59 protein-coding genes (2 of these 59 cut by a window edge) are annotated in these 57671 nt (G+C 51.8%); 19 read left to right on the forward strand and 40 right to left on the reverse strand.

The genetic code is table 11. The annotated features are described in order from the left end of the window. The 3 genes from ACFQ2I_RS13320 to ACFQ2I_RS13330 form a co-directional block, all read right to left on the reverse strand. On the reverse strand, window positions 1–385 hold the start of the coding sequence (locus ACFQ2I_RS13320) for a PAS domain-containing sensor histidine kinase (protein ID WP_377564837.1). The gene continues 737 nt to the left of window position 1, outside the view; the window shows 385 of its 1122 coding nt (coding positions 1–385); it begins with the start codon at window positions 383–385; the stop codon falls past the left edge of the window. Continuing rightward, window positions 378–1034, reverse strand: a complete 657-nt coding sequence (locus ACFQ2I_RS13325; RefSeq protein ID WP_377564839.1) for a response regulator transcription factor — start codon at window positions 1032–1034, stop codon at window positions 378–380. Before ACFQ2I_RS13325 ends, ACFQ2I_RS13320 begins: the two co-directional genes overlap by 8 nt. A gap of 64 nt (window positions 1035–1098) precedes the next feature. Then, window positions 1099–1548, reverse strand: a complete 450-nt coding sequence (locus ACFQ2I_RS13330; protein ID WP_377564841.1) for a GAF domain-containing protein — start codon at window positions 1546–1548, stop codon at window positions 1099–1101. Between the two features lie 193 nt (window positions 1549–1741). Here ACFQ2I_RS13330 and ACFQ2I_RS13335 point away from each other — a divergent pair, with 193 nt between their 5' ends. The 5 genes from ACFQ2I_RS13335 (at window position 1742) to ACFQ2I_RS13355 (ending at window position 9085) form a co-directional block, all read left to right on the forward strand. Then, window positions 1742–2500, forward strand: a complete 759-nt coding sequence (locus ACFQ2I_RS13335) for a Crp/Fnr family transcriptional regulator (RefSeq protein WP_377564843.1) — start codon at window positions 1742–1744, stop codon at window positions 2498–2500. Window positions 2501–2646: 146 nt separating this feature from the next. Further along, window positions 2647–5256, forward strand: coding sequence for a bifunctional acetaldehyde-CoA/alcohol dehydrogenase (adhE, locus tag ACFQ2I_RS13340; protein ID WP_377564845.1), 2610 nt, complete (start codon window positions 2647–2649; stop codon window positions 5254–5256). Between the two features lie 93 nt (window positions 5257–5349). Next, the gene (pflB, locus tag ACFQ2I_RS13345) at window positions 5350–7611 is read left to right on the forward strand and encodes a formate C-acetyltransferase (protein WP_377564847.1); all 2262 of its coding nucleotides are present in this window, start codon (window positions 5350–5352) and stop codon (window positions 7609–7611) included. Further along, on the forward strand, window positions 7611–8363 hold the full coding sequence (gene pflA / locus ACFQ2I_RS13350; protein WP_377564848.1) for a pyruvate formate-lyase-activating protein: 753 nt from the start codon (window positions 7611–7613) through the stop codon (window positions 8361–8363). Before pflB ends, pflA begins: the two co-directional genes overlap by 1 nt. Window positions 8364–8626: 263 nt before the next feature. Then, the gene (locus ACFQ2I_RS13355) at window positions 8627–9085 is read left to right on the forward strand and encodes a hypothetical protein (protein ID WP_377564850.1); all 459 of its coding nucleotides are present in this window, start codon (window positions 8627–8629) and stop codon (window positions 9083–9085) included. A gap of 735 nt (window positions 9086–9820) precedes the next feature. Here the strand turns inward: ACFQ2I_RS13355 and ACFQ2I_RS13360 are convergent. Continuing rightward, a complete protein-coding gene (locus ACFQ2I_RS13360) occupies window positions 9821–10177 on the reverse strand; it encodes a HesB/IscA family protein (RefSeq protein WP_377564851.1) in 357 nt (118 codons plus the stop codon). A 243-nt stretch (window positions 10178–10420) separates the two neighbouring features. Between ACFQ2I_RS13360 and mqnE the strand changes: the two genes are divergently transcribed. Further along, complete coding sequence (gene mqnE, locus ACFQ2I_RS13365; RefSeq protein WP_377564853.1) at window positions 10421–11524, forward strand: aminofutalosine synthase MqnE; 1104 nt, start codon at window positions 10421–10423, stop codon at window positions 11522–11524. 67 nt (window positions 11525–11591) lie between these two features. After that, window positions 11592–12659, forward strand: coding sequence for an NAD(P)/FAD-dependent oxidoreductase (locus tag ACFQ2I_RS13370; protein ID WP_377564855.1), 1068 nt, complete (start codon window positions 11592–11594; stop codon window positions 12657–12659). An 11-nt stretch (window positions 12660–12670) separates the two neighbouring features. Here the strand turns inward: ACFQ2I_RS13370 and ACFQ2I_RS13375 are convergent, their stop codons facing one another. After that, on the reverse strand, window positions 12671–12943 hold the full coding sequence (locus tag ACFQ2I_RS13375) for a YuzB family protein (RefSeq protein WP_377564856.1): 273 nt from the start codon (window positions 12941–12943) through the stop codon (window positions 12671–12673). Between the two features lie 88 nt (window positions 12944–13031). On the opposite strand from ACFQ2I_RS13375, the gene ACFQ2I_RS13380 reads away from it, so the two are divergent. Further along, window positions 13032–13277: a NifU family protein gene (locus tag ACFQ2I_RS13380; RefSeq protein WP_377564857.1), complete on the forward strand. Its 246-nt coding sequence runs from the start codon at window positions 13032–13034 to the stop codon at window positions 13275–13277. Window positions 13278–13366: 89 nt separating this feature from the next. Here the strand turns inward: ACFQ2I_RS13380 and ACFQ2I_RS13385 are convergent, their stop codons facing one another. From ACFQ2I_RS13385 to ACFQ2I_RS13465, 17 genes are all read right to left on the reverse strand, one after another. Then, the gene (locus ACFQ2I_RS13385) at window positions 13367–14149 is read right to left on the reverse strand and encodes an SDR family oxidoreductase (protein WP_377564858.1); all 783 of its coding nucleotides are present in this window, start codon (window positions 14147–14149) and stop codon (window positions 13367–13369) included. A gap of 26 nt (window positions 14150–14175) precedes the next feature. After that, window positions 14176–14889 (reverse strand): Cthe_2314 family HEPN domain-containing protein, encoded by a 714-nt coding sequence (locus tag ACFQ2I_RS13390; RefSeq protein WP_377564859.1) that lies wholly within the window; start codon window positions 14887–14889, stop codon window positions 14176–14178. A 57-nt stretch (window positions 14890–14946) separates the two neighbouring features. Further along, window positions 14947–15867 carry a COX15/CtaA family protein gene (locus ACFQ2I_RS13395; RefSeq protein WP_377564861.1) on the reverse strand — a complete coding sequence of 307 codons (921 nt, stop codon included), beginning with the start codon at window positions 15865–15867 and terminating at the stop codon, window positions 14947–14949. 269 nt (window positions 15868–16136) lie between these two features. Then, a complete protein-coding gene (locus ACFQ2I_RS13400) occupies window positions 16137–17744 on the reverse strand; it encodes a copper amine oxidase N-terminal domain-containing protein (protein WP_377564863.1) in 1608 nt (535 codons plus the stop codon). A 163-nt stretch (window positions 17745–17907) separates the two neighbouring features. Then, complete coding sequence (locus ACFQ2I_RS13405) at window positions 17908–18351, reverse strand: OsmC family protein (protein ID WP_377564865.1); 444 nt, start codon at window positions 18349–18351, stop codon at window positions 17908–17910. 114 nt (window positions 18352–18465) lie between these two features. Then, the gene (locus tag ACFQ2I_RS13410) at window positions 18466–20148 is read right to left on the reverse strand and encodes a putative polysaccharide biosynthesis protein (protein ID WP_377564867.1); all 1683 of its coding nucleotides are present in this window, start codon (window positions 20146–20148) and stop codon (window positions 18466–18468) included. Between the two features lie 27 nt (window positions 20149–20175). Beyond that, window positions 20176–20658: a DUF456 domain-containing protein gene (locus ACFQ2I_RS13415; protein WP_377564869.1), complete on the reverse strand. Its 483-nt coding sequence runs from the start codon at window positions 20656–20658 to the stop codon at window positions 20176–20178. Window positions 20659–20762: 104 nt separating this feature from the next. After that, window positions 20763–21512: a Cof-type HAD-IIB family hydrolase gene (locus tag ACFQ2I_RS13420; RefSeq protein WP_377564871.1), complete on the reverse strand. Its 750-nt coding sequence runs from the start codon at window positions 21510–21512 to the stop codon at window positions 20763–20765. Window positions 21513–21592: 80 nt separating this feature from the next. Further along, window positions 21593–21961, reverse strand: coding sequence for a DMT family transporter (locus tag ACFQ2I_RS13425; protein WP_377564873.1), 369 nt, complete (start codon window positions 21959–21961; stop codon window positions 21593–21595). A gap of 14 nt (window positions 21962–21975) precedes the next feature. Continuing rightward, window positions 21976–22293: a DMT family transporter gene (locus ACFQ2I_RS13430; RefSeq protein ID WP_377564919.1), complete on the reverse strand. Its 318-nt coding sequence runs from the start codon at window positions 22291–22293 to the stop codon at window positions 21976–21978. Beyond that, window positions 22293–22823, reverse strand: coding sequence for a TetR/AcrR family transcriptional regulator (locus ACFQ2I_RS13435; RefSeq protein WP_377564875.1), 531 nt, complete (start codon window positions 22821–22823; stop codon window positions 22293–22295). Before ACFQ2I_RS13435 ends, ACFQ2I_RS13430 begins: the two co-directional genes overlap by 1 nt. A gap of 282 nt (window positions 22824–23105) precedes the next feature. Continuing rightward, on the reverse strand, window positions 23106–24002 hold the full coding sequence (locus ACFQ2I_RS13440; protein WP_377564877.1) for a metal ABC transporter permease: 897 nt from the start codon (window positions 24000–24002) through the stop codon (window positions 23106–23108). After that, the gene (locus ACFQ2I_RS13445; protein WP_377564878.1) at window positions 23999–24940 is read right to left on the reverse strand and encodes a metal ABC transporter permease; all 942 of its coding nucleotides are present in this window, start codon (window positions 24938–24940) and stop codon (window positions 23999–24001) included. The genes ACFQ2I_RS13440 and ACFQ2I_RS13445 overlap by 4 nt, the downstream gene beginning before the upstream one ends. Continuing rightward, window positions 24937–25743, reverse strand: a complete 807-nt coding sequence (locus tag ACFQ2I_RS13450) for a metal ABC transporter ATP-binding protein (protein ID WP_377564879.1) — start codon at window positions 25741–25743, stop codon at window positions 24937–24939. Before ACFQ2I_RS13450 ends, ACFQ2I_RS13445 begins: the two co-directional genes overlap by 4 nt. Before the next feature lie 37 nt (window positions 25744–25780). Then, window positions 25781–26773, reverse strand: a complete 993-nt coding sequence (locus tag ACFQ2I_RS13455; protein WP_377564880.1) for a metal ABC transporter solute-binding protein, Zn/Mn family — start codon at window positions 26771–26773, stop codon at window positions 25781–25783. A gap of 248 nt (window positions 26774–27021) precedes the next feature. Next, window positions 27022–29064 carry a peptidoglycan D,D-transpeptidase FtsI family protein gene (locus tag ACFQ2I_RS13460; RefSeq protein WP_377564881.1) on the reverse strand — a complete coding sequence of 681 codons (2043 nt, stop codon included), beginning with the start codon at window positions 29062–29064 and terminating at the stop codon, window positions 27022–27024. A 63-nt stretch (window positions 29065–29127) separates the two neighbouring features. Further along, a complete protein-coding gene (locus ACFQ2I_RS13465; protein ID WP_377564882.1) occupies window positions 29128–29622 on the reverse strand; it encodes a hypothetical protein in 495 nt (164 codons plus the stop codon). Between the two features lie 200 nt (window positions 29623–29822). Here ACFQ2I_RS13465 and ACFQ2I_RS13470 point away from each other — a divergent pair, with 200 nt between their 5' ends. The 3 genes from ACFQ2I_RS13470 to ACFQ2I_RS13480 all read left to right on the forward strand — a co-directional run bounded on the left by ACFQ2I_RS13470 (window position 29823) and on the right by ACFQ2I_RS13480 (window position 31719). Further along, a complete protein-coding gene (locus tag ACFQ2I_RS13470; RefSeq protein WP_377564883.1) occupies window positions 29823–30989 on the forward strand; it encodes an MFS transporter in 1167 nt (388 codons plus the stop codon). A 97-nt stretch (window positions 30990–31086) separates the two neighbouring features. Then, window positions 31087–31224, forward strand: coding sequence for a sporulation protein YjcZ (gene yjcZ, locus ACFQ2I_RS13475; RefSeq protein WP_377564885.1), 138 nt, complete (start codon window positions 31087–31089; stop codon window positions 31222–31224). A 120-nt stretch (window positions 31225–31344) separates the two neighbouring features. Next, on the forward strand, window positions 31345–31719 hold the full coding sequence (locus ACFQ2I_RS13480) for a toprim domain-containing protein (RefSeq protein ID WP_377564886.1): 375 nt from the start codon (window positions 31345–31347) through the stop codon (window positions 31717–31719). On the opposite strand, the gene ACFQ2I_RS13485 is transcribed toward ACFQ2I_RS13480, so the two are convergent. After that, window positions 31720–32328, reverse strand: coding sequence for an SCO family protein (locus ACFQ2I_RS13485; RefSeq protein ID WP_377564888.1), 609 nt, complete (start codon window positions 32326–32328; stop codon window positions 31720–31722). It abuts the gene before it with no gap. A gap of 37 nt (window positions 32329–32365) precedes the next feature. After that, window positions 32366–33253, reverse strand: coding sequence for a heme o synthase (gene cyoE / locus ACFQ2I_RS13490; protein WP_377564920.1), 888 nt, complete (start codon window positions 33251–33253; stop codon window positions 32366–32368). Between the two features lie 188 nt (window positions 33254–33441). Here cyoE and ACFQ2I_RS13495 point away from each other — a divergent pair, with 188 nt between their 5' ends. Both ACFQ2I_RS13495 and gerQ read left to right on the forward strand, forming a co-directional pair. Continuing rightward, on the forward strand, window positions 33442–33864 hold the full coding sequence (locus tag ACFQ2I_RS13495) for a cell wall hydrolase (protein ID WP_377564889.1): 423 nt from the start codon (window positions 33442–33444) through the stop codon (window positions 33862–33864). A gap of 200 nt (window positions 33865–34064) precedes the next feature. Further along, entirely contained in the window at window positions 34065–34442 is a 378-nt protein-coding gene (gene gerQ, locus ACFQ2I_RS13500; protein WP_377564921.1) for a spore coat protein GerQ, read from the forward strand. Between the two features lie 4 nt (window positions 34443–34446). On the opposite strand, the gene ACFQ2I_RS13505 is transcribed toward gerQ, so the two are convergent. Next, window positions 34447–34731 carry a hypothetical protein gene (locus ACFQ2I_RS13505; RefSeq protein WP_377564890.1) on the reverse strand — a complete coding sequence of 95 codons (285 nt, stop codon included), beginning with the start codon at window positions 34729–34731 and terminating at the stop codon, window positions 34447–34449. Window positions 34732–34823: 92 nt separating this feature from the next. Here ACFQ2I_RS13505 and ACFQ2I_RS13510 point away from each other — a divergent pair, with 92 nt between their 5' ends. Further along, a complete protein-coding gene (locus ACFQ2I_RS13510) occupies window positions 34824–35810 on the forward strand; it encodes a metal-dependent hydrolase (RefSeq protein ID WP_377564892.1) in 987 nt (328 codons plus the stop codon). Between the two features lie 146 nt (window positions 35811–35956). Here the strand turns inward: ACFQ2I_RS13510 and ACFQ2I_RS13515 are convergent, their stop codons facing one another. Then, on the reverse strand, window positions 35957–36160 hold the full coding sequence (locus tag ACFQ2I_RS13515) for a small, acid-soluble spore protein, alpha/beta type (protein WP_377564893.1): 204 nt from the start codon (window positions 36158–36160) through the stop codon (window positions 35957–35959). Window positions 36161–36277: 117 nt separating this feature from the next. Here ACFQ2I_RS13515 and ACFQ2I_RS13520 point away from each other — a divergent pair, with 117 nt between their 5' ends. Next, entirely contained in the window at window positions 36278–36454 is a 177-nt protein-coding gene (locus ACFQ2I_RS13520) for a DUF5325 family protein (protein ID WP_377564894.1), read from the forward strand. A gap of 76 nt (window positions 36455–36530) precedes the next feature. Here the strand turns inward: ACFQ2I_RS13520 and ACFQ2I_RS13525 are convergent, their stop codons facing one another. Further along, window positions 36531–36938, reverse strand: a complete 408-nt coding sequence (locus tag ACFQ2I_RS13525) for an O-methyltransferase (protein ID WP_377564895.1) — start codon at window positions 36936–36938, stop codon at window positions 36531–36533. A gap of 281 nt (window positions 36939–37219) precedes the next feature. Between ACFQ2I_RS13525 and ACFQ2I_RS13530 the strand changes: the two genes are divergently transcribed. Continuing rightward, window positions 37220–38485, forward strand: a complete 1266-nt coding sequence (locus ACFQ2I_RS13530) for a methyl-accepting chemotaxis protein (RefSeq protein WP_377564896.1) — start codon at window positions 37220–37222, stop codon at window positions 38483–38485. A 130-nt stretch (window positions 38486–38615) separates the two neighbouring features. Continuing rightward, window positions 38616–39434, forward strand: a complete 819-nt coding sequence (locus tag ACFQ2I_RS13535) for a polysaccharide deacetylase family protein (protein ID WP_377564897.1) — start codon at window positions 38616–38618, stop codon at window positions 39432–39434. Here the strand turns inward: ACFQ2I_RS13535 and ACFQ2I_RS13540 are convergent, their stop codons facing one another. From ACFQ2I_RS13540 to ACFQ2I_RS13555, 4 genes are all read right to left on the reverse strand, one after another. Continuing rightward, on the reverse strand, window positions 39435–40058 hold the full coding sequence (locus ACFQ2I_RS13540) for a 3D domain-containing protein (RefSeq protein WP_377564899.1): 624 nt from the start codon (window positions 40056–40058) through the stop codon (window positions 39435–39437). It lies immediately after the preceding gene. A gap of 86 nt (window positions 40059–40144) precedes the next feature. After that, window positions 40145–40969, reverse strand: a complete 825-nt coding sequence (locus tag ACFQ2I_RS13545) for a CAP domain-containing protein (protein ID WP_377564900.1) — start codon at window positions 40967–40969, stop codon at window positions 40145–40147. A 252-nt stretch (window positions 40970–41221) separates the two neighbouring features. Next, a complete protein-coding gene (locus ACFQ2I_RS13550; RefSeq protein WP_377564901.1) occupies window positions 41222–42247 on the reverse strand; it encodes a Gfo/Idh/MocA family protein in 1026 nt (341 codons plus the stop codon). 21 nt (window positions 42248–42268) lie between these two features. Continuing rightward, entirely contained in the window at window positions 42269–43036 is a 768-nt protein-coding gene (locus tag ACFQ2I_RS13555; RefSeq protein ID WP_377564902.1) for a sugar phosphate isomerase/epimerase family protein, read from the reverse strand. Window positions 43037–43331: 295 nt separating this feature from the next. Between ACFQ2I_RS13555 and ACFQ2I_RS13560 the strand changes: the two genes are divergently transcribed. Continuing rightward, window positions 43332–43559 (forward strand): 3-dehydroquinate dehydratase, encoded by a 228-nt coding sequence (locus tag ACFQ2I_RS13560; protein WP_377564904.1) that lies wholly within the window; start codon window positions 43332–43334, stop codon window positions 43557–43559. A 70-nt stretch (window positions 43560–43629) separates the two neighbouring features. Here the strand turns inward: ACFQ2I_RS13560 and ACFQ2I_RS13565 are convergent, their stop codons facing one another. Then, complete coding sequence (locus ACFQ2I_RS13565; protein WP_377564906.1) at window positions 43630–44907, reverse strand: MFS transporter; 1278 nt, start codon at window positions 44905–44907, stop codon at window positions 43630–43632. 256 nt (window positions 44908–45163) lie between these two features. Between ACFQ2I_RS13565 and ACFQ2I_RS13570 the strand changes: the two genes are divergently transcribed. Next, window positions 45164–46081 (forward strand): ROK family protein, encoded by a 918-nt coding sequence (locus tag ACFQ2I_RS13570; RefSeq protein ID WP_377564907.1) that lies wholly within the window; start codon window positions 45164–45166, stop codon window positions 46079–46081. 23 nt (window positions 46082–46104) lie between these two features. Here ACFQ2I_RS13570 and ACFQ2I_RS13575 read toward each other — a convergent pair whose 3' ends face one another. From ACFQ2I_RS13575 to cydB, 8 genes are all read right to left on the reverse strand, one after another. Then, window positions 46105–46662: a hypothetical protein gene (locus ACFQ2I_RS13575; RefSeq protein WP_377564908.1), complete on the reverse strand. Its 558-nt coding sequence runs from the start codon at window positions 46660–46662 to the stop codon at window positions 46105–46107. A 91-nt stretch (window positions 46663–46753) separates the two neighbouring features. Further along, window positions 46754–49294 (reverse strand): beta-mannosidase, encoded by a 2541-nt coding sequence (locus tag ACFQ2I_RS13580; protein ID WP_377564909.1) that lies wholly within the window; start codon window positions 49292–49294, stop codon window positions 46754–46756. Window positions 49295–49536: 242 nt separating this feature from the next. Further along, a complete protein-coding gene (locus ACFQ2I_RS13585; RefSeq protein WP_377564910.1) occupies window positions 49537–50316 on the reverse strand; it encodes a YheC/YheD family protein in 780 nt (259 codons plus the stop codon). Between the two features lie 132 nt (window positions 50317–50448). Next, a complete protein-coding gene (gene hflC / locus ACFQ2I_RS13590; protein WP_377564911.1) occupies window positions 50449–51315 on the reverse strand; it encodes a protease modulator HflC in 867 nt (288 codons plus the stop codon). Then, window positions 51312–52394 (reverse strand): FtsH protease activity modulator HflK, encoded by a 1083-nt coding sequence (gene hflK / locus ACFQ2I_RS13595; protein ID WP_377564922.1) that lies wholly within the window; start codon window positions 52392–52394, stop codon window positions 51312–51314. The genes hflC and hflK overlap by 4 nt, the downstream gene beginning before the upstream one ends. A 118-nt stretch (window positions 52395–52512) precedes the next feature. Then, window positions 52513–53070, reverse strand: a complete 558-nt coding sequence (locus ACFQ2I_RS13600; protein ID WP_377564912.1) for a hypothetical protein — start codon at window positions 53068–53070, stop codon at window positions 52513–52515. Window positions 53071–53224: 154 nt separating this feature from the next. Further along, window positions 53225–56974, reverse strand: coding sequence for a thiol reductant ABC exporter subunit CydD (cydD, locus tag ACFQ2I_RS13605; RefSeq protein ID WP_377564913.1), 3750 nt, complete (start codon window positions 56972–56974; stop codon window positions 53225–53227). 12 nt (window positions 56975–56986) lie between these two features. Next, a protein-coding gene (gene cydB / locus ACFQ2I_RS13610; RefSeq protein WP_377564914.1) for a cytochrome d ubiquinol oxidase subunit II crosses the window boundary here: on the reverse strand, window positions 56987–57671 show its 3' portion. 332 nt of this gene lie beyond the right edge of the window; 685 of the gene's 1017 nt are visible here — the last part of the coding sequence; its start codon lies off the right edge, out of view — the gene reads right to left on this strand; its stop codon occupies window positions 56987–56989.

The following is a 57671-nucleotide window of genomic DNA, read 5'->3' on the forward strand; positions in this document are numbered from 1 at the left end:
AATAGCTACCGTCCTTCGCACGATTTTTGATCTCGCCTCTCCACACCTCGCCGTTAGATATGGTACGCCACAGGTCCTGGAAAAAACCCGGGCCATGATGGCCCGAATTAATGATTCTATGATCTTGCCCCAACAATTCGTGTCGACCATACTTCGATATCTCGCAAAACTTGTCATTGACATAGACGATGGCGCCTCTGGCGTCGGTAATGGCTACAATGGATGAGGCATCCAGAGCGAACTTAACATCCGACAACTGCGCAAGGGAATGCTTGGTGCTGGCCAGCAACGAGGTGTCTTGCAGTTGCTCTTCCAGCCGGCAGAGCAGCTCGCGCACTTCTACGCCGGCATTGCCGACCCATTTGTAATGCCCGTCTCTACTCAAATTGCAGCAATCCTTTCTTCATCGCAAATTTCACCAGATCAGGCCGCGATTTCAACCCCAACTTGTCCATCAAGTGGCTCTTATGCGTCTCCACCGTCTTGACGCTAATATACAGATTGGCGGCGATCTCTTTATTCGTATATCCTTTCGCCAGCCAGCCTAATATTTCCTTCTCTCTATCCGACAACGAGTCGTAGGGGCTTGCGCCGCTCCCCCCACCTTTAATTCGATCCATGTATTCGTTCATCAGTTTCTTGGTTGCGGTAGGATACAGATAAGCGTCGCCGCTTGCGACGCATTGAATAGCCGACACCAGTTCATCATGCGGCGCATTCTTCAATATATAACCCGAGGCTCCAATTCCGATCGCTCGGAACAAATATTCTTCATCGTCGTGCATCGTCAATATAAGCACAGCCGTATCCGGCGACAGCCGCTTGAGCTCCGAAGTGGCCGTCATGCCATCCTTGCCGTGCGGCATGCTGAGATCCATCAGGACGACGTCGGGCGACAGCTCCTTCGTCAAGGCGATTGCTTCGTCGCCTTCAGAAGCTTCCCCTACGACTTGAATGCCGTGCTTGCCATCGAGCAGCATAGTCAATCCGGACCTGACGACAGCATGGTCGTCGCATATTAACAGCTTGATCATGATTCCCCTCCTTTGCACTTAACCTATATTATACTTGCTTATGAGAGTAATCACAGCCATAATTTTACATTACCAACTCTTTTGCCAATTCTTCTCCCCATTGCTGGCCGATCCGGAGGAGCTCAGGTGTATACGCCACTCCGCTCCTGCGCCCAAGCAAGATGATCCAATTATATTGACTTCCCTGCTTCAGAGGAATGGCAGCGGCGACGGACAGCGATTCTGTAAGCATAACCGCCTCTCCAAGGTTGAAGCGCTCCGCATCGCCAAGCGCCTCCTTCGTCACCATCGGTCTTCCAGCACGCAATGCCATACCGGACAGCCCTTGTGTCGCTTTTTGCCTGATAGCTGACGTCCGCTCGTTGCGATGACCGCATAATTCCACCCAGTGCAGCTTGCGAGTCGAGGCATCCAGTCTCCCTACCGCCACCACGTCACTTTCCGTCTTATGCATAAGCCCTTGCAACCGATTGCGCATTTCTACACCGGACTCTTCCTGCCCATTCATAACCATGGCACTAACCCCTCCGTCATCTGACATTAACCGGAACGTCGCGATCTTCATATTGTAGTTTCTATTATAAAGTTTTATTTACCCCCTGTAAGTCAGGAGAATCCCCCTAAAATATTCAGGGAGTTCCCTGATTACGCCAACCGATCTCAGCAAGTATGATAAAGACAAAGGAATTTCCGAAAGGATGATGGCAGTGAGCATATACTTTGCAACCGATACAAAACCCCAAACGACAAATGAACACCTCTGGCATAACGGCGGTATTACAAACATCTTCACCGCGGAACAATGCGATCAATTGGCTTCCGTTATGCATATCAAGCGAATTCCCGCCAACAGCTACCTGTTCTGGGAAGGAGACGAATCTTCGGCCGTCTATTGGGTGCTGGAAGGCCGGATGAAGCTGCGCAAGTCGACCAGCGACGGCAGAGACTTGCTGCTGTCCATCGTCCAGTCCGGCGATCTGATCGCCGACATTGATGCCTGGGATACCTTCCACCGCTACAGCGCAGAAGCGATGGGCGAGGTGAAGGTGGGGGTCATCTCCAGATTGCAGTTGGAGATGCTGCTCTGCCGCAACGGCGAGTTCGCATACCGCTTCGCCATGTGGATGAGTCAAATCCAGCGGCAGACGGAATCCAAGCTGCGCGATCTGCTAATGGGCGGCAAGAATGGAGCGCTTGCTTCCACATTGATTCGGCTGTGCAACAGCTTCGGTATTCAGCAAGAGAATGGCATTCTCATTAATATCAAGCTAACCAACAATGAGCTGGCCGAGCTAGTGGGCACAACCAGGGAAGGCATTAACCGCATGCTCGCGAAGATGAAGCGCGATGGCATTGTGGAATGTATCGGAACAGGCATGCTTCGCATCGCAGACTTGCAGGAGCTTCGCCATATGGCCGGTTGCCCGGACTGTCCGATGTGCCCCGATCATATATGCCGCATATAAGAATAGCCGTTGCACGTAAATTTTCCATTTTATTGTCACATCCGCCCAGTAAATTATGCTAAAATTGTGATATTTCGCACAGAAGGGAAAAAGCTTCGGGCATATGATTAATTTGTAAGCTATTGAAAGATAAGGAGTGAGCGAGCATGGCTGTGAAAGAGAAGAAAGTGGCTGCCGGGCAAACTGCCGGCGAGATGATTGACCGATTGGTTGAACGCGCTCGAAAGGCGCAAGAACAGTTCATGTCCCTGTCCCAGGAGCAAGTGGATCATATTGTGCAGAAAATGGCGTTAGCCGGACTTGATAAGCATATGCAGCTCGCGAAGATGGCGGTAGAAGAAACCGGCCGCGGCGTATATGAGGACAAAATTACAAAAAACATATTCGCAACGGAATATATTTATCACAGCATTAAATACGATAAAACCGTTGGCATTATTGAATCCAATCCATACGAAAATTACCGGATGATCGCGGAGCCTGTAGGCGTTATTGCCGGGGTAACTCCCGTCACCAACCCTACATCCACAACTATGTTCAAAGCGCTGATTGCTGTCAAGACGCGCAACCCGATCATATTCGGCTTCCATCCGTCCGCACAGAACTGCAGCGCCGAAGCTGCGCGAGTGCTGCTGGATGCAGCAATAGAAGCGGGGGCTCCAGCGCATTGTATTCAATGGGTTGCACAGCCTTCCATGGAAGCGACGGGGTTGCTAATGAACCATAAGGGCGTAGCGCTCGTGCTTGCAACCGGCGGAGCTGCGATGGTCAAGGCGGCTTACAGCACAGGCAAGCCGGCACTAGGCGTAGGCCCCGGCAATGTGCCTTGCTTCATTGACAAGACAGCTAATCTGAAGCAAGCGGTGACAGACCTGATCTTGTCCAAGACCTTCGATAACGGAATGATCTGCGCATCTGAGCAGGCGGTTATTATTGAAGACCCCGTATACGATGCAGTGAAAAATATGATGAGCGCGCTCGGCTGTTACTTCTTGAACGAGCAAGAGACCGCAGCCGTATCCGGTCTGGTCATCAATTCTGAGAAATGCGCCGTTAACGGCGTGATCGTCGGACAATCCGCTGTTACGATTGCCAAGATGGCAGGCGTGAGCGTACCGGAGGATACGAAAATTCTCGTGGCGGAGCTTGGCGGCGTAGGCGACGACTATCCGCTATCCGCGGAGAAGCTTAGTCCGGTGCTGGCCTGCTATCGCGTCAAAAACGCCGAGCAGGGCATTCAGCGCTCCGCGGAAATCGTGCAGTATGGCGGCATGGGTCACTCTTCCGTTATCCACTCCAGCAATGAAGCGGTGATTGAAGCATTCGCGACACGCCTGCAGACGGGACGGGTCATCGTCAATTCCCCGTCGACGCATGGCGCGATCGGCGACATCTACAACACGAATCTGCCATCGCTTACGCTGGGCTGCGGCTCGTACGGCCACAACTCCACGACCAACAACGTCTCCGCCGTCAACCTGCTCAATATTAAGCGTGTGGCGGACCGTACTGTGAATATGCAGTGGTTCAAAATACCGCCAAAAATCTACTTTGAACGCGGCGCTACCCAATACCTGGCCAAAATGCCGGACATCAGCCGCGTGCTCATCGTTACCGACGAGATGATGGTCAAGCTGGGGTATGTAGAGAAGATCGAATATTACTTGCGCAAACGACAGCAACCGGTGCAAATTGAAATCTTCGAAGACATCGAGCCCGATCCCTCTGTCGAGACAGTAGCTCGCGGCACCGATGTGATGAATCGCTTCCAGCCGGACTGCATCATCGCACTGGGCGGCGGCTCGCCAATGGATGCAGCAAAGGCGATGTGGCTGTTCTATGAATACCCGGATACGAACTTCGAGGCTATCAAAATGAAGTTCCTGGACATTCGCAAGCGGATCTACAAATATCCTAGACTTGGCAACAAAGCGAAGTTCGTCGCTATACCGACAACGTCGGGTACGGGCTCGGAGGTAACCTCGTTCGCCGTTATTACCGACAAGAAGAACGGCAACACGAAATATCCGCTAGCGGATTACGAATTGACCCCTGATGTGGCAATCATCGATCCGGAATATGTGTACAGCATGCCGAAGACCATTGTCGCGGATACCGGGATGGACGTGCTGACGCATGCGATCGAATCATATGTATCTGTAATGGCTAACGATTATACGGACGGTCTGGCGATGAAGGCGATCCAGCTCGTATTCGAGAATCTGGAGAAATCGTTCGCGACAGGCGATGTGGTCGCCCGGGAGAAGATGCACAATGCGTCGACGATCGCCGGCATGGCCTTCGCCAATGCGTTCCTCGGCATCAACCACAGCTTGGCGCACAAGTTCGGGGCGGAATTCCACCTGGCACACGGCCGCACCAATGCGATCCTGATGCCGCACGTCATTCGTTACAATGCGCAGCGTCCGACGAAATTCCAATCGTTCCCGAAATACGACCACTTCAAAGCGGATGTTCGTTACGCCGAAATCGCACGTATGCTGGGATTGCCGGCTGGCTCCACAGCCGACGGCGTGAACAGTCTGATCGAGGCGGTGCGCAAGCTGAACCGCTCGCTCGGCATCCCGGAGAGCTTCCAGGAGGCCGGCGTGAACGAGAAAGAATTCCTCTCCAAGGTGGATTACTTGGCCGACCGGGCGTTCGAGGATCAATGCACGACAGCCAATCCGCGTCTGCCGCTCGTGACGGAGCTTGAAGAAGTATATCGGAAAGCATACTATGGTACGTTCGAGTAATAGAGCAAATAGAGCTGTAATATGCAGACAATTAATAGAAGGAGATGAGAGCCGCATGCTCTCTCTCCTATCATTCTTTAGGAGGTTACTAGTATGACTACCACCAAGCAGCAGATGAAGCGAGAAGACGCATGGCAAGGTTTTCAGGGCGGCAAGTGGGAGCAGCGCGTCAATGTCAGGGATTTCATCCTGGCGAACATGACTCCTTACGCAGGCGACGATTCCTTCCTGGCAGGTGCAACAGATGCGACGAGAAAGCTGTGGGACGACATTAGCGAGCTGACTCGCCAGGAACGCCAGCGTGGCGGGGTGTTGGATGTGGATGTGAATACACCATCTTCGATCGTGTCTCACAAGCCAGGATATATCGACAAAAATCTGGAGCAGATCGTAGGTGTTCAAACAGACGAGCCGTTCAAACGATCCATTCATCCATTAGGCGGCATTCGCATGGTGCAAGATGCTTGCGAGGCCTACGGCTTCGCGCTTCCAGATGAGATTGTAAAGCTCTTCACCGATATTCGCAAAACGCATAACCAAGGTGTGTTCGATGCATATACGCCTGACATGCGGCTGGCTCGAAAGGCCGGCATCATCACCGGCTTGCCTGATGCTTACGGCAGAGGCCGCATTATCGGCGACTATCGGCGGGTGGCGCTGTACGGCGTAGACAGACTTATCGAAGAGAAGAAGCAGGATCGGGCGCTGAGCGACCATTCGGACATGACGGAAGCGGTCATGCGTGAACGCGAAGAGCATAACGAGCAGCTCCGAGCGCTGCAGGAGCTGAAGGAGATGGCTCTCTCATACGGCTTCGACATCTCCAAGCCAGCAAGCAATGCCAAGGAAGCGGTGCAATGGCTATACTTCGCATACCTTGGTGCCATTAAAGAACAGAACGGCGCTGCAATGAGTCTTGGACGCGTCTCGACCTTCCTGGACATCTACATTGAACGCGACCTGCAGGATGGCATTCTGACAGAGCAGGATGCGCAAGAAATAATCGATCACTTCGTCATGAAGCTTCGCATTGTGAAATTTCTGCGGACGCCAGACTACAACGAGCTGTTCAGTGGCGATCCGACATGGGTAACGGAAGCGATCGGCGGCATTGCCGAAGACGGTCGGGCGATGGTCACGAAGTCGTCGTTCCGTCTTCTCCATACACTTTACAATCTGGGACCCGCTCCTGAGCCGAACTTAACCGTACTCTGGTCCGAGCAGCTACCGGAAGGCTTCAAGAAATTCTGTGCCAAAGTGTCGATTGAGACCAGTTCCATTCAGTATGAGAATGACGATCTGATGCGTCCGCATTTCGGAGACGATTACGGCATCGCCTGCTGTGTATCCGCCATGCGCATCGGCAAGCAAATGCAGTTCTTCGGGGCGCGCGCCAACTTGGCGAAAGCACTTCTGTACGCCATCAACGGCGGTGTCGATGAGAAGCTGAACTTGCAGGTGGTCTCCCCTGCGGAAGCGCCGATCACGGCTGAGCGGCTAGACTACGAGGAAGTGATGGCACGCTTCGACAAGGTGATGGATTGGCTGGCAGGACTATATATGAACACGCTGAACGTCATTCACTACATGCACGACAAATACTGCTACGAGCGGCTGGAATTCGCCCTGCACGATCGGGAGATTATACGCACGATGGCATGCGGTATTGCCGGCTTGTCCGTCGTTGCCGACAGCCTCAGCGCTATCAAGCATGCCAATGTCTATCCCGTACGCAATGAAGACGGCATCGCGATCGACTTCCGCATCGAAGGCGACTACCCGCAATACGGCAACAACGACGCCCGCGTCGACGACATTGCTGTCGGACTTGTCGAGGCGTTCATGAACAAGCTTCGTACGCATAAGCCGTATCGCGAAGCCATTCCGACGCAATCCGTGCTGACGATCACATCGAACGTCGTCTACGGCAAGAAGACGGGCTCGACGCCTGACGGGCGGAAAGCTGGCGAGCCATTCGCACCCGGCGCGAACCCGATGCACGGCCGCGACCGCAAGGGCGCGCTCGCTTCACTTGCCAGCGTAGCCAAGCTGCCTTATGAGGATTCGCTGGACGGCATCTCCAATACGTTCTCCATCGTAGGCAAGGCATTGGGCCGCGATGAGGACGGACAGGTCAGCAATTTGACCGCCATGCTGGACGGCTACATGGGCAACGGCGGCCACCATCTGAATGTGAACGTGTTCGATCGGGCCACGCTGCAAGAGGCGATGGAGCATCCAGAGAAGTATCCGCAGCTGACTGTACGCGTATCGGGCTATGCGGTCAACTTCATCAAGCTGACGAAGGAACAGCAGCTTGAAGTTATCAGCCGGACATTCCACGGTGAGATGTGATGAGCGAGGTCAGGGGCCGCATTCATTCCTTCGAAACCTTCGGCACAGTAGACGGTCCCGGTATTCGCTTCGTCTTATTCATGCAAGGATGCGCATTGCGCTGCCGCTTCTGCCATAATCCCGATACTTGGGATAAAGGCGACGGGCAAGAAATGTCCGTAGATGAAGTGCTGGCGGAGATTGAGCCTTATCTCCGCTATTATCGGGCATCCGGCGGCGGCTTGACCGTTACCGGCGGAGAACCAACGCTGCAGGCCGCATTCGTAGCGGAACTGTTCCGGGAAGCGAAGCGCCGATTCGGACTTCATACCGCACTGGACAGCTCCGGCTACTGCGAGCCGTCTGTCGCAGATGAGACGGGATTGCTTGAAGCGACGGACCTGGTGCTTCTGGATCTTAAACAAATAGACGAACAGAAGCACATTAGGCTCACTACCCAGTCTAATGAACGCATTTTACGCTTTGCCTCACATCTGTCAGATCGCGGCACGGCGATGTGGATCCGGCATGTGGTCATTCCCAGCGTCACGGATGATTACAGCGATCTGCAAGAGCTTGGACGCTATATCGCCAAGCTGAAGAGCGTGCAGAAGCTCGAACTTCTCCCATATCATCGGATGGGCGTATACAAGTGGCAGCAGCTCGGCTTGCCCTACATGCTCGACGGGGTTCCCGCTCCTACGGAACGTGAGATGGAGCGAGCGCGGGCAATTGTAGAGTTGGCTCAGCAGCTGGCGAAGCATGAATCATAATTCATTCAAGCAGAGAGACAACTAACTTTCAACCATTAACGTCTTGAGAAGGTTCGCTTTAGAGAAATAGCGAACCTTTTTTTCTTTTCTCCGATGACCACTCCGAGTAGTAGGAAGGGCGCAATAATCACTTCGGAAATTTTGAATCGCCATTTCGGTGATACGGCATTCCATGGATTTAGCTAGTGAGCCAGTGAGGAATCCTCTTTCGAGGTCTATCGAGATACACTACTGGCTCACTCGCTCGGGATTTCGTCACTCTAGTGTCGGCTGCATACACTGCTGGCTTGCTCGCTCGGGATTTCGTCACTCTAGTGTCGGCTGCATACACTGCTGGCTCGCTCGCTCGGGATTTCGTCACTCTAGTGTCGGCTGCATACACTGCTGGCTCGCTCGCTCGGGATTTCGTCACTCTAGTGTTGGGTGCATACACTGCTGGCTCGCTCGCTCGGGATTTCGTCACTCTAGTGTTGGCTGCATACACTGCTGGCTTACTCGCTCGGGATTTCGTCACTCTAGTGTTGGCTGCATACACTGCTGGCTTGCTCGCTCGGGATTTCGTCACTCTAGTGTCGGCTGCATACACTGCTGGCTCGCTCGCTCGGGATTTCGTCACTCTAGTGTTGGCTTCATACACTGCTGGCTCGCTCGCTCGGGATTTCGTCACTCTAGTGTTGGCTGCATACACTGCTGGCTCGCTCGCTCACGATTCATTCCAATAGCATTGTGTATTCTACTCGTTTGACGCGCTCTTACGGCTGCCATGGAGCTTATTGAGCTCAGAAAATGCGATATCGCATATTACTGCACGAATTAGGCTCCAAGGCAACCGTCCATTCCATCGCCTACAGCCAGCCATTCGTGTGCTTTCCTACCTCGAACCGAGGTTACATCGCTTACAGCTCACCACTCGCCCACTTTCTACTCTCCAACCGAGGTTACATCGCTTACAGCTCACCACTCGCCCACTTTCTACTCTCCAACCAAGGTTCCATCGCCTACAGCCAGCCATTCGTGTGCTTTCCTACCTCGAACCGAGGTTACATCGCCTACAGCCCACCATTCGCCCACTTTCTACTCTCCAACCAAGGTTACATCGCTTACAGCTCACCATTCGCCCACTTTCTACTCTCCAACCGAGGTTACATCGCCTACAGCCCACCATTCGCCTACTTTCCACTCTCCAACCGAGGTCACATCGCCTACTACTCGCCACGGAATCCCAGAATAAAAAAAGACGAGCCGATGATCGACTCGTCTTCCATTCTATATAAGCTGAACCATTCAATCACCCATGATATGGACATAAATAAAGATAGGCTGAGACTGAACGTGGCCACTAACTGGAAACACTATACAATCGCTTTTGCTATTTCGGTTTTTCCAGTTGGTCGTTCCCGTGACGTAACTGGTCAAGACGGCCATTCAATCGTTCATCCAATATCGCACTCAGTAGGTTAGCAGTCACTATCTGGCTTGCCCGCCGCTGCGGCTGTACGGAACGAAGAGCCACAACCGCAAGTTACTGTAGCGTTGGGGTTATCAATCGTGAACCCGCCGCCCATAGCAGATTCCTTCCAGTCAATGATCAAGCCGTAAAGATACTTTTTGCTGTTGGCATCCACAACGACCTTCATCCCGCCAGCTTCAATGGTCTCGTCACCTTCTTGGCTTTCATCATCAAATCCCATACTATAAGAAAAGCCGGTGCACCCGCCCTCTTTCACACCTACTCGCAGGAACAAATCAGGCGACGCCTCTTGCTCCAGCATTTCTTTAATCTTCTCGGAAGCTTCTTCACTGATGGTAATCATGTTCTATCCCTCCAATCATACTGTACGCCAATTAATCAGTTCACTTACTTAATGACAGTATACTGCACTTGCTCCGTCACCTCAAGCAATCTCGGTTATCGTCACCCAAATATCCGCAGCATCCATATATGGAAATGGAAATAAACCGGTTTGATATTGCCCGTTGTCGGGAATGAGGTTTATAATAGGTACAGCTTATGCAATGATACAGCTTGTTATTTTTTTCACAAGGAGGCTTTCTCTATGCATGTTATTATCCCGACAGATGAGAAGCGAATGCAGCAAATTGCCGAGAAAGTGCGCAATGGGCAGCGCTTGACGCTGGAAGAGGGCGTATTTTTATATGAATCCGATGATTTATTGACGATTGGCCAGTTGGCCAATGAAGTGAACCTGCGCAAGAATGGCAAGAAGGTCTATTTCATTGAGAATATGAGCCTCTACTTCACGAATGTATGCGAAGCGCATTGCGCCTTCTGCAACTTCCGGAAAGACGAGGGCGCCCCCGGCGCTTATACGCTCTCCGGTGAGGAAATGATTCAATACGTAGAGCAGCATATTCATCCAGGCGTACGTGAGTTCCATATTGTAGGCGGCCATAATCCTCATGTGCCGTTCCAATACTACGTGGATTCGCTGAAGGCGCTGAGAGATAAGTATCCTGATGTCACCTTGAAAGCATACACGGCAGCCGAGATCGACTTCTTCTCCCGTATAAGTGGTCTATCCTACAAGGAAGTGCTGGAGACGCTCATCGATGCCGGTCTGAAATCACTCACCGGCGGAGGGGCCGAGATTCTGTCTGATCATTACAGGAAGAAGATGCGCGTCGACAAGGCGGATGTATCCCAGTATCTGGACGTTCACCGAACGGCCCATCAATTGGGACTTCGCACACATACGACCATGCTCTACGGCTCCATCGAATCCAAGGAAGACCGCATCCGCCATCTGATGCAGATTCGCGAGCTGCAGGATGAGACGAACGGCTTCCTCGTGTTCATTCCGCTGTCGATGCAGCCGATCAATCCGAAAGCGGGCATCCGACGACGCAACTCTGCCTTCGAGGACTTGAAGACGATCGCGATAAGCAGGCTCATGCTGGACAACTTCCAGCACATTAAGGCTTACTTCATTAACATAGGCGTGCAGTTAACGCAGGTTGCGCTTACGATGGGGGCATCCGACGCTCACGGCACGATCGTGAAGGAGAAGATCAGCCATGCCGCAGGTGCGCTTACGCCGGAAGGCATTACGCGAGACGATCTTATCTGGTTAATTAAAGGGGCGGGCCGTGTTCCTGTCGAACGGGATACGTTCTATAATGAAATCAAAGTATACGAGTAAACCTGACTTTCTAAGCATAACCTAATGCAATGTAATACATCATCATGATACATGGAGCTGGGAACCGATGAGAAATGTAGTGATACTGGGTGGCGGTTACGGCGGAACCGCCATCGCGAACGAATTGTTGGAGAAAGGCATGCCGTATGACGTGTCCATCGTCTTGATTGACCGCATGCCATTTCAAGGATTGAAGACGGAGTATTACGCGCTCGCAGCGGGGACGGTATCTGATCTGGAGCTGCGTGTCAACTTCCCTATCGATCCAAGGATCAAGCTCATGTATGGGGAAGTGACCGACATCAATATGGAGACTCAGCTCATACATGTGGATGGCCACGATCCGCTCTCCTACGAATGGCTCGTCATCGGACTTGGCTGTACGGATAAATATCACGGAATCGAAGGCGCAGAGCAATACGCCAATAGCATTCAGACGTTCTCGGCCGCTCGCCACACTTACGCCAAGCTCAATGATGTCAAGCCATACGGCCAAGTGACGATCGTCGGTGGAGGGCTTAGCGGCGTCGAGGTAGCTTCCGAGCTGCGGGAGAGCCGGCCTGACTTGAATATTCGCATATTGGACCGAGGAGCGAAGGTCATGTCGGCCTTCCCCGGCAAGCTGCAGGACTTCGTAGCGGAATGGTTCATGGAGCATCACGTAGAGATGCGAGGCCACATCTCACTTCACAAGGTGGAGCCGGGCATGCTGCACGACTCGAATTCCGGAGAGGTCATCCATACGGACATTACGGTATGGACTGCGGGTATACAGCCTGTAGAGCTGGTGCAACGCATGAATCTTCCCAAGGACAATACTGGCCGACTGGTTATTAATGCTCATCACCAGCTACCGGATTACAATAATGTATACGTAGTAGGAGATTGCGCCGCATTGCCGCTGTCGCCAAGCGGACAGGCCGCAGGCGCGCAAGGCAAGCAGATAGCGGAAGTACTGTCTGCGATATGGCAGGGTAAGACGCCGCGACTTGGCAAGATCAAGCTGAAAGGCGTGCTGGGGTCGCTTGGCAAGAAGAGCGGCTTCGGCATTATGGGCACTACGCCTATTATGGGCAGGGTGCCCAGAATGATCAAGAGCGGCGTGTTATGGCGTTCCAAGCGACATCTAGGCTAGCAGACGGCGGCTTACAGATCGTCCAGCAGCTTGTCCAGCGCCTCTCGATCCGCCTTCTGCGCAACTAACGCCAGCTTGATCGCTTCGTCTAACTGTTGTATGTTATCCGCTGCCACGATCACGCCGTCTACGAGCGCGAACGGACGAAGATAGCATTCACCACAATTGCCCAGACAGCCATATTCGATCACTTCAACATCATCATCCAGCTCAAGCCGGTTCATGATTTCATCGGTTCCATGATGCATGTTGCTTGCACAGAATTCAACCATTGGTTTTAACATTGCTGTTCACCTTGCTTTATGATTTATAGACATCCATTTTCAATTGCACTGCTTTGTACTATAATAGGGGAGAAAGGAGTTGAATGCAATGAGTGAACAAGTTCGCGACACCATGTACGATGAAGTACTGGACGTATTGGATAAGCTTCGCCCGTTCCTGCAGCGCGACGGAGGCGACGTCGAGCTCGTAGACGTCGAGGACGGCATCGTGAAGCTTCGTCTGGTGGGCGCATGCGGCAGCTGCCCAAGCTCCACCATTACTCTGAAGGCCGGTATCGAGCGTGCATTGCTTGAAGAGGTTGAAGGGGTAGTCGAGGTAGAGCAAGTATTCTAATCCCCAACAAGCCAAGAGTCTTACCGACAAGGAGCGACAAGCTTCTCCGTTCGGTAAGACTCTTCTTCAATTGCGGGTGTCCCGCGTCGTTATGTCATATCTTTAATATTCGCCCGGATGGGATCGAAGCCTCCCGTCACATCGATGACATTGCCGGTCAGGAAGCTTGATTCGTACTGGCAGAGGAAGTGGATGACGCGGGAGACATCCTCGCCTGTACCGGGACGGCCAAGCGGCGACTCTGTATCCAGCTCCTGCTCCGCCTCACGGATTGACCTCTCCTTGTTCGCGCCGCGAATATCTCCCGGACCGATCAAGTTCACGGTTACGCCATGCGGCGCTTCCTCGACGGCGAGCGACTTCGTGAATGAGACCAGACCTGTCTTGGCGGCAGCGTAGACGGCGCGATGCGGCCACGATCTTGCTTCCCCGGCATGACCGAATCCGAAGTGTATGATGCGTCCCCAGCGCTGCTGTCTCATCCAGGGCAGCAGCCGATGGTCCAGCATCATGACGCTCAGCAGATTGCCGTTCATCAGCCGTATGATCGTCTCTTCGTCATATTCGGCGAACAGCTTGCGCTTGCGGACGAACGGCCCCGCATTATTCACCAGAATATCTACGCCCCCTGCCCAGTCTTCCGCTTGGTCGGCAAGCTTATGGGCACCTTCCAACGTCGCAATGTCCGCCTGAATGGCAATCGACTTTCGTCCCATCCCGATAATAAGGTCGCGAACCTCGCAGGCTTCCTTTTCGCTCTCCATATAATTGACGATGACATTGCATCCGTCTCCCGCCAGCTGCAGCGCCGTGCGCTTGCCAAGGCCTTTGGCGCTTCCCGTCACCAGCGCGGTTTTGCCAGTCAGCTTCATTCCTGATCACCTTCTCCCGGAATTGATTATTCGGCCTGCTTACGCATAAGCATACAAGCGTAATGGAAAGTCAGTCTTAGCGACTCCATGCTAAGGTGTAAGCAATCCGTTAAATCTTGCGATTGCTGATGAATATCCTCCAGCTGAATTTCTTGTCCATACATCCGGTGAAGCTGAATCAGATCGTCCTGCATTTCCGAATTCATATAATGAATTTCCGTATTTCTCCGTTTGCGAAGCCGCTTCATCGGTTCCTTGTAGCGCTCTTTCAGTTCGTTCAGCTTATATGTCAGCTCCGGATGCGCCTTGTTCTCACGCATGTTGCGAAGCACGGTGAAGTAAGAGAAGTGAGGCTTGATCCTCTCCGTCCGCATATCCAGCAGATCGTTCAGAAGGGTACCCAATTTGTCGAGTAGAGAGAAGACACGGATAAATCCGTTTTTGTCAAAATAAACGTAGCGGTCGTAATTCAGCTTCTCCCCATCCGACATATCCTCCACTGAGTTCGATGTCACATAGCGCTTGAAGCCGGTCGCGGCATAATGGCTCTGTTCCAGCTCTTCCAGCGATGCGCGAAGACCAAGCGTCCAGATCTTATACTTCCTCAGCTTATGATCGGAGTCCTTCCCCGCAGTGATCAGCTCTGCCATATACTCCGCGAACTGCTCCATCAATCTGTACGTGTCGCCTAATCCGCCTTCCGGTTCCCTGTCCGGTTCATTGAACATGTAGTAAAGCATGAGCGTGGTCTGCCCCCTCTAGTCTCTAGTACACATGCCGGACTGTAGCCGATCCCGCTACTTACGCGGCCTTAACCGCCATGAACGGATAAGGATATCCAGCAGAAGCCCGAACAGGCCGACAATAATCAAGTTATGAACGAGGCTTGTAAAAATGAATGTGTTAGGGTCGTCGATAGTCGCTGTAAGGATCGCTCCGCTGAATATCTGTGCCAGCACGAGCAGAACAACCCACCATGAACTCTCTGTCAGGCCTTCGCCCGAGCTAACCTTCCGTATATGCAAGTACAGGCCAAGCAGCATAAGGCCAAGAATAAGTGCGGCAACGCGGTGTACGAAAGCGATTCCCGTCGCTCCAGTCAGCTCAGGAACGATCTCACCGTTGCATAACGGCCAGCCAGCACAGCCGTGCGCCGATTCCGTATGTCGAATGAACGCTCCCAAATAAATAACGACGTAGCAATATACGGCCGCGGCAAGGGTGAACGGCATAACGGATCTCGGCACGGACGATTCCTGAGGAATTCCATTGCGTGTCCTGAACGTCCAGATGACGAGAAGAAGCGTCGCGGCAAAGGCGATAATGGAAATGCCGAAATGCAACGCCATAATGGGCGGAGATTGCGGCCACATGACAGCGGCGGCGCCCATCAATGCTTGAACGATCGTGAACAGCAGAGCAAAGCCGGCATAATACATCGGTTCCCTGTACACGCTGCGATCACGTCTGAACTTGCGGAACATCGCTACAGCTACCCCCAACACAAGAAATCCTTCCAGCGCGCTGACGACGCGGTGGGAATATTCAATCAAGGATTCCAATGTATAGGCAGGTATGAACTTCCCGTGACATAGCGGCCAATCGTCGCCGCAGCCTCGTCCTGAATCTGTATTCGTAACTAGCGCCCCGGCAAGAAGTACAAGAAGCATTCCGATACACGCTGCGATTGCAAACGCGCGAAAACGGCCGGATACCATATGTTATCACCTTATTCCCTTGAATTATGACAGTTTCAATTATAGCGATAACAAGCAGTAAAAGCCATGTTGAAAATGTGAACCTTCGCACATAAGCAGGATATCGGACCGGTTGTTCACAATATGTCCAATCCAACCAAAAACAAGACACGGCAAGGTCCGCATGAAACTGCGTGCGGAAATCGCCGCTTCGCACTTCTGCGGACCCCCTTATTCTGTGTGAACTTCCGTGGGCCATAACACGAAAGAAGCTACTGCCGTCTTGTCATCTACAAGTCGCGCTGAATCGTCAGCATCTTAAAGTCCTCATACAACGTCTCCCATTCGATGGTTGCACCAAGCGTCTCGACCAAAACGCGAGCAGGCACATAAGCGGTGGAATCAATAGATGTTACCGGGAACGGCCATTGCGCCGCATCACCGTTAATCGTCACTTGATCGCTACCGATCGCCATCACGATCGTCGTGTCCGTCGCCTCGTCGTACAGTTCAATGCTACGTGTCTCCGGATCGTAAGCGATCTCCGCGCCGAACGTATCCGCCACATCCCGAAGCGGCACGATGGTAATATATCCCGGCACGATAATCGGAGGATTATAATAGTCATCGTTGTAAGCCGTATACGTCTGGCGGGTCATGTGCAGCTTGTTCTTCAGCAGATCGTACAGGAAGGAGTCTTCCTCGAACATCTTGATCGCTTCATAGCCATGCATGGCGTCCAGCTCTTCCACGTTAACCGTATCTTCAGTCACAACGGGCTTGTCCGCTGCGACAGAACCGTTCACATTCCATTGCTCCATCGCGGATACCAGCGTTATACTCTTGAATGGCAGCATCTCTTCCTCCATCTGCTCGTCATTCAACTCGTAGCTTAGCTGGAAGCCCGACTTGCGAATGTTCAGCTTGCCGTCCACATACATATCCAGTTGCATGTTCAAAGCATCGCTAACCATGAGCTCGAAGGAATCATCCTCTTCTGTCAATTGCATCTCTTCCTGCAGCGACTCCAGCATCTCCATGATCCCATCCGCTGCATCGGCAACCTCTTCATCTACGGTCGGAGCATCCAGAACTCCCTTCTCGGGCTGCAGCATTTCATTATATAGCGGCCACAGCTCAGCATTGTCATTCAATAACTCGACGACGCCCTTCATCATCGCCTCTAATCCTTCACGATCTGAATAGAGCGCTTCTACATATCCTTTCACCCATTCCCACAGCTCCGGCCCGTTCATGTCCATCTGAACATGCATTAGCGACGTGCCTACACCGTTCACCTGCTGATATACAGGCGTGACCTTCAAATTGCTCGGATTAGGAAGATTGTCGATCGCGTAATTGCCCACAATATCGATCATCTCCATCATAACGGGAGTGAGCGCCTCAACATCGATCGACTCTATCTCTTCTTCGTCCTCATACATCTCTTCATCTTCATAGAGCCACTCCTCATCCATTAGCTGCATCGCCGCGAGATCAACGACGAATGGCTGCTTGGCTCCTTCCAGATCCGCTACCAGCTTCTCGGGAGACAACTGAATCCTGAAGGACATGCCCGTATCATCTCCGAATGACACGCGTCCTTCCATGGACATATTCTCCGCATCTTGCACCTTCACTTCACTGAGCTCAAGCTTCACATGAGACAGCATTCGAATGAACGCAAGCTCGTCTTCCGGCATTTCCTCCAGCATCTCTTCGTTAAGTTCAAGCTTAAGCTCCAACGTCTGCTTGCTTTCGCCCGATTGCACTTTAAGCGCATTTTTCAATACCTGGTTGAAGTTAACCCCGCCGACGGATTGACACCCCGCCACAAATACAAGCGACATAGCCAGCAGCAACAGCATGAGCCTGCCGCGCCAAGATTTCTTTCTCATTTCAAGCATACGCTCCTTTATTATGTATATGAGTCTATGAACCTATGACACTTCTCCATTGTACTAGAGATCAGAATCGTTTGTAAATCTATGGGAGAGAGGATGGACAAGATAAAGCCCCCGTCTCCACTAAAGGATCAGGGGGCAATCCGTTATTGTTCTATTATGACTCAATAATAATTTGATTGCGCGTGACGTTCACAGGATTAGCAATCGTATCGCCTACCGGACAAGTCTGCTCGATAAAGTCCACGAACTTCTCTACTTGCTCCCTCGCGGCATCCGTCTGAATAACGATATTGTAACGAATATCGGAGTAACCGCGTCTTACATCGGATTTGTTCATGAAGCCGTCTGTATCCAGATCGCCTTCCAGCTCTACACGAAAGCCATTCAACTGGATATCGAACTTCTGTGCATAGACCTTGGCCACGATGGCTTGGCATGCGCCTAGGGCGCACAGCACCATCTCTACCGGATTCATGCCGGTGTCCGTGCCTCCCAGCGATTTGGGCTCGTCCAGCGTAACCTGGAATCCTCTGGAGCCCGCTTTCACCACGAGTCCTTGTTGCAGTTCTGCTGTTGCTTTAAACGTTTCTACAGCCATGATGCTTTCCTCCCAAAATGCAATATTAAGTGATTATGATTCTAGCATAACATGTCTATTACTGATATAGTGTGATTTTTTTTACACGGTCGTAATTCTGTCATAATGAAGCGCCTATACTGCTCGCTGCCGATAAACCAGCTTCATCAGCATATTGAATGGCTTGCGCAGCGCGGCTGGAAAGGCGTTCACATCTTCTGGCCGGACGACACGTAGCAAGATCAGCAAGATCACATAGAGCCCTCCGATCACTAACGCTGCAGAAGCTGCGGCAAGGAAGTAAGAGACTTTGGCGTGCAGGCCGTCAGTAAGCGATAATACGCCGAACTCCGCTCCCCATCCCGCCAGCGCAGCGATGGCGACTGCTCCAAGGTAGGGCAGCCAGCGTTTGCCTAGCACAGTAAGCTTTGCTTCCTTCTTGTTCAACCAGCGAAGATTCAGCAGCGTCACGACGACAAAGCAGATGATCGATGCAACGACGAAGCCGTATACGCCCATCAGGGGCGCAAGCGCGATGCTGATGACAGCCTTCAGTATGAGCCCGATAAGGGTATGAGTCATCGATATTTTTTGCTTGCCCATGCCGTACAAGATAGAGTTGGACGTCATCATTGTAATTTGTACAATGGTGCTTGCCGAGAGAGCTGCAACTACATCGCTTCCGCTGGGCGATTCGAACAGCAAGCCCGTTATGGAATAAGATGCAATTGACAAGAGGAGAGCGAATGGCACGCCTGTAAAGCACACGATGCGAATCACATTGGAGGCCTGTCGCTCTACTTCCTTCATATTCTTCACTTTATAAGCGGCGGCAACGATCGGCACGATCGACGAGCCAAGTGCAATGGCCAGTATGGGCGGAATTCCCGCCAGCGACTGCGCCTTCAATGTGAGATCTTCCAATACCACGACAGCTGCATCCTTCAAGTAATATCCATCGGTCAGCCGGTTGAAGAATACCAGATCGAATAAGTAGATGACGTTAATCGCCATGGATGTGACAATAGCGGGCAAGGACATCGAGAACACTTCACGGTAGATGGCGGAGTACTTCATCTTGGCGCCGCCGCTGCCGCTCGTCCTTGATTGAATCGGCATGAACGGAGACGATGAATCCATAGGCAATCTGCCGGCATCCATAGCATCCATTCTCTTCAGCTTGCGGGCGAAGTGAAGCATCACGCCGAAAGCGGCGATGCTTCCGAAGACGCTTCCGAAGGTGACAGCGGCCGCGCCCCAATCGTCGCCCCAGCCAAGCTGGAGCACCAGGTAGCCCAGCGCCAGGCCGAGCAGCACGCGCACGAATTGTTCCATGATCTGCGACATGCCGCCAGCCGACATCATCCGTCTTCCCTGAAAGTAGCCCCGCATCATCGCGATAATCGGGAATAGAATGAGCGCTGGAGCAATCGCCCTGATAGCCAGAACGGCTTCCGGGTTTTTGGCTACTTCATTCGCGATGAAAGGAGCCAAAGTAAACAAAGCTGTTGCCAATATCAGTCCGGAAACCGCTCCGAAAACTAGTGCGGCGTGATATATCCGCCGTGCTTCCTCCACCTTGCCAAGCGTGTAGCGCTCCGACACCATCTTGCTGATCGCGCTCGGGAAGCCGGCTGTGGCGACAAGCAGAAGGACGAGATAGATTTGATTGGCAAGACCGAAGGCAATATTGCCTTCTTCGCCAAGCATATAATCCAGCGGTATACGCTGGAACAAGCCTAGAAATCTGGCTACCAGAGCTGCAGCCGCCAAAATAAGCGTACCTTTAATTAATGAATCTTTCTTCAACATGGACATAGTCGATCATCATTACTCCTCTAAAGCCTAGAATATAAGCCACAGGACGAACAGCACGATCATGGCCAGCTGCAGCAGGAATTTCACCACTACGCTTGTGAATAAGCCGACGACCGAACCAATGCCGACCTTGATCGATTTCTCAATGTTCGCGCCTGCAGTCATCTCGCCGATTACCGCACCCGCGAACGGTCCGATAAGAAGTCCGAACGCCGGGATGACGAATGGTCCCAATATGAGTCCGATCGTACTGCCGATGATAGATGCCTTGGAGCCTCCGAATCGCTTCACTCCCCAAGCGCTCACCGCATAATCCGCGATGAACAGCACGACGACGATTAACGTCTGCACCGTCCAGAATATCCAGCCGAACTCGCTGAAGCTGAAAAACCAGCCGTAAACAAAAAACGCCGCATAAATGGCAAGCGCGCCCGGCAATATGGGGTATATCGCCCCGGCCATCCCTACGACGAACAACAATATGACTAGCAACCATCCCAAAATATCCATTGACAGCTCACCTTTCGCATATACACAAATAATCTAGCAGCAGCCGACCATTAACCCTGCAACTGCATTCTCTTCAATACGATGAACCGTGGCTGTCGTTCCGGTTAGTTCAACACATATCGCTTGATCAACTCCGCTACGCCATGTTTATTGTTGCTCAGCGTTACGACATCGGCAGCCAGCTTCACTTCCTCCTGCGCATTGGCCATCGCCACCCCAAGCCCCGCTTCGCGGATCGCGGCGATATCGTTCAGGCTGTCCCCAGCGGTCACCACCTGCGACATGTCAATATTCATCACTTTACACAATTCCCTGAGTGCGCTCGCCTTGGATACGCCTTGTGGATTCAGCTCAATATTGTGCGGCGATGAATTGCTAATCTCCAGTGCCCCCCAGCCCTGCACTTCCGCCAGTATGGCTTCTCTTGCCGCATCGTCCTCTGTATAGTAACCGAATTTCAGCCAATGGTAGGAGTCGTAGTCCTCCGTATCCTGGAACCAGTTCTCCTTGTTGTATATGCCAACCGTCGAATAAGCCCAGTACCAGACCTCTGGATAAGCTCGCGCCAATTGGTGAAGCTGCTTCACATACATAGCGTCCAGCTGAATACGCTGATGCAGAACATGGGGACGCGACCAGATCTCTCCTCCGTTAACCGTAATCATTGGGGTCTCTAGCTTCAATTGCTCGGCGAAGGGATAGGCGCTTTGAAAGCCCCTTCCGGTCGAGAAGATGACGTCCACACCGGCATCCAGCGCTTTGTGAATCCATTTTGCGTTCTCATCGCTAACCTCGCTTGCATCGTTCAACAGCGTTCCGTCCATATCCAGCGCGATCAACCTATATTTTCTCATAAAGTACCTCCCTGTCCGCAAATCTCATAGTGATTATTGTATCACAAAATAAAGACGTCAGGCGACTTAGGTTGTATCGTTCATGATGAAGACGATAGCTCTGTAGCGGCTGTCTTGCTCTCATCCTTGGAATGAGACATATTCATGATGATAATGCCGCCAATAATGAAGCCGAGAGCCAATACCTTTATTCCGTCCAATTGCTCCGTGAACAATATGGAACCGATGATAGCCGTTAACGCCGTGCCTGCTGCGGACCATGTCGCATATGCGACGGACAGCGGAATCTTCTTAAGTGCAAGGCTTAATGAAGTGAAGGAAATAAAGAATCCAACAGCAACGCCTAATGTCGGCCATACTTTTGTAAATCCATCTGATAGCTTCAACATCGTTGTACCGAACGTTTCAAGCAATATTGCGCATGTTAAATAAAGCACTGCCTTCCTCATGTCCATTCCTCCGTCTATTTCTGCAGGTTCAGCAGGACAATACCTGCAAGGAGCAGCACCAGTCCAAGTATCGTTTTTTTGTTCATTTTCTCTTTAAACACGTGTACGCCAATCCATACAGTCAAAATCGTGCCAACTCCACTCCAGGTCGCATAGGCTACGCCAAGAGGAAGCTTCTTCAATGCAATCGAAAAGAGATAAAAAGCGATGCCGTAACCAACGACAACTCCCATCGAAGGCAATAGGCGCTTGAATCCTTGCGACAGCTTCAGCATGGAAGAGCCAAGCACTTCCATCACAATTGCGCATCCTAATAATAGATAAGCTGCAATCATACCTTAGACTCCTTCATTATGTTCTCCAGCTCTGCTAATATAAGCCGTTGTTCTTCTTCGCTAGGCGGATCCAAATGGAACATTTTGGAGAACATCAAGCCGTCGCACACGAGCCGTACGATCAGACTTTTCTCAATGGCAACTTTCTCCCCTGCAGCATTCTGACGAAAAGCCGCATACTCTTCCGACCATGCGCTAAGCAGTTCTTTATAATTAGCAATCGCTGCGAGCATGCTGGCATTCATCGATATTTCATCGGGATCATTCAACTGTTTGAACGATGCCTTTGCGAATGAGTGAACATAGCTGCCTGTAGCCTCCATCTCTTCCTGAACGAACCCTTGGAACGCCTCGACGCTTCTTTCGTTCAGACCGCGGATCAGCTCCTCCTTATTTCGAAAGTGATGGAGCAGCCCTCCTTTGCTGACACCGGCTTCAGCGGCAATCGCTTCCAACGTTAAGTTGTTCAAGCCTTTATCTTCAATAATTTTTACCGCAGCGGCAAGAATATCGTGTTTTTGAATCATCGTTTCGGCTCCCTCCTGTTTGCGAACAATTTACCGACCGTCTGGACGGTTTTTATTGTACCACACAATCCCCCGGAGGGACAATTCACCCAGCGGAGCAACTCATTCCCCAGCCTACAAACACCACATATTAACTTCCTTAGTACGATATTCATGTGCCACTTGCTTGTACGAAGCCCGAAGCCCGCTTCATAACAAGCAAAAGGGTGCTCCATACTGTCAGCCTTAGCGGCGACAGCTTGGAAGCACCCTTCATTCTTCTAATAGGGTCGGCATGCCGTCCTATGCGGAGGCAGACAAACTGCTCTGTGAGGCGAGCTTGCGCTGGCGAAGCTTCCGCATGACGTAACCGTGTGAAGGAGAGAAGAGAAATGCGGCAATGAACAGCACACCCGAAGCGCATACGATACACCCCGCAATTGAAGCATCCAGCGCCATAGAGACATAGTATCCCAGGAACACGCTGGCTACACCAGATGCGATGCTTAATGCGATCATCACGCCTAACTTGTCAGTTAACAGATAGGCCGTAGAGGCAGGAATAATGATCATGCCGACGACGAGTATCGCGCCGACACTCTCGAAGGAGCTGACCGTTGCCATTGACACGAGCCCCATCAGCAAGTAGTGGAAGAACGCCACCGGTATGCCCAGCGCCGCCGCGAGTGCAGGGTCGAAGGAGCAGAGCTTGAACTGCTTGTAGAACAAGCCGATCACCGCTCCAATGACCAGCAGCGTGAACCCAAGCAGCCATACCGCCTTCGGTCCCAGGTCAACACCGCCAACATCCCATACGTTCCAATGCACGAACGCTATCTCTCCGTATAATATAGCATCCTGATCCAGATGAACCTGACGCGCGAACAAGCTGACCAGGATGACGCCGATTGCGAATAGCGCAGTGAATACTACACCGATAGAGGCATCCGACTGTACGCCGCTTCGCTGGAACATGCCAATAAGAAATGTAGTAATAAGTCCGAATACAAGCGCTGCAGTCATCATAAGGAACGAGTCCCGCGAGCCGCTGAGCAGAAAGGCGATGACGATGCCCGGCATGACGGAATGGCTAATCGCATCGCCAATCATGGCCATCTTGCGCAGTACAAGAAAAACACCGACGACACCACAGCACGCAGCAACAAGTGAACCTGTGAGCAATATCCAGAAATCGCTCATAGCGCTGTCTCCCCTTTCACACGCTCAGTACGATGAACGTCCTTATCCTGCATGAATTGCCTCCGGGCGCTAAGACGCAGCAGCCGCATGGCAATAAGTCCCCGCTGTGGCCCGAACAATACCGATATGCAGAAGAACGTCGTTGCGGCCAGCACCGTCACAGGCCCTGTCGGCAGATTGGATACCGACGAGCTGACCCAGGTGCCCAGCGCTCCGCTCAAACCGCCGAATACCCCGGACAAGACGACCATCGTGGAGAGGCGATTCGTCCAGTATCTGGCCGATACCGCAGGCGTGATTAGCAGCGCAGCGACAAGCACGACACCGACTGCTTGCACGCCCGCAACAACCGCTACGACGATCAGCAGCATAAGCAGCTGTTCCAGGAACGTAACAGGATAACCTAACCCTCTGGCGAAGCCGGGATCGAAGGAAATCAGCTTGAATTGCTTGAACAAGAGCATGCATACTGTCATTAACGAGATACATATCACGGACATTGTCACGACGTCGGAGCCGACCATAGCCGCTGCCTGGCCGAACAAAAACTTGTCAAGCCCCGCCTGATTGCCATAGTCGCCATGCTGAATAAACGTCAGCAATACAATGCCAAGGCCGAAAAACGATGAAAGCACAATGCCAAGCGCGGCATCCTGCTTCAGTCTGGAATGTCTCGTAATGACTTCTATGCCGAAGGTAGCAATTATTCCGGCTATGGATGCCCCAACGAGCAGAACGCCAATCGACTTCACACCTGTCAGCATGAATGCGATACAGATGCCGGGAAGGGCTGCGTGCGCCAGTGTATCGCCTACCAGACTTTGCTTGCGCAGGTATGCGAAGCTGCCCATAACGCCGCTGCTGAGCCCCAGCAATATACAGCCGATGAAGATCCATTGCATATTGGGATCAACCAGCATTTCCCCAAAATTTTTCATAACTGTTCACCTCTTCCGTGTGAAGATCCTGGCTTTCCCTGATCCAGGAAAGCGAATCTCCCCCCGTAAGTACGCTGCAAGTTATCCTTCGTGAACACCTGCTCTGTAGGACCGAAACCTTGAAGCTCCACGTTAAGCATCAGAACGGAATCAAAGTACTGCTCAACGGTCGCCAGATCGTGATGCACGACGATGACGGTCTTCCCCTGCTTCTTCAGCTCCTGCAAAAGGGTAATAATCGCCTTCTCCGTCGCCGCGTCAACTCCCGCGAACGGCTCATCCATAAAATACAGCTTCGCATCCTGCGCAAGCGCTCGCGCCAGAAAGACGCGCTGCTGCTGACCGCCCGACAGCTGGCTGATCTGACGGTCGGCGAAATCAGCCATCCCTACCTTGTGAAGGCATTCCATCGCCGTTGCCTTCTCCTTGGCCCCGGGACGGCGGAACCAGCCGAGCCGTCCGTATGTCCCCATCAACACGACATCCAGCGCATTCGTGGGAAAGTCCCAGTCTACCGACTCGCGCTGCGGCACATAACCGATCAGTCTGCGCTGTTGATTCACCGGCTTGCCGTACACATTCACCTCTCCGCTAATGCTGGGAATGAGGCCAAGCGCCGCCTTCATCATCGTCGATTTGCCCGCTCCATTGGGACCGATTACGCCGATCAGCTCACCTTCCCTAATAGCGAAGGATACGTCCCTAAGCACAGGCTTCTTCTGATAAGCAACGCTTAATCCATATACGGATAATGGTGCCGCCGATCCAGTTCCAGTCTTTAATTCCTTGTATGCTGCACTCATCGTGATCACTCGCTTTCGCTTTGCAGAATGTTGACTTTTACTTCAGCGCATTAACAATCGTATCGACGTTGTGTTTTACCATCCCAAGATATGTGCCCTCATTCGTTCCTGCTTCCCCCATGGCATCCGAGAACAGCTCGCCGCCTACGACTACTTTATGCCCGAGCTTGCCGGCGCCTTCAATAACGGATTCGATAGAGTCCGTAGATACGCTGGATTCAATAAAGACGGCTTTGATCTTGTTCTCTACAAGGTAGTCGCGCAACTCGGCTACATCCCTGGAGCCGAATTCAGACATCGTGTTCATCCCCTGCAGACCTCTTACCGTCAATCCGTAAGCATTCCCGAAGTAGCCGAATGCATCATGCGCCGTGACGAGTACGCGGCTCTTCTCCGGAATTGTTGCTATCTGTTCCTTGGCGTAAGCGTCGAGTTTCTCCATCTCCTCCAGATATTGCGCCGCTTGCTTCTTATAATCCTCTGCATGATCAGGGTCCGCTTCAACCAATGTATCGCGAATGACTTCAACTGCAGACATCCACAACTTCACATCGAACCAGATGTGCGGATCATGAATCGCTTCGCCCTGTCCCTCCGGATCATTCAACAAATTGTTTCCCTCAACCTTGGAGGCAACGGCTACAACCGGCTTCTTGCCTTCCAGCCTCTCGAATATTTCACCCATCTTGCCCTCCAGATGAAGGCCGTTATAGAAGATGAGGTCTGCCCCGTCAAGCTTCCGCACATCGCCTTGGGAAGCCTTGAACAGATGGGGATCGATGCCCGGTCCCATTAGCCCTTCCACCTCGACGTGCACACCGCCTACATTGGCCACCGTATCGGCTATCATGCCTGTCGTTGTTGTAATCTTCAGCTTGCTGTCGTCTCCCTTTGCACTCCCGCTATTTCCGTCCGTCCCTTTACTTCCTTCGTCTCCACACGCAGATACCAGTCCCACAATCATCGTTAGAAAAACCACCGTCATGATCCATCTGCGTACTGCCGAGTTCGCTTTTACCGTCTTTTTCATTTCGTTTCTCCTCCAGATCTTCATCATCTTTATCTCTGTTGCCCACTAAGGATTATAAGTTTGCCCTAATCTATTAATTTAGTCACACGCCTCTTTTTTAATAATACACAAAAGTGTTGCAAGTGTGCAACATTTATTTTAAAAAAAGTCGGCATTTTCTCTTCATGCGCTGGTCGCCTGTATACAACAAAACAAAATGGCCCTGCAGCCAGATCGCATCCGGCATGCAGGACCATTCTCTCCAATACTTATTCTGATGCTTCTTCACCCGCGGGAGTCTTCAAAGCTTCGTTAGGTACGCCGCGAAGCCCTATCTCCGCATCGTAGGCGTCAAAGATTTGCCGCGCGATCGGCGCGGCGCCGTATGTGCCGTAACCGCCGTCGGGAACGACAACTGCAACTGCAAGCTTAGGCTTATCCGCCGGGGCATACGCGATGAATACGGCATTGTTGACATTCCTGCGCGATGCCACATCTTGCTCAGACGTGCCCGTTTTGCGCATGAAGCTATGCTGGAAGCCTTCGAAGCCTTGCACGCTAACCTGCGACATGCCATCTTCAATTTCTTTCCAGTAAGCTTCGGGATATTCTACCGTATTGAGCACTACAGGCTGAAGTGTCTCGACGACCCGACCGTCCGTATCGCGAATCTCGTTCACGAACTGAGGCTGCATCCGCTTGCCTCGATTGGCTAGCATCGCCGTATACTGTACGAGCTGAAGCACCGTATACCGGCCCTGCTGACCGAAAGAGGCTTGAATGAGAGCCGACTGCGAGCTGGCCCGCTCCGCTTCCTTGAAGTAGTCGATGACACCTCTGCTCTCCCCGGGCAGCCCGCTCTCCGTAGATACGCCGAGCCCGAATTGCTTCATATAGCTGTCCCATATTTCCACGCTGCTCTTCCCGTTCACTGCTCCCCTCATATAAAGGGGATTGCCAATCATCTCAGCCATGAACGTATTGGAAGAGTAACGGATCGCACCCGCGCCGTCAATTTTCCCGAATGATTTGAACTGGGAATTACGAATATACGTCTCATACCCCTTCCTTCCGTAAGAGAATATGCCCGTATCGCTATATCTTGTGGATGGGGTGAAGAATCCTTCGTTCAATCCGATCAATACCGTCAGCGGCTTGATGACCGATCCGGAGGGCACGATGGAAGAAGGGTGCTGATTGCGTTCCTCATCCGACTCGTAAGGTCCGTATACCGGCCTGATTGTGCCGTTGGACAGCACATGACTGAAGTTTTTATAATCTTCAGGACTGATGCTTCCGCCCGCCCATATGTTAGGGTCGTAATCCGGCATACTGGCCATCGCCACGACTTTCCCCGTATCCACCTCCATCGCCACCGCAAATCCGGTCTCTGCATACTCCGCCCGTTCATATTTATTTGTTGACGTTCTAATCTTCTCCAGGTGTTCCATGATCGCCTGCTCTGTCTTCAACTGGACATCCTTGTCGATTGTCAAGTACAGATCAGACCCCTTCTCAGGATACGTAATCTGAGTAGGACCCGAGATCATGCCCAAGTTGTTGATGGGATACGACTTCAATCCATTTCTGCCGCGCAACACATCCTGATACATGAATTCAAGGCCGTCAAGTCCGACCTCTTCTTCCTCCAGATATTCCAGCGTTTTGTCCTCTTCCTCAAGCTTCTCTTTGTAGAATTCGTTGTCCACCCGCACGCCCTTGAACTTCTTCAAGTATCCGACAAGCTGAACAGCTATCGTGTTCTCGTCGTAATTCCGGACGCTCTCCTCCACGATATCGATTCCCTGATAGTTAGACCGATTCTCCATGAAGTAGGCGATCTCCCCATTCGTCAGCCCCGATTTGATCCGTCTCGGCGTCGTAATGATATCTCTTCGAGACTCCAAGTCCATATGGAAAATAACATCATCCACGGTCATCGCTTTGTCGGGATCGCCAAACTCGTTGAACACTTCGGCGATCTGCACTGCCGCCTCTCTCGCTATATCAAGCGACTTCTCGGTGTTGGTGGATGGCTGAATCGTGTAATAGAGCGATTGGGTCGATGTGGAGTAGGCGATCGGATAACCTTGCGCGTCATAGATGTTGCCCCGGATGGGAGGAAGCGGATTGTCCTTCATATATTTGCGCATGCCTTCTTGACTTAACGTTGGGCCTTCCACGAATTGCAATACGGCAAGACGAATGATAAGCACACTGAATAAGGTGAACACGACAAAGAAAAAAATATTCAATCGAAACGAGAACCGCCGGCGGTTCTCGATTTCCCGCTTTTGCGGATCATCCGTCATATAGGCCCCCCCTAACACTTGCTATTGCAATGGCTTTAGCTTTCATTCCATGTCGGGCTGCTGTCAGCTATTGCTTTTTGACTGCTCAATGAATGCCATTATCGTTTCGTCAAGTTGAAGCATGATATACGGTGCCCCGTGGACGGAGACGTATACTTCATCTGCTCCCACTTCGCCCTTTAGTTTCACATTTTTTGTCTCTACCATATAAGCGCCGTCTTTCTCCAACGTATATTGTGCGTCTTGCGCTTCTCCCATCATGGCATTGACCGCTTCCTGCTTGACGGACTCGCTTACCTTCGAACCAAGCTCCTTCAACTCGTCGATGGAGGTGTCCATCACCTTGGATCCGATCTCCTTCACATCCTCAAGCGTATAACCGCTATACAGGACGATCCCAATCACGATAATCGCAACAATTGCCCACTTAATGATCGTTTTCACAATCCGGATAACGAGGAAGAGCGCGATAAGTGCGATAAGCAGTATAAGCCAGTTCTCCTCCAGAAATGTCGTCCATGTATCCCAGTCATAGGAAGAAAAATCAAAAAAATCCATCATCATACCCCCACTCTCTGAAATTGCCATTACAAAATATTATAGCTTACCGGAAATAGGTCGTAAATCCCGCCGCTTCCAAAAGAAAGACATATCCTGTCCCATCACGGCGTACAAGTAGGTAATAGAGGTTGTTCAAAAAGTCCGCTCTTGATCACAAAGTATTACGTACACGCACATACCTGCAAGGAGGCACGCCTGTGAAAACCGCAATATGGCTCTACCTGTTCCTGTTCGTCGCGTTCTTCGACCTGCATGCGCAATATCCAATTCTGACGCCCTTCGCAATCTCCATTGGAGCAGCGCCATCCTTCATCGGCCTCATGATGGGCATTTATTCTATCACTCATCTGCCAGGCAATGTAATTGCCGGCATTGGCGTGGACCGGTACGGCAGCCGCCTGTTCATCGTATTCAGTCTGCTGGCCGCAGGCATTATATTGCTGTTCCAGGCCTATGTCACGAATCCATGGCAATTGCTTGTTCTTCGTTCCTTGAGCGGCTTCGTGCTGGCCTTCCTCTCTCCCGCTTGCCTCGCCCTGCTCGCTCGTCTGACCGACAGCATCACAGAACAGGGAAAGCTAATGGCAGGCAACGGTCTCGTTCACACGCTCGCATCCGTCGTATCTCCGGCTGCCGGCGCATATCTTGTCGCCAGAATCGGCTTCAGCACCGCCTTCACTTTGCTTGGATGGGTGCTTATCGTTACGGCTGTATGCGCGATATTCTTCATTAGAGACACGAACGCCTCTTCCGCTGAGCCGGAACAGCCGCTTCACAGTGAACAGCAGGACCAGCTTGCGGCTCCCCCAGCCGAAGCGACGCCCATCCCTTGGCTGATCTACTCGCTGCCGATCGGGATCGCTTGCGCACAAGGCATTCTTTCATTCGAACTGCCGCTGCTGGCGAAGACGAAGGAAGCGATGATGACGACCGGCCTTCTGTTCTCCGTCGTCAGCATCGGCGCCCTGGTCACGCTGAGCATGATGTTCCTGAACCGCTTGCCCGCCTATCATCGCACACTCTATGGAACATTCGGTCTCGCTCTGCTGTACTTTGCCATTGCAACTGACTTCCCGCTGCCGTTGACGGCTTTACTGTTCGGCATCGGAATGGCGAAGGGCGTCGTATTACCAGCCCTGTCCACCCTGCTTATTGAATTAAGCGGCGGTACCCGCTATGGGCGCACTTTTTCGATTCTGTCCATCGCCTTCTCCATCGGAGCCTTCCTTGGTCCTACCCTGGCAGGTCAGTTGCGCGATCATGTCTCTCCCTATTATATCGCCTTCATTGCGCTGATGCTCGCCGTTACCTTGATCCCTTTCCACCGGACGCGCACCTACTCGTCAAGTACCCATTTTTCCTAATATGGGTATGCGCACATGGCGTTCGCCCCGCAAGTACATATGATACATTAGGTCAGGTGACCACTGACTAATATAGACCGCGAGAGGGGTGGATGTTATGTCAGGAGGCAATGTGTCGGTTAAGGGCGGAGTAGGACCGGTTCATCATCACGGTGGCTCGAATATAGGGATGATTCTTGTTCTGTTTATCTTGCTTGTCATTATTGGGTGCACCATCTGCGCCGGATACTGGTAAGTTCCTCGTTCGACCATACAGCTCGCCTTCTAGGCGGGCTGTTTTCATTTCCGCCTTGGAACGTGGTACACTAGACACATTGCATTGGCCTGTTGAATCAGATGAAGTGAGGTGGAAGCGATGAGAGATCCCATCATTATCGTAGAGGGCAAGAACGACCGAAGCAAGCTGCAGCGCGTGCTGCTGTCGGACGTTCCCGTTCTGTGCACGCACGGCACACCCGGAACTCGGCAGCTGGAGAAGCTGCGTATCCAGGTGCGCGATCGGCAAGCATTCATCTTCACCGACAATGACGCCTCCGGCAGACGAATCAGAGGCCTGCTGCGCGACGTATTCCCCGATGCCGAGCATATATACACGCGCAAAGGATTTCCCGGCGTGGAGCATACCCCCGAGGCTTATCTGATCCAGCAATTAGAAAAAGCGGGGCTTGAGGAGCATATACGCTATGACTCAATCGACCCCGCTTCTGTATGGAGCAAGGAAGACTTCTGACTAAAGCAGCATCTTCAACTGCTTCAGCATCTCCTCTACGCTCATATCTTCCGCCGTCCCCGAATAACGCTTGCGAATATTTCCGTCTTTGTCAATCAACGTAACGACGTTCGTATGAATGAACGTGTTTTGTTCCTCGATTTTCGTAACGCCTACCATATAGTCCTTGGCAATCTTCACGGTCTCATCCTCTTCGCCCCTCAAGAAATGCCAGCCGTCGAATTCCACGCCAGTCCGCTCTGCGAACGTTCGAATGACATCGGGCGTGTCACGTTCCGGGTCGAAGGTAATGGAGACAAGCTCCACCTCTGTCCCCAGCTTTCCTTGCTCTCGCAGCTTCTCCTGCAATTCGGACAACAGGTAAGTCGTAGGGGGACATACATCCGGGCAATTGGCAAAATAGAAGTACAATAGCCTTACCTTCCCGTTCGACTCCGCCATCGAGAACGCATTGCCGTCGATATCTTCCAATTGGAAGTCGGATGCAGCGCCAAGTACGCCAAGCTTCTCCTCCGGCTTCCATACATAGGTCAGCAGCAAGTAGACGGCCATGACGGCGCAGAGCGCCAATACGGCAATCTTGAATCCGTGCTTTCGCAGCGTTGACATCTGATCCTCTCCCATTCCCCATTGATGCAGCGCATTGTCATGCCTTCAACGTATTGGCAATTAAAGCGATAAATACAATCATTAAGTAGTTGACAGATAGTAAAAAATTAATCTTTGCCCATTTGTCCGTATTTTTGGCAGACAGGCCGGTCAGTGTATGAATAAGCCATACAACAGTAAAGAAAAGAGCGATAATCAGGAAATAAATGCCTGCATAGTTATAGGAATACATGAAAACGACAGTCGGCAGCAGCAGCAGCACATAAGGAATCATCTGCAGCTTCGTGCGTCTGATTCCCTTCACTACAGGCAGCACTGGAAATCCCGCCTCGCGGTATTCTTCCACCCTGCGAATGGCCAGCGACCAGAAGTGAGCGGGCTGCCACAGGAACATGAGAAGAAACAATAGCCACGCGCCTGCGTCAACTTCGTTCGTGACCGCGCAATAGCCGATAACCGGAGGCATGGCGCCGGAGATGCCGCCAACGGATGTGCTCCACGTCGATGTGCGCTTCAGCCATATCGTGTAAATGACAATATACGCAAACCACCCCAGCAGACCTAGCAAGCCAGTTAACGGATTAACGAGCGCGAACAATACCGCCAAGCCTACGATGCCGAGAATAAGACCGTAAGCCAGCACGGTGAACGGCTGCATTTTGCCGGTCGGCAATACCCGGTCCTTCGTCCGTTCCATCTTCTGATCCAATTCGCGATCCCAATAATTGTTGACGACTGTAGCCGAAGCCATCGTCAATGTAGAGCCGATAAGCATCCATATCATTAACGGGATGTCCAGATCCCATTTGGAAGCGACCCAGAAACCGCCCAGCGCGGCAAATATATTGAGCCGCAGCAGCCGCGGCTTCGTCAAAGCTATCCAATCCTTCAACACGAAGCGAGCCCCCCGAGTATGTCCTTTGATGAATCGTTACTAATCATACCGAAAAAAAGGGATGGTGACAATGTTCCTCTTGTTTGTTCATCAATTCGCCACTCAAATTGTGACAAATCTGCTGTAACCAATTCCGTCAGCCCGCAATACAATAACCATGTAGTGATCAGCCTATATGAAGATAACGATAAAGCCGCAAGGAGAGAGGACTGAAGTCTATGGCTGTCATTAAAACCAGCGCTGAGGACACCAGAATGCTGGCGCGACTTATGCGCGCCGAGGCTGAAGGCGAAGGAGAGCTTGGCATGCTGATGGTAGGCAATGTAGGCGTGAATCGCGTGCGCGGCAACTGTCTCGACTTCAAAAATATCCGGTCGATACCGGATATGGTCTATCAAAGCCCGGGCGGATTCGAAGCGGTGCAAAAAAGCTACTTCTACCAGAGAGCGCGGGATAGCGAGATCAGGCTGGCCAAGCGCGTCATCGGGGGCGAACGCCAACATCCCGCGTCTAATGCATTATGGTTCTTCCGTCCGGCAGGAGGCTGTCCCGCTACCTGGTACAATCAGGCCAACAGCGGACGTTACAAGAAGCATTGCTTCTTCATTCCGAAAGCCGGAGAATGTCCAGCCGTGTACTAAACTAGAAAGCGAGGAATATCAGAATGTCGAATTACGGTTACAAGCAGCAAGTCAGCATGGCCAATGTGGGGCCCTCGTCAATGCCCAATGTGTCGCCTCTTGCGAGCAATCCCAATGTATCGCCGCTCGCCACATCGCCTAATATGAGCCCGTACGCCTATGGCGGAGGCTACGGAGGCTACGGCAGCCCCTATGCCCAGATGGGAGGAATGAGCATGCCATCGGCAGCTACTCCTCCCGCAGTACCGAGCGGTTCCTATGTTACCCCACAAGGCGCAGTGTTCCCTGGCCCGCAGCGCGAGGAATCCTATATCGAGAATATCCTCCGCCTCAACCGCGGCAAGATGGCCACATTCTACATGACATACGAGAACAATCGGGAGTGGAACGCAAAGATATTCAAGGGCGTCATTGAAGCGGCGGGACGCGACCACATTGTGATTAGCGATCCTTCCACCGGCATGCGCTATTTATTACTGATGCTGAATCTGGATTATGTCACCTTCAACGAACAGATTAATTATGAGTATCCCTTCCATGGCCAGACTATCACACAAAGCACTCCATTGAACGCATAAACGATCAGTGAATTGGCTTAAAGGTCCATATATGCAGTTTCTCACTCCCCCCGACTATCCATGGTGACACGACATGCCAGGCCGAGCGCTCATCAGAGCGCTCTTTCTTTATGAGCTCAGCTTCTTCATTGCTTTCTGCATGCCACACTTCAACGAACAAGCAGGGCTGATCGGTACCTTCATAGAGTTGAACTTTGCCGGAATACGCATTCATCAAGCGTTCCGTTTCTTTCACATAGCTTTCCCGATATGCCGGATAAATTTTATATTCTGCAAAACATATGTACATCTGGTTGCAGTCCCCTTCCCGAACCAATGATAAAGTCGTCCCCATTCGTCGATACTATGTTCAAGTATACACGCAGGGAGGACATGAAGGAAATGGATACAGGAACGCATCTGGTGATGGGAATTGGACTGGCGGGACTCGCTATGGTAGACCCTGTCATAGCTGGCAATCCCGCGGTTCAAACCGCCGTTCTTCTAGGAACGGTAGCCGGCTCGCAAGCGCCGGACTTCGACAATTTGCTTCGATTGAGGGGCAATGCTTGCTACATTCGCAACCATAGGGGGTTGTCTCATTCCCTGCCTGCCATCCTTGTGTGGACAGTTTTGATTACAGGCTTGCTGCAGCTGCTTTATCGGGGCAGTCTGCCATGGCTCCACGTCGGAGGCTGGATACTGCTTTCTGTTGTGGTGCATGTGCTGACCGACTTGTTCAACGCGTACGGCACACAAGCGATGAGACCATTTAACGAGAAATGGATATCTTGGAATATCATTCATATTTTTGACCCCGTTATCTTCACGGTCCATATTATCGCCATCTTGCTATGGGCAGGCGGTATTGCCAATCCCGCGACCCTCTTCCCGCTTATGTACGCCCTGCTTTTTTTCTATTATATATGGCGTACCCTTGCTGCGCGCAGCACGGTGAGGAGACTGCCCCGGCTGGACAAGCTTCATGCAACAGAAGATACTTATATTGCCATCCCCACCATTTCGCTCGATGTTTGGAACATCGTCAAGCAGACGGCGGACGGTACCTTTCATGTCGGTAATTTACGTCGCAATCATCTGAGCTGGCTGGACACTGTCAAGTGCGACGATCATCCCGCTGTAGAGAAGTCGAAGAGCGATCCCGCCATACGCTCATTCCTTTACTTCACAAGCTTCGCTTGTGCCGAAGTCATAGAACACGGCTGGGGGTACGAAGTCAGATGGTGCGATGTGCGTTACCGTCACCGCAAGCAATACCCGTTCGTAGCCGTCCTGCTCATGGACAAGAAGTATCAGACTCTGGGTTCGTACGTCGGCTGGCTTAGCGACGAACGGCTAATGAAGAGGCTGCGCATGGATACCTATTAATGCCATGGACCGCACCGCAATTATTACATTGACGAAGCAAGCGCCATCCTTCACAATGGAAGGAGCTTGCTTGCTTTTTTTTGCATAATATAAAAAGCTCAAGGTTACCCTTGAGCTCAACTCCAAGTTGTGTATGAGTTGCTGTGTTAGCGCATTCCGCCAGACAGTTGTTGCTCGGCCATTTGTACAAGTTTCTTCGTAATGTATCCACCAAGCGAACCTGCGTCACGAGTCGATACGTTACCGTAATAGCCGTCTGCCGGAATTTGTACGCCAAGTTCCTGCGCTGCCTCAAGTTTCATTTGATTTAGGGCTTGCATGGCTTGTGGGACTATTAATTGATTTGCCATTCGGTATTTCTCCTTTCGTCCTCTGCACATTTAATCTGTTGCAAGCTTGCAAGCCTATTATGTGTATCCTTTCGAAAACCTATGCTGCTTTTTAAAAAAATTAAGGAGAGTTTGTCATTGTCCAAACCGTTATCCCTTTTCTTTGCCGCATTGTCCGTATTGTTCATGAGCGCGACAGCTGTCTCTATCAGCCACAACGGTTGGCTGGTGCTGTTGTTCAGCTTACTAAGCCTCTTCAGCATAGGCGCTGGATTTATTGTGAAAGCGCGCCTTAGAAAAAATAAAGAATCGTAATGATTAATTTATATACGGTGCCACGCAAGGACCTCAGCCTACGTGTGCGGAGGTCCTTGTCCCGTTGGAATTCCCGCTAGCAGTAGTCGGTCTGAAGACCGAACTTGCGGGTTTGAAATCGCGTATTCCAACTGGCCATATTATAATTGGACTCATACAGTACGCTTGCCGACCAGGAATTCGTATTGGCGCGGACTGAGAAATCATAAAGTATTTCGCCATGTGTCCATTCTTTTCTATACTTCAACGCATCAATGGCCATCTGGCGAAAATCTTGAACCTGCTGGGTGGTAAGGCCACAAATCGTAGGTTCCAGTTTCCCATCCTTGCTTGAGATGGGATGATGACGCAAGCCAAACTTTCCAACTGCATTGTTCCTGATGTGAATTAATATCGTACCGGCAGCTGTGTTCCTTAACTCCCCCTCCAGTTGCCGAAATACAAAATCTACTTGTCTCGCCAGCGATGTCGAATTCTCCTTCATACGCGCAATCCCCTCCTTAATAATCGACAAAATCGATAAAAGCCCGACAAATTTTTCAGTCATGAATTGTCTATAATGGTACATTGCCAGATGATCGATTTCACCGAAAAGTTTATTTGTATTTTCCGAAAAGAAAATTGCGCTAATATACCTATTCAAATCGTTCTAAAGTCCTCCGATAAGTACTATAACAGCACTATAGCAGACTTTGACAATTGTAGACCATTTTCGCACTACCTGTGCTATAATATGGTTATTCTAATTAAAGGAGCGCTTACATAATGATCCAATGGTACTATTCGCAAACGATTCGCAATAAATTATTGATCATGCTTTATGCTAATTTGCTACTCTTTACGATCGCTGCTATTACAGCAATTGCCGTTGCAGGAGGCACTATTATACCCATTGTCATTATTGCCGCAATCCTTGCCGTCGCTCTGTATCCCACTGTATCCTTTCTGGAGGGAGCTATTACTAACTCCTTCGACGAGATATCCACTGCCGCTTACAGCATCTCCAAAGGCGATTTCACTCAGAAGATCGATACCTCCAATTCTTCGGGAACAGGAGAACTGGGCCATTCCTTCAACAGCATGGTAGACAAGCTTCGAGATATATTGACGGAGACGACGAATATTATTCGTCATGTCGCAGATACCAGCCGCGGTATCTTCGATAAGAACAACAATATTAAGAATGCCATGGAACAGGTTGCCGCCTCTTCCAACGAACTAGCGACCGGAGCCAATGCCATCTCGGAGGATGTCGCGGATATGAGCGAATCCATCAACGAGATCGAACAGAAGGTGTCCGCATACGCCCAATCTACGAAGGAAATGAATACTCGTTCCGAACAAACGATTCAGCTCGTCCAGAAGGGACAAGATGCGCTGGAAGTGCAAGCTTCCGGCATGAAGCGCAACGTTGAGGCGACCGCCAATGTAGCTGAGACGATTCAAGATCTCGCCCGCAAGGCGCAAGGCATATCCGCCATCACCACGACGATCTCAGATATTGCGGAGCAGACGAACCTGCTCTCGTTGAACGCATCCATCGAAGCGGCCCGTGCAGGCGAGCATGGCAAAGGCTTCGCAGTGGTCGCGCAGGAGGTTCGCAAACTGGCGGAAGAATCCACCGCTTCTACGAAGCAAGTGTTCAACCTTGTGAAAAGCATTGATGAGGGGATTAAGCAGGCAATCAACAATATGAAGATCAACGAAGAAGCTGTTCAGCTTCAATCCGTGCATATTAATCAATCGGAGGTTGTATTCAAAGAGATCGTGGAAAGCATACGTTTCATAACGGATCAAATCTATGCCTTCTCCCAGGAGAGCGATGCCATGCTGGACAGCGCACGTAAAATTTCATCGGCAATCCAATCCATCTCCGCCATAACCCAGCAATCTGCTGCCGGCACGGAGCAAGTATCTGCCTCCATGAATGAGCAGATCGCATCTGTTCAGGCCGTTGTCGAGGAGACGGAACGCATGCTGACTATGGCTACCCAATTGCAGCGGACGATTCAAGTATTTAAAGTGAAATAACAACCAAATTGTATCTACTTGCTTCAAGACATGTCGTCTTGAAGCAAGTTTTTTTTTGGGGAAAGAGGAATGGATAGCGGCATTGTCGGCAAGATTACGAATACACCATTTCATGATTGAAGGACGGGAAATGATAATGGCAAATTTGTCTTCAGTTATCAAATTATGCACCGTTCTCTTTGTCATTGCCCAGTTAATCGGCTTTCCCCCCACTTCCACCGTCCTTGCAAGAGATACCGGTCAGGAACAGACCGAATCCGTCTCCGCCCACAGCAAGGAGCGAAAGGGGACAGCTATGTCCTGGGTCAAGCTCCATCGTATGTTTCCCGCTACTTTCGTCATGAACGGGCCGCGCAGCGGCAAGCTTGTGGCGTTAACCTTTGATGATGTGCCCGACCCTCGCTACACGCCAGCCATATTGGATATTCTGGCCCAGCACGATGTGTGCGCAACCTTCTTCGTCGTTGGCAGCAGAGCGGCCCAATACCCGGCAATCATTCAGCGTATGAATAGGGAAGGCCATATTATAGGCAACCATTCTTATAATCATGCGTTGTACTCCAGGCTATCCCAAGAGAAATTTGAATATCAGATTTGGCGTACGAATGTCATTATTCGCCATTTCACCGGCTTGTCTCCCCTTTTTATTCGGCCGCCATATGGAGAAATAGTGCCGGCACAAGTGCGCTGGGGGATGAGGAACGGCTACACCGTTATTAATTGGGATGTTGATTCCGAAGACTGGAGAGTGGGGGCGAGTAGCGATCAGGTGATGAGTAATATTGACCGTACGCTGCAATCCGGCTCCATTGTATTACAACATGGAGGCGGAGATGAAGATCTAAGCGGAACAATTGAAGCACTTCCGCGACTGATTAACAAGCTACGCAGCGAAGGCTACGAGCTTGTCACATTGCCTGAACTGCTGGGTAAGAAAGCGTACAGGTGACTATTTTAGAATATATACCTGAACGTTTTGAATGCCGAATTTTCTCGCTTGCTGGGTTGTGCCGGGAACGAACAGATCGATCCGATTGCCTTTAATCGAGCCGCCCATATCTGTTGCCGTAGCCAGCATACCCCCTGCTGGCAGACCATTATATTGATAACCTGTAATATACAGCTTCGTGCCGAGCGGAATCATCTTGGGATCTACTGCCACCGTGCCTACCTTCAGCTTGTTGCCGAAGTAATCAAGACCGGCCCATCCTCCATTCTCTGCCGCAGAAGCGGTATAAGCGGTTGCTTTCAAATGCAATTGTTTGGCATAAGTATATTGCTCGCCGCTAGGAGCCATAACTGTATTGGCTTGTGGCTGTGCAGGCGCCGCTTCATTGCCGTTCATGCTTGCAATTGTACCGGGTATAACAAGCTTCATGCCGATCTGCAAGTTAAGCGGATCAATGCCGGCATTAGCGTCCAGCAATGATTGAAGCGATATGTTGTAATGCTTGGACAATTTCCAGAACGTGTCGTTGCTGACGACGCTATGCGACGATGCAGCATGTGCCGTACCGGCCGATAAAGCGATAGATAATGCAATAACTGTACTAAGGATTGTAGTTTTCTTCACGGCAAAATTCCTCCTAATAAAACAAGGTGCGAAGGACGGCTAGCGTCCTCTGCACGTATTGAAATTTGTTCTAACTTCATAGCTCACTAACCGATAAACATCTGGACCCACTCGCCGTTCACATACCCTACGCCAATCTTCGTGAAATTACCGTTCAGGATGTTGGCGCGGTGGCCGGGACTGTTCATCCAATCTCTCATCACTTGCTCCGGCGAGCGTTGACCGGATGCAATGTTCTCACCGGCGTATCTGTATTTCACACCGAATGAACGCATCATATCGAATGGCGAGCCGTAAGTTGGAGAAGTATGGCTGAAGTAATTGTTCACATCCATATCTCTCGCTTTCTCCGTCGCGACCTTTGCCAGAAGTGCATCCGTAGCCAGCGGCTTCAGACCTTGAGCAGCACGCTCTTTGTTAACCAGATCAACAACCTGTGATTGAAATGTTCCCGTCTCCGTTCCCGTTCCAGGCGTTGGAGTCGGCGTCGGTACCGGGGTTGGCACAGGAGTTGGTTCCGGTGTCGGCACTGGCGTCGGTACCGGGGTTGGTTCCGGTGTCGGCACTGGCGTTGGTACCGGGGTTGGCTCTGGTGTCGGCTCCGGGGTTGGCTCCGGTGTCGGCACTGGCGTCGGTACCGGGGTTGGCTCCGGTGTCGGTTCCGGCTTTATAGCACCGCTCGGCCAAGTGATGACGATTCCGTTCCATTCCAAGTTCAGATTACTGAGGTCGATTCCGCATTTCTCAGCCAAGTGATTTATAAATTCATAATTGATGTATTGCGTTTGAAGCTGAAAATTTGGTTGCAACATGGATGCCTCAGCTTTAGGAACGACAGCTCCGCTCCCGATCATCGCTGCTGCCACAACACTTGCTACACTGACACGAATAGACTTCGACTTTCTTGTCATTACGAGTATCCTCCCAATGAATAATTTTGCAGGCTTCCGCCGACGAAATAATAGTAGCATGGGGATATAGTCGTTTCATGTCACAATAATTACCACTTCGTCCAAAAAGGAGCTCAATCACCTGTCATTGCTGATTTATTAGAATCTACTCATTCAATTGTAAGCGCTTAATTTTCTTGTCGACCAGTACTTCCCTGCACAGCAAAAAGCCCTCAGAGCTTCGTCTGAGGACTCACATGCCATTGATTTCATTTACTCGTTTACAGTGATAAACTTCCCGGAAGCCTGAGATTCGAATGCGCACAGAATCACTTTCAAGGAAGCGCGTCCCTCTTCTCCTGATACCGCCGGCTCTCCGCCGCTCAAGATGCCGTTGACAAAAGCGTTGATCACTTCGCTGGACAATTGCTTCTCGTTCGTGGAGATTGCGCCTACTTTATGTCTCTCCACCGTGCCGTTACGCAGCTCTACAATGACCTGGTCGTCCGGATGCGTGCCAATTTTCATCACGCCATTCTCGCACCACAGAATCGTGCTGTTGTCCTCGCCTTTATAATAGGTCCAGCTGGCAACAAGCGTGCCGATCGCGCCGCTCTTCATGCGAAGAATACATGAAGCATTGTCGTCCACATCGGTGCCTTGCTTATGCAGAGTTCCTACGAACGCGCCGATCTCAGCGACTTCATCCTCCAGCAACCACCGAATCAGATCAGACTTATGAACGCCAAGATCACCCATTGCGCCCATAATAGCTTCTTCCTTACGGAAGAACCAGCTGTTAGCTCCATCGACGCTCCAGCCGTCCGGTCCGGGATGACCGAAGGAAGTCCGGAATGTCAGCACTTTGCCCAGCACGCCGGACTTCAGAATTTGCTTCGCCTTCACATGCGGAGGCATGAAGCGCTGATTGTGCCCGACCATCAGATGAATACCGTTCTCCTTCGCCGCAATAATCATCGCTTCCGCTTCCTCATCCGTTACTGCCATCGGCTTCTCTACCAGCACATGAGCGCCTGCCTTGGCAGCAGCAATGCTAGCCGGTGCATGAACTGCATTCGGTGTACATACACTTACCGCGTCAGGCTTGACTTCCGCCAGCATCGTCTCATAATCGGCATAAGCCTTTCCGCCATGCTGCTCGGCATAAGCTTGTGCGCGTTCAATAACCGGGTCCACGAAGGCAACCAGCTCAACATTGGCATTTGCTGCATACTCCGGGATGTGGCGATGTCTGGAGATGGAACCGCATCCGATAACTGCTACTTTCAATTTAGACATAGATTTATTTGCTCCTTTGCTCTATTTTAAGTAATTTTCTTTCAACCATGCGATGCTTTCGGCGACAGACTCCAGCGGCGGATTCGCACACCGGTCCTGCTCCACGATCAGCCATTCTACCGAAGCCTTCGATGCCGCATCGATAATAGGCAACAGTTGAAGATCGCCTCTACCCAGCTCCACTGTATCGATAGCGCTGTCGGAATCGCCTTTGAGGAAGTCTTTCAGGTGAAGAAGAGGCAGTCTGCCTGCATACTTCGCAATATATTGCAGCGGGTCTATTCCGGCATATTGCACCCAGCCGATATCCATCTCCACTTGCAGATATTGCGGCGCAATACGCGCATAGAGAGCATCGAACACCATCTCGCCGTCCAGCTCCACTTGAAACTCGAATTCATGATTATGATAAGCGAAGACAATGCCTTCTTCATTCAAGCGCTTGCCGATCGCCATGAACTTATCGATATTGGCTTTCCAAGCTTCCGCTTCACGAGCTTCGACAGGCATCCACGGACATATGGCATACTTTGCGCCAATTGTCTTCAAGTAGCTAATCTCGCCCTCCAAGTTGTCTTCCAGCGACTTCAAGCTAATATGACTGCCAATCGCTTTCAGATTCAGCTCTTGCAGCAAGTCTCGCATCCGCTCGGCTTCTATGTCTCCATATCCGGCGAACTCTACGCCTTCGTATCCCATTGCCGCAACTTCGCGTAGTGTGCCCTCAAAATCAGCAGCCGTATTATCGCGTAACGTATACATCTGCAAGCCAATTCCCATTCGATTCATTTTCGCAGCACTCCCCGTTTCATATAATGAAGGCAGCTTTTCCATTACCCCTTTCAGTATAGCGAATGCGACGCCCAAAAAAAGTTGGATTATTAGCTTATTCTTATGCGATTTTGTCTTCCGGCTATATTTTTATTGCATTTCCCTCCAATTTTCATGCAACCAATGCGAGGTTGTCGCGTATACATCACAAATCGCACAAAATTGTAACGTTATGATCATTATTTTTTAATAATGATTTAATATTTGTCAGCTATACTCGAGTAAATCCATACGGAGATGGAGGAAAAAAGAGATGAAAACCACACTGATCTTCCAAAATAAAAGCATACCCGTCTATATGACAGATACAAACAAGACGGCGCTGGACAAGCTTGCATCCGTCCTTAACCGCAAGCTTATGACAGGTAAAAACGCGTTAAAGAAATGTCTTTCTACACTTATTAGCGTCGAAATCATTGGCAGCGAAGCGACGCTGCACTCCCTTTATGAAAGGGATACGCTGACGATCTCCTTATATTAATGTCGTATATAAAAAGAAGAGGATCATTCTCCGCCGCGTTGCGGCCCACTGAGAATGATCCTCTTCTATATTATTTGGAGACGATAGCCCTTCTGGGAAGCTTCCCTTCCTTATTGCCAAGCAGAAAGACGAGCGTACCGATCCAGCCGCATAAGGAGGCAAACAGAAGCAAGGCGCTTAAAGAGACGCTGCCGGTCAAAGCAGTCCCGATAATCGGTCCGAGCGTGCCCCGAATGCCGAAAATCATCAAGTGAATGCCGAACACCATCGCTTCCCGCCCCGGGACAAGACGGAACACAAAAGCCAAAATGCCGATATCCCAAATAGCTTCCCCAACCCCCTGTACGAAATTCCCAACGATGACGGCTGAGTATGTGCCCCAAGCCCCATACAGCAAGGGAACGACAGCATAAGCTCCAATGCCTATGAGCAATGTATGCTTGATCGGAAACCGGTCCAGCATCAGCCCCGCTATCCAGAAGGTAACGAGCAGCGCCACGAAATAAGCAACACGGGCGTAGCCGATCTGCACGTTGGATAGCTCCAACACCTCTACCTGAATAATCTGATAGAGCGGATAAGCCAGCATATTGCCGAATCCCGCGAAAGTGGTTGCGATTAAGAAGACGGCAAGCGTCCGATTCGTACGGATCAACTCCCATTGCTCCTGGAATGCGATCCTGCCACGACGCTTTCGGACTTTATGATCGTCCTGCTCAGATGCCGGAAGATTCCCCTTCTTCTTCGACAGCTTGATCGTATTGAACCAACTAATGGATAGAAATCCCGCTATAGAAGCGGCAACAAGCGGACCTGAAGGGCCGAATGCGTCAGACCAGCTGCCGACCACATAAGCGAGCGGGATCATGAGCAGACCCATCGCGCCTCGTACATAGCCCATTAGCCTGCCGCGAATATCCGCCGGATACATCTTCGACACAAGGGCCGCATACGCAGGCGCTTGAATGCCCATCAGCAGCTGATATGCGATAGCTGCCGTTACATATGCCGCTGGAACGCCATATATGGCGGGAAGAAGAATGAGCAATCTGCCTACCGCATTGGGAATAATAAAGAAAGCTTTCGGCTTGCCGGCCTTCTCCATCAGACTTGCCCATAGCGGGGAGAAGATCAGTCCTACGGCAGGCGCCGCAGAGAGTAAGCCGACCTGCAAATTGGTAGCCCCCTGCTGAATAGCAAACGCAATGTAAAATTGATTCATGACGACATTAAACAAACCGAACAAGCATGATGCTCCGAGATCAATTCGGGCATTCCTGAGAACTCTTGCTGTCATCGGCATTCCATATCGCACCATCTGTGATCCCGGTCTTTTTGCGCGCGGCATCCTTCATACCCTCTTTATCATGATGTCGTAATGGACGAGAGAGGACCCTTTGCATGTGCAAAGAATCCTCTCTCGCTGCTCATTCGATAGGATATTACTATACTGCTTCACATCTGTATATGATCAAAATTAGATCATTCCCACCCTTAACCGTTCATCATCAGCATGGATTAGCGTGGTATATGGGACATGAATATGTTAGACTTGTCATGACGGAAGTAACGTACCATCACTTCACCATCAGGAGGAATTGAGCTTGAATCGTATTGCTGCAGGAATTGATATAGGCGGTACAAAAATTGCAATCGGATTGATCGATGAACAAGGAACCGTGCTTGCACAGAGCACGTTGAAAACAGATCTGACCCTTACACCGAAAGAAATGCTGGGAAAAGCGGCCAACGAGGTGCGTCGCTTGGCAGATGAACAGGGAATTGCTCACACATCGCTTAAAGGCGTCGGCGTCGGGGCTCCTGGACCATTAAATACAAAGAAAGGCGTTCTCACCTGCCCTCCCAATCTGAAAAGCTGGTGGGGATACCCCGTTGTAGCGGAGCTTAAAGAGCAGCTGTCGTTGCCGGTGAAGATGGAGAATGACGCTACGGCTGCCACACTGGCTGAGAAGTGGGTCGGGGCTGCGCAGGACAGCGAGCACTTCGTCTTCATTACGATCAGCACCGGCATAGGAGCCGGCATCTATCTGCATGGCAAGCTCATCACGGGCAATACCGGCAATACGGGTGATGCGGGCTTCATGTTCGTCCATCCACAAGGCGACGTCGTACAGGATGAGCCATCCGGCTACTGGGAGCAGATCGCTTCCGGCACAGCGATCGCCAGATCCGCATCGGAGATTGTTGGTCGGCAAGTGTCCACCAAGGAAGTGTTCGAACTCGCAGCCGCAGGCGATCCCGCTATGTCGAAGCTTACAGAACGTGTGTACACATACATTGGTATGGGCTGCGTCTCCTTAATCAACTTGCTCGATCCTGCGAAGATTGTAATCGGAGGAGGCGTATCGCAAGTAGGGGAGCCGCTGTTCTCAGCCGTAAGAGCATATGTAGCGAAGCATGCCTTGAACCCGTCCGGTCGGGAGACGGCTATCGTACCGGCGCAATTGCAACAGAATGCGGGCCTTATCGGCGCCGCAGCGCTAATTCAACAACCTTATTAATCGCAAGAAGGCGGCAGCCCTGCTCAGGGTCTGCCGCCTTCTTCGTTCTGACACAATTCTGCCTCATACACTCCAGCTCCAGTTAGCCGCGGATGTGCACTTTTTGGGTATGCCTCATACACTCCAGCTCCAGTTAGCCTCGGATGTGCGCTTTTTGTGTATGCCTCATACACTCCAGCTCCAGTTAGCCTCGGATGTGCGCTTTTTGTGTATGCCTCATACATTCCAGCTCCAAATAGCCTCGGATGTGCGCTTTTTGTGTATGCCTCATACACTCCAGCTCCAGTTAGCCTCGGATGTGCGTTTTTTGTGTATGCCTCATACACTCCAGCTCCAAATAGCCTCGGATGTGCGCTTTTTGTGTATGCCTCATACATTCCAGCTCCAGTTAGCCTCGGATGTGCGCTTTTTGTGTATGCCTCATACATTCCAGCTCCAAATAGCCTCGGATGTGCGCTTTTTGTGTATGCCTCATACACTCCAGCTCCAAATAGCCTCGGATGTGCGCTTTTTGTGTATGCCTCATACACTCCAGCTCCAAATAGCCTCGGATGTGCGCTTTTTGTGTATGCCTCATACACTCTAGCTCCAGAAGTCCCATATAGTCAGGGGCGGGCAGAGACTACTGCCCAACACCGATCCAATCCACCCGTCGATTGTTTCATTCACAGCTTACTTCATGATATAGTCGTACATGGACGACACTTCGAGCTTGCCCGGATCGGCCGCCGTGAATGCTGCTTCTTCGCCGTCGCTCCTCTCCAGAAACTGCACCGTCACCGGCTTGCCGGGGAGCAGATCGAAGTAGTTGTCCGTGAAGACGCCTTCCTTCTCCGAAGACAACCACACGCCCTTGGCCAGCGATTCGCTTACCAGCGTAATCCGAGAGCCGTCACTCGCCTCCACTACATTAGCCTGGATGCGCGGATTGCTTAACGCCATTTCCTGGGCCGATACGAAGTAATGCATCTTGGTATCAAGAGCTTCTCCGTCTACGAACAACGTGACTACCAATACGGCTGATTGTTCCCTTCCCCCTGCAAGCTCCTGCACGGTCCATACTGCAGTCTTCTCCGCACTTCCAGCAGACACAGACGCCTCCAGCTCATACCGTCCCAACAGCTCGCCAGCGAAACTGTAGACCGCCGCCTCCACCTTTCCGTGAAGCCGCTCGGCCGCATCGTTCAACACATACAACCGCACCTCCGACTCATCCGTACCGTCGATCGACACCATCTGATCCTTGAAGGACTGGGCGGCAAAATAATGCGTTGCTTTCCAGCGGCCGTAATAATCGATGCCTGCCCACGAGGCTACAGGCCAGCAATCATTCATTTGCCAATACAGCGTCCCCATGCAGTAGCCTCTGCGGCGGCGATGCGCTTCGAACGCCATCTTCATCGCTTCCGCCTGCAGCATCTGGCTCAAGTACAGGAACGCGGGGAAGTCCTTCGGCTGCTTCATGTAGCGGTCCATATACTCCTTAATAAGTCGATTGCCCGCAGGATTGCGTTGATGCGCCTTCATGACCTCCGACTCCAGCTCCATATCGCCCACTTCCGCATACGACCGTACCGTCTTATATTCCGGGAATGACTGGAAGCCGTATTCGCTCATGAAGCGGCCGACCTTCACATTATAATTCTCGAACGGCTCCTCGCCATGCCATACGCCCCAATAATGAATGTCTCCGCTGGTGGATTGGTCGGTAGCATGCTGGGTAGTATCACCTGTAAGCGCCTGCATCGGCGAAGACGGCCAGTAGTCAATGCCTTGTGAGTGGGAGGCGACTGCATCGGGCAATAAGCGATGGAATATTTCTTCGTAATCCTGCCACAGCTGCTCCCTCTGCTCGGCCGTATATTGTTGCTTCCAGCCCCAGCCCGCCGACTCGTTATATTGCGCCCAGGCCGTATCGATCTCATTGTTGCCGCACCACAGCACAACGCTGGCATAATTGCGCAACCGTCTTACGTTGTATATCGCCTCCTCACGAATGCTGCGGAAGAAGTCCTCATCGCCAGGGTACATACTGCAGGCGAACATGAAATCCTGCCATACCATGATGCCGTACTGATCACATAGCTCATAGAAGTCACTAGCTTCATAGATGCCGCCACCCCACACGCGAAGCATATTCATATTCGCTCTTACAGCGCTCTCAATTTCATGACGATACCGCTCGCGAGTCACTTCAGTGACGAAGCTGTCGTTCGGGATGTGATTGGCTCCTTTTGCAAATACGGGAATACCGTTCAGTTCTACATAGAACGAGGTACCATGTGAGTCCTTCTCTCTTATCAGCTTCGCCGAACGCAACCCGACAATTGCCGCAAGCGAAGCTGCCGGCACGCCTTCCGCTTCGAACGACGCCTCGAACCGATACAAATGGGGATCGCCCAATCCTCTGCACCACCATAGTCTCGGCTCGGCAATGACAGCTGGCAGCTCCAGAACATTCATGCCCGGAACCAGCTGTACGTCTCTCTCCCAGCAGAGACCATTCGTGGCAAGCTTCAGCTTGCCCGCGTAAGATGCTTCCGCTTCAATCTCCACGATACCGCATATCCGTGCTTCAGCCGTGTTCACTTCATCCTGACGGATGTAGAGATCATTAATCCGGCAATGACTCCACACTTCCAGCCTCACTTCCCGCCATATGCCGCTGGTGACGAAGCGCGGCCCCCAATCCCAGCCATAATGATAAGGGGCTTTCCTTGCGAAGACACTTACCCGCTTGTCGCCAAGCCCCCCCACCTCCGACTGGTCGTTGCCGGCTGGAAGCGCATAACCAAGCTGCTCCAGCTTGGGCAGATCCTCGGCGATCGGCGAACGAAACTTCACAACTAACGTGTTGCTTCCCTGCTTCAGATGCGGCTTCACGTCCATCCGCCAGCCGCGGAACATATTATCGGCAGACAGAATATGTCTGTCGTTCAGATAAACGTTCGCATACGTATCCAACCCGTCGAATACAAGTTCGGCTCTTGAAGCATTCCCTAACTCATCCTCCACATCAAATACAGTTGCATACTCCCAATCCTGCTTGTCTATCCATTGCATCTCCCGTTCATTGGTGCCATAGAACGGATCAGCAATGCTCCCGTTCCGCAGCAAGTCCATATGTACGCAGCCCGGAACCTGTGCCGGCAGCCAATCTTCCCCATCTCCCGATCTGAATTTCCATCCTTCATGTAGCGCTTTCACAATCATCGTTTTCATCCTCCCATTACGCATTAAACGTTAGACCTTTCCCCCACATTGTATCATGTTCCATTAGATTTTGTTATTTATTTTTGTTAGTTTTGTTATTGTGTTGTTATGTTGCACAAAGTGATTTTTACCTCGATTCTATTCAGACGCAAATTACCCCGATACTTAATAATTTTCTATACATAAAAAAACTGTCATAAAAGCAGCATAGCTACTTTCATGACAGCTAACGACATACCGCATCACTTCGCCGCATGCCTTCCGTATGAACGTGCATATTCTTTCATTTTTCGATAGGCATTGCGGTCCAGTGCCTTGAGCGGATGAAATTGCGGGTGATTAGAGTTGACCTCCAGCACCCATATGCGGCCGCTGTTGTCAATCGCAAGATCGATTCCCATCTCATGCATGCCGCTTCTCTTCTTGCTCAGCAATCTAGACATCTGGAGCGCGATCGACGAAAGCTTCGCCGTACGCTGCGCTCCTTCTTCCTCCGACAGACCAAGCTGATGATTAAGCTTGCCGATCGTATAAATCGTGCCTCCCTGGAAGTAGTTCGTTACGATCTTCCCGGCAGCTCCCACCTTCACCATATGGCCGGTAACCGTCCACGACCTGCCAGGCTTGCGCTGCACCATTACGCGAATATCGTACGGACGATTGTTCACCGTCGCCAGTTTAATTCCCTGCTGAATAATCATCGGGCCCGACTTCTGCGCAGCAATACGATTGTACACGCCTCCGATAGAGCTATAGGAGCGCTTCTTCTGCCGCTTGCCCGCTATTTCCTTCAACGTATAGCCCGAATTACTCCGAATCACCTTGCATATCCCTAGGCCAAGCGATCCGACATCCGGCTTCACGAATAAAGCGGAGTAGCGAGCAGCCATCGATTCCAGATTGGATCTGTTAAAAGAGACGGTATTCGGAACGTATTGCCTGAGCGCACTGTCAGCCTGCAAATATCGGCATACCTTAAGCTTGCCTCTTATCGTGCGACTGGCATAGTTTTTCCTGGACACTAGGATTCACCTCACCATACTGTATGTGAGGGAATCCTGTCCCACTTGTACGACTAACTATAGATAGAAGCATATTTTGCGAGTTTAATAGATTGGCAAGTCGTAACAGCCACTGAGCACGTTTTAACGGTGCTACTCGCCCATCAGGATTCTTGCATAAGGCGATTCGATCGGCAGCATAATGACAGGCTCGTTGTTCATCGTCACGATATAGCTCTCCAGCGTACGGTACAGGCTGTAGAACTGCGAATCCTTGCCGTAAGCGTCATTGTAAATCTTCGCCGCTTGCTGCTCGCCTTCCGCAATAATCTTCTTGGAATCGGCTTCCGCTTGCGCAATCAATTCCTTCGCTGTGCGGTCCGCCTTGGAAGTGATTTTACGGGATTCCTCATCCCCCTCGGACAGATAACGAGCCGCCATCGACTGACGATCCGAGATCATCCGATTGTATACGCTCTGCTTGTTGCTATCCGGCAAGTCCGTGCGCTTGATGCGGACATCCACAATTTCAATGCCGTAATCGTCGCGCTGCAAGGCAATCTTGACGTCTTCTGTAATTTCATCGTTAATATTGCCGCGAGCCGTATTCTCGCTGATGATGTTATCGTAGTTCACCTCGGACAGCTTACGTCTGACCGAGTTGTATACCGCCTCGTCGATACGAGCCATTCCGCCGCCTACATTGTGGACAGTCCGAATGAACTTCTCGGGCGATTTGATCCGCCAGATCGTATAGTTGTCTACGATTATCGGCTTCTTATCCTTGGTGAGAATCTGTGTCGGACTATTCTCATACGCCATCTGGTACTTCGGAAGCGTAGATATGTTCTCGATGAACGGCACTTTGAAGTTCAAGCCAGGCTCCTTCACCGTCCGAACCGCTTCGCCGAACCGAAGCACGACCTTGTACTCGCCTTCCTTCACGATAAACAATGAGCCGGAGCCCACAATGATGAATAGAACTACTCCTATAACAGCTATCCAATGTTTCGTCTTCATCGTGCGTCATCTCCTTGCTTTCCTTGCTGGGCATCGCCTTCCGCCGTCTGCTGTGGAGGAGGCGTCGGCGCCGGTGTTGGCGCAATTGCAGTGTCGCCGCCTGAGCGCTTATTCAGGAGCTCATTAAGCGGCAGGTAATTGACCGTATCGCTTCCGGAATTTGTGATGAAGATTTGCGCGTTCGGCATTATCTTCTCCAAGGTCTCCAGGATGAGGCGGTCTTGCGTGACGCCAGGATTTTTCGCATATTCAGTGTAAATGGCATTGAACTTCGCCACGTCGCCCTCGGCGTTCAGAATACGGGACTTCTTCTCTGCTTCCGCTTGCTCGATTAGCGCCTGCGCTTCGCCTCTTGCCTTCGGAATACGATCATTCTCGTATTTCTTCGCGTTATTGACCTTCGTGTTCTTCTCCTCGCGCGCATTCGTAACGGCTCGGAATGCTTCTTCCACCTCGCCGCTAGGCGGCTCGATGTCCTGGAACTTCAAGTCAATAATCTGAATCCCTGTCTCGTACTTCTTCTGAAGTTCGATCAAGCGATTGCGCACCTCGTCCTGAATCGCGGTCTTGCCATCGGTTATCGCATAGTCCAGCTTCTGTGAGCCGATGACGGAACGGATGGATGCGCTGGCGGAATTGCGGAGGAATTGCTCCGGATTATGAATATTGTGCAGATAATTGCGGATATTCTCAATCTTCCAGGTTACGACCGCATCGGCCGAGACGATGTTCTCATCCCCGGTAATCATCATCGCTTCGTCTTCGACCGGAATCATCTGATTGCCGTTCTGACGGTAACCGATCGTAATTTTCTGCGTTAACTCCGCAGGTACGATTCTCACATCCTGTATGGGATAAGGCCATTTGAAGTGCAATCCAGCGCTGGTCTCCTGCGTATACTTGCCGAACGTCAAGATCGCGGCGCGCTCCTGCTCCTGCACCGTATAGAACGATGACGTACCGATATAAAATAGCAGAATAACGGCCGCTACCCCGATCACCAATTTCTTCACCGTTCCGGGCTTCAACTCCGGCGGCTTATTGTTCTGACGCTCGCCGCCCGGTTGGTCTTGATTCATGAAGTTCAATTCCACTCTCTCCCCTCGTATATCGCCTTGCTCACAAATGACTAATACGAATCAGCCATCGTTTGGTCACACTTTTTTCATCTTCATTTCAGCTTTTCCCCATGTCGCATTAATCCGACGTAATCACAACGTTAAATTCATAGCCGAGCATCGTCAGTCCCACCGAAAGACCGTCTTTTGAATAGTAATCGATATCCTCGTCCGACTTTTTACTATTGTATGAGTATCCTTGCTTCTTCAGCACCTCTATGTACTGCTCGATCGCGGCATCCGTCGCGTCCACCGCGTCATATACATAGTAGACCGACTTGCGATCCGACATGCTCACCCGCTTGCCATGGTCGATGTTCGCCACATGCGCGAAGTTGGGCACAACGCCGTTATAGTCGCTATAGAACTGAGGCGGCTCCGTGAATATTTCCACCCGATGCAATTCATCGTTCCATACGTAATCCAATCCAGTCAAATCACCGAACTTCGCCAGCGGCACATACGTGTTGCCCTCGTAATTTAACACGGGCCATTTATCCTCCGCATATTTGGAACCGTCTACATAAATCGGATAAGAAGCTTTCGTAAGCATATACTCATTCACTGCTGCAGCCACCACGGTAGTAGCTGCGCATATTCCGATTCCAGCCAGAAGTCCCGCTATAAACTTTTTCACATCCATCCCTCCGCCTGCTTCATGATTATATCCATCACATTATACCGTAAATCGACAACAGTGTATGTAACTTTTCGACCTTTAGAAAAAGTATCCCCCTGCCAAAAGAACGAAGGCGGCCCGGGATTGCTTCCCGAACCGCCTTGCTTGACCGCTATGCGCTTACTCGACTGAGTTCTCTGTCCTTCTGCAGCTTCCACAAGCGGAAGTATGCGCCTTTCAGCTGCAGTAGCTCGCTATGAGTGCCCCGCTCTGCAATGACGCCCTTATCCAGAACAATGATCTCATCCATCTTCTCCATGCCCGTCAATTGATGAGTGATCCAGAGCACAGCCTTATGCTTAAGCCGCTCCTGCACGCCTTCCTGGAACGCTTGCTCTGTTAACGGGTCGAGTCCCGTAGCTGGCTCGTCGAACAGAAGGGCCGGAGCATCCATCAGCAGAGCGCGAGCGAGCGCGATCCGCTGCCGCTCTCCCCCGGACAGCCGCTCTCCCCACTCGCCAATCATCGAATCGTACCCATCCGGCAGCTCCATGATTGTATCATGAATATTAGCCATCCGAGCGGCAGCGTGAAGCTCCTCTGTCGTCGCCCCTTGCTTGCCGAGCTTCAAATTGTCGGCTACCGACATGTTGAACAGCTGCACATGCTGCGACACGACGGCGAATTGCGCGCGAAGCGACTGCTCCGTCCAATCTTCGACAGGTCGGCCGTCGATGACGATAGTCCCTTCATCCAGCGGACGCAGCTTCAAAAGCAACTGCAGCAATGTGCTTTTGCCCGATCCGCTCTCACCTACTATCGCAATCTGACGGCCTTGCGCCAAGGACAAGCTGACATCCCGAAGGGCATATGGAGCATTCATCCCATAACTGTAAGACAGATTCGCGGCGTGCAGTCTCCATGGCATACGCCCGACGCGCTCCGTGCGCTCGCTGTCGCGCTGCTGATCATTCTCCCTACTCTCCGTTGCTTCTTCGCCTGCGCGTCCTGCTTTCGCTGCGCTCTCCCATTCCTCTGCCATACGGAACAGCCGCTCTCCCGCGGATACGGTCTGACCGTAATGCTGGAACGATTGCGGCAGGGGCATGATGGCCTCGAAGCAAGCCAGCGTCATCATAACGAGCGCAGGCAGCGCATAGCCGGGAATCGTTCCGGAGGAGACAAGCGGTATAGCGAGCACAAGCACCAGCCACATCGCGAGGTGCGATGCCCACACCATGAATCCGCCCGTAAAGGCCGAGATCATATAATGTCTCTGTTGCTGCGCGCCGAGTTGTCCTTGAATTCGTTCCACACGATTCAGCGCATCATTCGTCCTTCCGTACAGTGACAACGCCGGCATGCCCGACATGATGTCCGACAGCTCCGTGTACATCTCCGCCCTGGACTTCACGAGCCCTCTTCCATTCTCGCGGCCGAACCGATGGCTAATCCACGGAACAAGCGCTCCGGCAAGAAGAAGCATGCCGGCGAGCACAACGCCCAGCAGCATATCATGGCTGCCCAGTACGATGAAGCCGAGAATGACCGTAAGCGCAGCAACGATCGGCGGCGCAATGACACGAAGGTACAGATTCTGCAGCTGATCCACATCGCTGATGATAGAGCCGAGCAGATCTCCGCTTCGCCTCTGCTCCAGCAGCACTGCGCCGCGCGGCTCCAGCCGTTCGTACAGCCATACCCGTATTCGATGCAATACCCGGAAGGTCAGGTCATGGGAGACCAGCCGCTCAAGGTATCGCAATACGCCGCGGGACAATCCGAAGAATCGGACGCCAACAATCGGAATGTAGAGCAGCAGAATCGTCTCGGGCCGCAGCGCCGCTTTCGCGATCAAATACCCCGATGTGCCCATCAATCCGACATTGGCGCCGATAACGGCGAAGCCCAGCACAATGGCCAGCAGCGTGCGCCACTTGTATGGACGAAGAAATTGCAGCAACCGAAGCAATGCGTTGCCGGAAGAAGCAGAATGATGTCGCTGGCCATCAGCTTCGTTAGCATGTTCGTTCTTCTGTATCGCCATCAGTGCTATTCCGCTGTCTCGCGGTGACGACGACAGCTTCGCGGAGCCGGTCGATGCCGATGACACTTGCTCACTGGCCAGACGTCGTTCGGCATCGGACAGAGTCTCTTGAGCGCCTTGATGCAGAGACCCATCGGCAATCATCTCCCCTTCCCGCCGATAAGCCGACAGCATGCGGGCATATAATCCGCCGGTCTGCATGAGCTCCCGAGGAGCGCCCGCTTCCGCCAGCTTCCCGTCCGCCAGCACGATAATCCGGTCCGCATCGCGCACCGTCTCCAGTCGATGCGCCACCGTAATGGACATGCGTTCCTTCATCATAAGCTCCATGCCGCTCTTCAGCGCCTCTTCACTTGCAATATCGAGGCCTGACGTCGGCTCATCCATCAGCAGCAGCCGGCTGTCGCGCAACAGCGCTCTCGCCATTGCGATTCGCTGTGCCTGACCGCCCGACAACTGCACGGATTCCGTCAATACAGTATGATAACCGTTCGGCAGCTGTTGAATGAAGGCGTCGGCGCATGCCGCCCGCGCAGCCGCCATGATCTCCTTCTCTCCCGCTTCCGGACAGCTGAGCGCAATATTGTCCATGACCGTCCCGCGGAACAGATGCACCTTCTGCGGCACAACCGCCAATTCACCGCGCCACCACTGCAGAGACAAGGACGATAGCTCCACTCCATTCATAAGAATGCGTCCTTCAGAAGGCTTGATGAAGCCTTGTAGCAGGTCCAGTATAGTGCTCTTGCCGGAGCCCGTCGCTCCGACAATAGCGATCCGCTCGCCGGGCTCAAGTGTCATGGTCAAGTTCGAGAGCGCGGGGCGATCCATGCCGGGATACGTCACAGTTACGTTTTGGAACTCAATACGATAGCCGCTCCCGCCTTTGTCCAGACGCAAGCCGTCATCCTTCTCTACAAGGCCTGGCGGCTCCGTGTCCAGAATAGCGAAGATCCGCTTCGCCGCTGCCATCCCGTTGCGACCTGCATGGAATTGCGTGCCCAGCGCCCTGACAGGCGCGTAGAATTCCGGCGTAAGCAACAGCACGAGGAAGGCATGCTGGAAGCCAATGTCCCCTTCCACCAGACGAACGCCGAGGAAGACGGCAACCATCGCTGTGCTTAGCGTGGCGAACAGTTCCATGACGAATGCCGACAGGAACGCCAGTCGAAGCGTCCCCATTGTTGAACGGCGATGCTCCTCGCTGATGCGTGAAATGATATCGATCTGCTCTCTGCTTCGGTTGAATATTTTCAGCGTCGGCAGTCCGCGCAGCACTTCATGGAAGTGCCCGCCCAGCCTACCCAGCAGCTTGAATTGACGGTCCGTCTTCGCTTGCGCGGCAATGCCGATCAGAATCATGAAGACGATCAAGAGCGGCAAAGTAATGGCGTACACGATCGCCGTTATCGTATCCAGGCCTGCGGCGACGCAGAAGACGGCTGCCGGTATGAGCATGGACATCGCCACTTGCGGCACATACTTGGCCAGATACGTCTCCAGTTGCTCGACACCTTCGTATACCGTGCTGATCAGCTCGCCGCTCCGTTCACTCTTGCTATATTGCGGTCCCAGCTCCGTCAGCTTGCGCGCAAGCTGGAGGCGCAGCTCGCTCTTAATGCCGCCAGCCATGCGGTCCGCCATATATTCCGCTATACCGTGAACGACAGCTCTGGCCGCTATAAGCGCCAGCAGCATATATAGGGCAGGCATGATGACCTGCAGCCCGAAGCCATTAAGGAACGCGTCATTCACAGCGTCTGCCAAGTAGATCGCTTCCGTGATCATAATCGCGCCGCCGATGACTCCGAATAGAATGCTGGCTGCGAACAGCTTGCGGGTGCCTTTCGACTGGCGAATCAGCTTCTTCATCATGGGGCATCCCCCTTAGTAATCCAAATGGTCGCTTGCCGTCACGCGCTTGCGGAATACCCAGTACGTCCAGGCTTGGTAAGCAAGTACGAACGGCAATGTCGTCAATGCCACAATCGTCATCACCTTCAGTGTATAGGCGTTGGAGGCTGCGTTGTATATCGTCAGGTTCCATGCCTCATTCAGCGAAGAAATCATCACGTTCGGGTACATCGACATAAATACGGTAATCGTAGACAGTGTAATCGTCGCTCCGGTCATAATGAATGCCCAGCCGTCGCGTCCCGCTTTAATAAAGAAGTGAACGGACAGCAAGGCCATTCCCGCCAATACCGGCACCATGCCCGGACTGATTCCCTTCGACGTGAACAGATCCGTCTCGAAGTAACTGAACACGACGAACAGCAGCAGCGTCGCGCTCGTCCACTTGCCGATGCGAAGCGCTACCTTGCGCGCGCGCTCCCGCAGCTCGCCTTCCGTCTTCAAGGAAAGGAACAAGGCGCCATGCAGCAAGAACAGCAGCACAATGCTCACACCTGCAAGCAAGGAATAGACGGATAGGAGATCCCAGAAGCTTCCGACATAGTTTTTATTGGCATCGACCGGCACACCCTTCATCAGATTCGCCAATGCCACGCCCCAAAGCAATGGAGGCAGCAGACTGCCTACGCAGATGATTCCATCCCAGATGCCTCGCCAT

It is taken from the genome of Paenibacillus chungangensis (assembly GCF_042675905.1).
GTDB lineage: Bacteria > Bacillota > Bacilli > Paenibacillales > Paenibacillaceae > Pristimantibacillus > Pristimantibacillus chungangensis.

What these genes read in the sequence shown, in the direction of transcription:
- ACFQ2I_RS13385 (WP_377564858.1), bottom strand. Translation starts at nt 14,149, where the DNA reads ATGAAGCTGACTGGCAAAACCGCGCTGGTGACGGGAAGCGCCAAAGGC.
- ACFQ2I_RS13325 (WP_377564839.1), bottom strand. Translation starts at nt 1,034, where the DNA reads ATGATCAAGCTGTTAATATGCGACGACCATGCTGTCGTCAGGTCCGGA.
- ACFQ2I_RS13530 (WP_377564896.1), top strand. Translation starts at nt 37,220, where the DNA reads ATGATCCAATGGTACTATTCGCAAACGATTCGCAATAAATTATTGATC.
- ACFQ2I_RS13550 (WP_377564901.1), bottom strand. Translation starts at nt 42,247, where the DNA reads ATGTCTAAATTGAAAGTAGCAGTTATCGGATGCGGTTCCATCTCCAGA.
- ACFQ2I_RS13480 (WP_377564886.1), top strand. Translation starts at nt 31,345, where the DNA reads ATGAGAGATCCCATCATTATCGTAGAGGGCAAGAACGACCGAAGCAAG.
- ACFQ2I_RS13505 (WP_377564890.1), bottom strand. Translation starts at nt 34,731, where the DNA reads ATGTACATATGTTTTGCAGAATATAAAATTTATCCGGCATATCGGGAA.
- cydD (WP_377564913.1), bottom strand. Translation starts at nt 56,974, where the DNA reads ATGATGAAGAAGCTGATTCGCCAGTCGAAAGGCACCCGCAAGCTGTTC.
- ACFQ2I_RS13460 (WP_377564881.1), bottom strand. Translation starts at nt 29,064, where the DNA reads ATGACGGATGATCCGCAAAAGCGGGAAATCGAGAACCGCCGGCGGTTC.
- ACFQ2I_RS13435 (WP_377564875.1), bottom strand. Translation starts at nt 22,823, where the DNA reads ATGATTCAAAAACACGATATTCTTGCCGCTGCGGTAAAAATTATTGAA.
- ACFQ2I_RS13485 (WP_377564888.1), bottom strand. Translation starts at nt 32,328, where the DNA reads ATGTCAACGCTGCGAAAGCACGGATTCAAGATTGCCGTATTGGCGCTC.
- ACFQ2I_RS13455 (WP_377564880.1), bottom strand. Translation starts at nt 26,773, where the DNA reads ATGAAAAAGACGGTAAAAGCGAACTCGGCAGTACGCAGATGGATCATG.
- ACFQ2I_RS13495 (WP_377564889.1), top strand. Translation starts at nt 33,442, where the DNA reads ATGGCTGTCATTAAAACCAGCGCTGAGGACACCAGAATGCTGGCGCGA.
- ACFQ2I_RS13425 (WP_377564873.1), bottom strand. Translation starts at nt 21,961, where the DNA reads ATGAGGAAGGCAGTGCTTTATTTAACATGCGCAATATTGCTTGAAACG.
- ACFQ2I_RS13565 (WP_377564906.1), bottom strand. Translation starts at nt 44,907, where the DNA reads ATGCCGCGCGCAAAAAGACCGGGATCACAGATGGTGCGATATGGAATG.
- ACFQ2I_RS13395 (WP_377564861.1), bottom strand. Translation starts at nt 15,867, where the DNA reads ATGGTATCCGGCCGTTTTCGCGCGTTTGCAATCGCAGCGTGTATCGGA.
- ACFQ2I_RS13580 (WP_377564909.1), bottom strand. Translation starts at nt 49,294, where the DNA reads ATGATTGTGAAAGCGCTACATGAAGGATGGAAATTCAGATCGGGAGAT.
- ACFQ2I_RS13410 (WP_377564867.1), bottom strand. Translation starts at nt 20,148, where the DNA reads ATGTCCATGTTGAAGAAAGATTCATTAATTAAAGGTACGCTTATTTTG.
- ACFQ2I_RS13510 (WP_377564892.1), top strand. Translation starts at nt 34,824, where the DNA reads ATGGATACAGGAACGCATCTGGTGATGGGAATTGGACTGGCGGGACTC.
- ACFQ2I_RS13405 (WP_377564865.1), bottom strand. Translation starts at nt 18,351, where the DNA reads ATGGCTGTAGAAACGTTTAAAGCAACAGCAGAACTGCAACAAGGACTC.
- ACFQ2I_RS13360 (WP_377564851.1), bottom strand. Translation starts at nt 10,177, where the DNA reads ATGATTACCATCAGTGAAGAAGCTTCCGAGAAGATTAAAGAAATGCTG.
- ACFQ2I_RS13525 (WP_377564895.1), bottom strand. Translation starts at nt 36,938, where the DNA reads ATGAAGGAGAATTCGACATCGCTGGCGAGACAAGTAGATTTTGTATTT.
- yjcZ (WP_377564885.1), top strand. Translation starts at nt 31,087, where the DNA reads ATGTCAGGAGGCAATGTGTCGGTTAAGGGCGGAGTAGGACCGGTTCAT.
- ACFQ2I_RS13440 (WP_377564877.1), bottom strand. Translation starts at nt 24,002, where the DNA reads ATGAGCGATTTCTGGATATTGCTCACAGGTTCACTTGTTGCTGCGTGC.
- ACFQ2I_RS13445 (WP_377564878.1), bottom strand. Translation starts at nt 24,940, where the DNA reads ATGAAAAATTTTGGGGAAATGCTGGTTGATCCCAATATGCAATGGATC.
- mqnE (WP_377564853.1), top strand. Translation starts at nt 10,421, where the DNA reads ATGCATGTTATTATCCCGACAGATGAGAAGCGAATGCAGCAAATTGCC.
- ACFQ2I_RS13390 (WP_377564859.1), bottom strand. Translation starts at nt 14,889, where the DNA reads ATGCTTTACTACATGTTCAATGAACCGGACAGGGAACCGGAAGGCGGA.
- ACFQ2I_RS13400 (WP_377564863.1), bottom strand. Translation starts at nt 17,744, where the DNA reads ATGAGAAAGAAATCTTGGCGCGGCAGGCTCATGCTGTTGCTGCTGGCT.
- ACFQ2I_RS13545 (WP_377564900.1), bottom strand. Translation starts at nt 40,969, where the DNA reads ATGACAAGAAAGTCGAAGTCTATTCGTGTCAGTGTAGCAAGTGTTGTG.
- ACFQ2I_RS13330 (WP_377564841.1), bottom strand. Translation starts at nt 1,548, where the DNA reads ATGGTTATGAATGGGCAGGAAGAGTCCGGTGTAGAAATGCGCAATCGG.
- ACFQ2I_RS13560 (WP_377564904.1), top strand. Translation starts at nt 43,332, where the DNA reads ATGAAAACCACACTGATCTTCCAAAATAAAAGCATACCCGTCTATATG.
- ACFQ2I_RS13370 (WP_377564855.1), top strand. Translation starts at nt 11,592, where the DNA reads ATGAGAAATGTAGTGATACTGGGTGGCGGTTACGGCGGAACCGCCATC.
- ACFQ2I_RS13420 (WP_377564871.1), bottom strand. Translation starts at nt 21,512, where the DNA reads ATGAGAAAATATAGGTTGATCGCGCTGGATATGGACGGAACGCTGTTG.
- gerQ (WP_377564921.1), top strand. Translation starts at nt 34,065, where the DNA reads ATGGGAGGAATGAGCATGCCATCGGCAGCTACTCCTCCCGCAGTACCG.
- ACFQ2I_RS13415 (WP_377564869.1), bottom strand. Translation starts at nt 20,658, where the DNA reads ATGGATATTTTGGGATGGTTGCTAGTCATATTGTTGTTCGTCGTAGGG.
- pflB (WP_377564847.1), top strand. Translation starts at nt 5,350, where the DNA reads ATGACTACCACCAAGCAGCAGATGAAGCGAGAAGACGCATGGCAAGGT.
- ACFQ2I_RS13375 (WP_377564856.1), bottom strand. Translation starts at nt 12,943, where the DNA reads ATGTTAAAACCAATGGTTGAATTCTGTGCAAGCAACATGCATCATGGA.
- ACFQ2I_RS13465 (WP_377564882.1), bottom strand. Translation starts at nt 29,622, where the DNA reads ATGGATTTTTTTGATTTTTCTTCCTATGACTGGGATACATGGACGACA.
- adhE (WP_377564845.1), top strand. Translation starts at nt 2,647, where the DNA reads ATGGCTGTGAAAGAGAAGAAAGTGGCTGCCGGGCAAACTGCCGGCGAG.
- ACFQ2I_RS13450 (WP_377564879.1), bottom strand. Translation starts at nt 25,743, where the DNA reads ATGAGTGCAGCATACAAGGAATTAAAGACTGGAACTGGATCGGCGGCA.
- hflC (WP_377564911.1), bottom strand. Translation starts at nt 51,315, where the DNA reads ATGAAGACGAAACATTGGATAGCTGTTATAGGAGTAGTTCTATTCATC.
- ACFQ2I_RS13515 (WP_377564893.1), bottom strand. Translation starts at nt 36,160, where the DNA reads ATGGCAAATCAATTAATAGTCCCACAAGCCATGCAAGCCCTAAATCAA.
- ACFQ2I_RS13380 (WP_377564857.1), top strand. Translation starts at nt 13,032, where the DNA reads ATGAGTGAACAAGTTCGCGACACCATGTACGATGAAGTACTGGACGTA.
- hflK (WP_377564922.1), bottom strand. Translation starts at nt 52,394, where the DNA reads ATGAATCAAGACCAACCGGGCGGCGAGCGTCAGAACAATAAGCCGCCG.
- pflA (WP_377564848.1), top strand. Translation starts at nt 7,611, where the DNA reads ATGAGCGAGGTCAGGGGCCGCATTCATTCCTTCGAAACCTTCGGCACA.
- ACFQ2I_RS13535 (WP_377564897.1), top strand. Translation starts at nt 38,616, where the DNA reads ATGATAATGGCAAATTTGTCTTCAGTTATCAAATTATGCACCGTTCTC.
- ACFQ2I_RS13555 (WP_377564902.1), bottom strand. Translation starts at nt 43,036, where the DNA reads ATGAATCGAATGGGAATTGGCTTGCAGATGTATACGTTACGCGATAAT.